Here is a 56,547-nt window from a genome sequence, read left to right on the forward strand (position 1 = left end):
GGAGATGCTGCCCGTGACGTGGCCCGAGTTCTCGCAGATCCACCCGTTCGCACCGGCCGAGCAGACGGTCGGCTATCGCGAGATGATCGACCAGCTCGAGCAGATGCTCGTCGCGGCCACCGGCTACGCCGCCGTTTCGCTGCAACCGAACGCGGGCTCGCAAGGCGAGTACGCCGGCCTGCTCATCATCCACGCCTATCATGCGTCGCGCGGCGAAGGCCATCGCGATGTGTGCCTGATTCCGGCCTCGGCGCACGGCACGAACCCGGCCTCGGCGCATATGGCGGGGATGAAAGTCGTCGTCGTGGCCTGCGACGATCAAGGCAACGTCGACATCGGCGACCTGAAGGCGAAGGCTGCCGAGCACGCCGCGAACCTGGCGGCGATCATGATCACGTATCCGTCGACGCACGGCGTGTTCGAGCAGAACGTGCGCGAAATCTGCGAAATCGTCCATGCCCACGGCGGCCAGGTGTACGTGGACGGCGCGAACATGAACGCGATGGTCGGGCTCACGGCGCCGGGCCAATTCGGCGGCGACGTGTCGCACCTGAATCTGCACAAGACGTTCTGCATTCCGCACGGCGGCGGCGGACCGGGCGTCGGCCCGGTTGCAGTGGGTGCGCATCTGGCGCAGTTCCTGCCGAACCAGACGTCGTCGGGGTATCGTCGCGCCGAGCGCGGCATCGGTGCCGTGTCGGCCGCGCCGTACGGCTCGGCCTCGATTCTGCCGATTTCGTGGATGTATATCGCGATGATGGGCGCGAAGAACCTGACGGCCGCCACGGAGGTCGCGATCCTGAACGCGAACTATGTCGCCAAGCGTTTGGCTGCGCACTACCCGGTGCTGTATTCGGGCCCGGGTGGGCTCGTCGCACACGAGTGCATTCTCGATTTGCGTCCGATCAAGGATGCGAGCGGGATCACCGTGGACGACGTGGCCAAGCGCCTGGCCGATTACGGCTTCCACGCGCCGACGATGAGCTTCCCCGTGCCCGGCACGCTGATGGTGGAGCCGACCGAATCCGAATCGAAGGAAGAACTCGATCGGTTCGTCGAGGCGATGATCGCGATTCGAGACGAAATCCGCGCTGTGGAAGAAGGTCGCGCGGACCGCGAGGACAATCCGCTCAAGCACGCGCCGCATACGGCCGCGGTCGTGACGGCGAACGAGTGGCCGCATGCGTATTCGCGCGAAAGCGCGGCGTATCCGCTGCCCTCGCTCGTCGCTCGCAAGTATTGGCCGCCCGTCGGCCGTGCCGATAACGCCTATGGCGACCGCAATTTGTTCTGCTCTTGCGTGCCGATCGCGGATTACGCCTGACGGCGCGGGCATGAGCGTCGTGGCGTGCGATGGTCCCGCCCACCCTGCTTGTGGTGGGCGAGCGCGCACGCCGCTCGTCGCGAATAAGCGAATACCGGTACCATCTCATCCCGCGATCCAGCCAATGAAGGAGCGACCGATGGGGCGAAAGGTGCCGGCAGCGACGGCATGCAGGCCAAGCGTGCAATGGGGCGTGCCGAGCGCGCAAATCAAGCAATGGCCGATGGTGCGGCAGGCGCGTGCGCCGATCGGATCGAGGCTGCGCCCGGGGCCGTCGGTCGCGGCCTGGTTGATCGCTTGTGCGGGCATCGTCGCGCCGTTCGGTGCGGCGCGCGCCGCAATGAATTTTTGCGCGGCACCGGCCATGCAGACGAGCGAGCGGACGAGCGCGGCGCCCTCGGTGCAGGCGCTCGTCAAGAACGTGGCCGCGCGGCTGAACGACCAACCGAAGCCGCTGGCGCGGCTTCATACGGAAGGCACGCTCCCGCACGAAGGGATCTACGATCAAAGCGTTGCTGCCGAACGCGATCTCGAACTCATGCGCGATGCGGCGCTCGTTTGGCGCGCCACGGGCGACGAGCGTTATCTGCGCCTCGTCGACCGGTTCTTGCTGGCTTGGGCGACGACTTATCAGCCGAGTTTCAATCCGATCGACGAGACGCATTTCGATTCGCTGATCCTCGCCTACGATTTGACGGCTAGCGCGTTGCCCGTGAAGACGCGCAACGCGGTGGCGGCGTTTATCGCCAAACTCGCGAACGGCTACATCGCGCGCGTGAACGTGCAGCCTCGGCCTTTGACGGGCACCTACCGCAACAACTGGGAGAGCCATCGCGTGAAGCTCGTCGCCATGGCGGCCTTCACGCTGGACGATCGCAAGCTTATCGATGCGGCGCAGCGGCTGTTCGTCGAACAGATCGGCACGAATGTTGCGCCCGATGGAACAACGGCGGACTTCACCGAACGCGACGCGCTCCACTATGTGACGTACGACCTGCAGCCCCTTGTGGTGGCGGCACTCTCCGCTCGGCGTCACAACCGCAATTGGCTGACCCAGCGCGCGCCGAACGGCGCAACGCTCGGCGTCGCTCTCGATTGGCTCGTCCCATACGCACTCGGCGAAAAGACGCACGAGGAGTTCGTGCATTCGAGCGTCCCGTTCGACGCGAAGCGGCGCGAGGCGGGCTTGCCGGGCTACTCGGGGCAGTGGGACCCGAAAAGCTCGGACGAATTGTTTCACCTTGCCGCGCGGCTGTCGGGCCGCTACGCGGGCGTCGCGCAGCGGCTCTCGCCGATGCCGCCCGCGTGGCTCTCGGTCTGCCTGCCGTTACCGGCGAGATAAGGTTACGACACGCCTAGGCAGCACGGGCCGCATCGTTGTCCTCCACCGGGAGGGCAGCGGGAGGTTGCCGAAAGGCGCGCACTCATCAACCCGAGGCCGGCATGCGGCTTCGATCAGCTTGTGGAGCAACAATGGCAGTCAGCGTTTTCGATCTCTTCAAAATCGGCATCGGCCCTTCGAGTTCGCATACGGTCGGGCCGATGCGCGCGGCCCTGCTGTTCGTGCAGGGACTCGAACGCGATGGGCTGCTCGAGCAGACGGCTTCGGTCAAGGTCGAACTCTACGGCTCGCTCGGCGCAACGGGAAAGGGACACGGGACCGATCGCGGCGTCATGCTGGGTTTGATGGGCGATGCTCCCGATACCGTCGATCCGTCGACGGTCGCCGCGCGGCTGGATGCCGTGCAAAAGTCTCGCCGGCTCGCCCTCGGCGGGACGCACGAGATCGGCTTTGTCCCGAAGGAACAGATCGCGTTTTATCGGCAAGCGCTGCCCGAGCATCCGAATGGTCTGAAGTTGCGCGCCGCCGACGCCGAGGGCGCGGTGCTGCGGGAGGCGACCTATCTGTCGGTCGGCGGCGGCTTCGTCGTCACGGCCGGCGCACCCAACACGAAGGTGCTGCAAGCGGCCGATCAGCGCGCGCACCCGTTTAGCACCGGCAACGAGCTGCTGGCGATGTGCGCGCAAACCGGCAAATCCATCGCTCAGCTCATGTGGGACAACGAGCGCGTTTGGCATACCGAAGAGGAAACGCGCATCGGGCTGTTGAAGATCTGGGATGTGATGCAATCGTGCGTTGCGCGCGGTTGCGGCATCGGCAATCCCGACGCCGACGGCACGCTGCCAGGGCCGTTCCAGGTCAAACGCCGCGCGCCGCAGTTGTACCGCGCGCTGTCGGGCAACCCGGAGCAGGCGTTGCGCGATCCGCTCTCGATGGTCGATTGGATCAACCTGTACGCGATTGCCGTCAACGAAGAAAACGCGGCCGGCGGCCGGGTCGTTACGGCGCCGACGAACGGCGCCGCCGGGATCGTGCCGGCCGTGCTGCACTACTACACGCGTTTCGTGCCCGGTGCGAACGAGCAGGGCGTCATCGATTTCCTGATGACGGCCGCGGCCATCGGCATCCTCTACAAACTCAATGCGTCGATTTCGGGGGCCGAAGTGGGCTGCCAGGGCGAGGTCGGCGTGGCCTGCTCGATGGCGGCCGGCGCGCTGGCCGCGGTCACGGGCGGCACGCCCAAGCAGGTCGAGAACGCAGCCGAGATCGGCATGGAGCACAACCTCGGGCTCACGTGCGATCCCGTCGGCGGCATGGTGCAGATTCCCTGCATCGAGCGCAACGCGATGGCCGCGGTCAAGGCCGTGAATGCGGCGCGCATGGCGCTGCGCGGCGACGGCAGCCATTATGTCTCGCTCGATTCGGTCATCAAGACGATGCGCGAGACGGGGGCCGATATGAAGACGAAGTATAAGGAGACGTCGCGCGGCGGGCTGGCGGTCAATATCGTCGAGTGCTAAGGACTGTCCACGCGTGGCGCGGCGGGCGGCGCTTTGCCTGCGGCCGCACCGCTCGCTCGACATTGCGTTACAGCACCCGCTGCGCGTCGTAGCCGCGGCGCGGATCGAACGGTCTCACTCGGCAAAACACGCAGTGAATGCGCTCATAGTGGTAGCCGGCCTCGTCGAGCATCGACAGTACCGACTTGAGCGTCAGGCCGGCCTTGCCCCACCACCGATTGCGCACGGTCAGCACATCCATCCCTTGATGTCCGAACTGACGCTGGCGATAGTCCATGCCCGATGAGATCTGGTAGTACGTGTCGTCCTCGAACTTGAGCAGCCGGTAGTTGCGGACCTTATCGCCTTCTCGAAGGATTTCCAGCGGCCGGACGTGCTGACGGATGACGTCCGATAGGCCGGGATCGTTGAGCGCTCGGCCATGCGGGCCATAGAAGTGCAGCTCGACACCGGCCGGCACCGCCAACCATCCGCCCAAGCCCGGCACACGTCGGGCGTTGCCGATCTGGCGGCCGAATTCGGGCCTCGGCATGTAGCCGCCGTGCGAAGTGATGACGAGGTCGCCGGCTTGCCGGTTCCCCGTGAAGAGGTAGAGCCGGTCGCCGATGGCAATAGGGTCGGACATGAGCAATTTCTCGATTGGATCGCAAAGACGATGACGTGCCAGTCACCGATGACGTGGCGGCCACTATAGGCGCTAGCTTGTAGGCTATCGGCGAGAAACTTCTCGATCGCCTTGCCGTCCGCGTGCGACCTTCAGCCGCTTCGTCTTTTGTCGCTTCGCATTTTGCTTGTCCCTCATCGCACTCGCCTCGCCTCGCCGGATTGCCTCTCCTTCGTCCCGCTTTCCGCTTTCCGCAGTGACAGCGCGCAGGCGAGAGGCGTAAGCTGTCGGCGCCGTCTCACGCGATTCGCTGTTCGCCTCAGTCGCGCCTTCTCGAACCCAACTCTAGTATCAGGAGGTTGCCGCACCATGCCGAATGTCGCCGAAACCGCCCACGTGACCGGAGCGCGTTTGCTTGTCGATGCGCTCATCACGCACGGGGTCGACCGTGTGTTCAGCGTGCCGGGCGAGAGCTTTCTCGCCGTGCTCGACACGCTTTATGACGAAACGGAGCGCATTCGCACGATCGTCTGCCGGCACGAAGCCGGTGCGGCGAATATGGCCGAGGCGACCGGCAAACTCACGGGGCGGCCCGGTGTGGCGATCGTCACGCGCGGGCCCGGCGCGACGCATGCCTCGATCGGCGTGCACACCGCGTTTCAAGATTCGACGCCGATGATCCTGCTCATCGGCCAATGCGCGCGCGATCATCTCGATCGCGAGGCGTTTCAGGAAATCGACTATCGGCGCATGTTCGGGCAGATGGCGAAATGGGTGGCGCAGATCGACGACGCGCGCCGGATTCCCGAATACTTGAGCCACGCCTTCCACACCGCCTGTGCAGGGCGTCCAGGCCCCGTGGTATTGGCGTTGCCCGAAGACATGCTCTCCGAGCCGTGTCCTCGCGTACCCTGCGCGCCACCGTTTCAACGCGTGGCGGCATCGCCGTCGGCCGCGCAAATCGAAGACGTTCGCGCGCGGCTCGAGAACGCCGAGCGGCCGATGGTGATCGCGGGCGGCAGCGGATGGAACGCGCAAGCGTGCGCCGATTTGCGCCGATTCGTCGAGACGTGGCAGTTGCCGATCGGCTGCGCCTTCCGCTATCAAGACACGATCGATAACGATTCGCCGAACTACGCGGGCGACGTCGGTCTCGGCGTGAATCCGGCGCTCGCGCAGCGCATCCGCGAGGCGGACCTGCTGCTCGTCCTGGGCCCGCGCTTGGGCGAAGCGACGACCGGCGGCTATACGCTGCTCGATATCCCGAAGACACGGCAAACCCTCGTGCATGTGCATCAAGGCGCCGAGGAATTGGGGCGCGTGTATGCGGCCGATCTGCCGATCGTCTCGGGCATGCCCGAAATCGCCGCCGCGCTCGCGGCGCTCGAACCGCGCCGCGCGCCCGCATGGGCCGGTACGGCGGAGCAAGCGCATCGCGCGTATCTCGAGTGGCGCGCGCCGCGTCCGATGCTCGGCAACGTTCAGCTCGGCGAAATCATGGCGCAGTTGCGCGCGCGCTTGCCCGCCGATGCCATCGTGACGAACGGCGCCGGCAATTACGCGATCTGGCTGCACCGCCACTTCGCGTATCGGCAATGGCGCACGCAACTGGCGCCGACGAGCGGCGCCATGGGCTACGGCGTGCCCGCGGCCATCGCGGCGAAGGCGCTGTATCCCGAGCGGACGGTTGTTGCGTTTGCCGGAGACGGGTGTTTCATGATGTCGTCGCAAGAACTCGCGACGGCAGTGCAGTACGGCTTGAACGTCGTGTTCGTCGTCGTCAACAACGCGCACTACGGCACCATTCGCATGCACCAGGAGCGGCATTATCCGGGGCGCACGCATGGTACGGGGCTGACGAATCCGGATTTTGCCGCGTTTGCGCGCGCGTTCGGCGCACACGGGGAAACCGTCGAGCAAACGGCCGACTTCCTGCCGGCGTTCGAGCGATGCGTCGCGAGCGGCCGGCCCGCGCTGATCGAAATTCGCGTGCCCCAGGAAGTCAGCACCCCGGCGGCCACGCTCGACGACATTCGCGCGCAGGGCCAGCGAACACGGGCCGCTGCGTCGAAATAGCTAGGGCGAAGTAGCTAGGGCGAAGTAGCCGTGTCTGGTCCGGGCGTTCGCCCGGCCGCGCGTCTTAGGCTGCGCAATGGCGCCAACGCGCCTATGCTGGCCCTATGTGGCGTCGCGCGCGTGTCGGCGACGGTCGGAGGTGCACGGGCGTGCGGCGGCCAACATACGGCCGTGCTCCGACCGTTCTTCATGTGTGGATCGACTGCCACTTGCCACGAGAAGACGAGCATGACGAATCGGCGCGCACATCGATGGCTCACCGCCCTCGCGATGGCGCAGGCCTTCACGGCGCAGGCTGCTGCGCCGTCGCCGTCGCTGCCTTGCGTGCCGGCACTGTCGGTCACGGATGTCGAGCACGGGTTCCGTTTCGAGCAAGACTGCGGCATCGAGCCCGCGCAGCGGGACCGCTTTGCCGCCGATGCCTGGCGCGCCGCGCGCCGAGCGCACCTGCCGGGCCGCCAACGCGTGGCCTTCGCGAAAGCAGCCGATTGGATGTTCGAGACGAATCGCGGCCAGCCGTTTTCGACGCTTGCGCCGATTGTGCTGACGTTCGCGGCGCAAGGCGAGGGCGGCGACGATGTCGACTTCGCCGCCCTCGCGCGCGATTGGGACGAGCGTTACGCGTTGCTGCGACGGCAGACGCGCATCATGTGGACCGACGATCCGCTCGAACCGCAAGTCGACGCCGCGGTTGCCGCGCTCGATCTCGATGGCGCGGCCAAACTGATCGGCGCGGAACTCGCCGAACCCGGCGCGCCCAACGATCTCATCGCCGCGCGCAGTTTCGAAGCGGGTATCGTCGAATCGCTGCGGTTCTCCTGGAAGCGAGCGCTTACATTCGTGCGCATCGCACACGTGTTGCGGCCGGACGACCTGCGGATCGCGGATTTCTACGGCGATTTGCTCGTGCACGCGCGCTCGCTCGAGCTGGCGCAGCCCGTCTACGAATCGCTCGTTTTGCACTACCAAGTGCTCGCGCACGATAAGCCCGACCGGTGGCGGCCGCCGTTCGCTCGCGCGTTGGCCAAGCTCGGGCATTTGTATTCGGGATTGGCGCTGCCGGCGGACGCGGAGATGGCCGACTTGCACGCGCTCGGATTGTATTGGGGGTTGGCGCGCGAGCAACCCGCGCGTTTCGCGCCGGCCGTCGCCGATCTGCTCGAAGCGCTCGGCAGCCTTTACCGCGACGCCGCCCGCCCTAGCGATGCGATCGACGCCTATCGGGAGGCGCTCAAACTCGAGCGCGCGTTGGCGCAGCGCGACGCCGGCACTTATACGCCCGATCTAGCGACGACGCTGAACGATCTCGGCGTGCTTTATGCGATGCAACACCAAGCTGGCGAAGCGCGCGACGCGTACACCGAGGCGCTCGCGTTACAGCGGGCCCTCGTGCGCGAGAATGCGCTCGCCTATCGCCCGGCGCTCGCGCAGACCCTGAATAACCTCGGCAATCTCTACAGCGACGGCGGGCAACTGGCCGAGGCCGAGCGAGCTTACGACGAAGCGCTGGCGATCCGCCGCAAGCTCGCGCGAGAGAGCCCTGCGCACGATGCGCCGGACATGGCACGCACGCTGACGAACCTCGGCGTGCTGTACCGGAAACAAGGCCGGACCGTGTCGGCCGAGCACGCGTACCGGGAGGCGCTGCTCACGCTTGCCCCGTTCGAGCGCGCTGGGCCCGGCGCGGTGGGGGCCGACCGCGCTCGGACCCTGAACAATCTCGGCGTCCTGCTCAGCAAGACGCGTCGGCGGCGCGAGGCCGAGGACGCCTACCGCCGCGCGATCGCGCTCTACCACGCGCTCGCAAAAAAGGAACCGGAGACGTATCGCGGCGACTACGCGCGCGTGCTGGGCAATCTGGCGAAGCTCTACGACGAGATGGGGCGCAAGCGCGAAGCACAAGCCGTGCTGCAGACGGCGGCCAAGCTGCGGCAAGACGCGACCGAGGCGCAGTGACGGGCGAGCGGCCGTATCGAGCCGTCAGCGCCGGGGATTCGGGCGTGGCGGGACGTATCGCCAGGTGAGGAGCACGGCAAGCGCGAACAGCACGTACGCGAGCGTGAACATCCAAGTCGGCAATGCGTAGAACAAAAGCCGCCCGACCCATGATTCGATGCATCCTTGCGGGCCGACGTTTCCGGTGCGCAGCCAATCTTCGAGCACGGTGAGCGGGCAGGGGACATCGAGGGCCGCGAGCAGCGCGACGACACCGATCGCCGCCAGATGCCAGAATCGAAAGCGCCGCTCGCGCACCCAGGCCCAGCCAAGGGCAGCGCCGAGCCAAATGGCCGCGAATCCGCCGACGATGAACAGCGCGACGAGCGCATGCAAGACGAGGACGATATCGGCCAGAGCGGTCATGAAGGGCGCCGATCGGCGGGGTAATGCCGGGCAGTATCGCACTGTCCGAGCCCGCGCGTGCGGGGCGGCGGCGCCGCGAGGCCGGCATGCTCACTATGTCGACCGCCGACCGCCGACCGCCGACCGCCGACCGCCGACCGCCGACCGCCGACCGCCGACCGACGATCCAGCCCTTCGCCCTTCCTGCCGTTGCGCGATCGGGCCGTCGCGGGTAGTCTGTCGGACAGTCGATCGTTTCCTGCTTGGTCGACACAAACCCGACCGCCCCATGCGCGGTCCTTGCCCTTCACCGATTCGACATCGATGACGCACTCCATGCGCCCCCACGGCATCGTCGCCAGCCCCTCCGGCTCGAACGTCGGCGCTGGGCGCATTGCGTACTCGAGCGCCCTCGTGCCCGTGCACGCCGGCTCGCCTCCCCCGCCGAGGCAAGTCGTCGTCGGCATGGCCGCGCCCCCCGTGGCGCGCGTCTAAACGCCGAATTCCCGGTTCGCCCGCGCAGGCTCGTTTTGCCTCGCGTCCCCTTGGACGCGCATGGCGTGCGCTCGCGCCGGCTCCCTGCACACTGGCACAAGGTGATTTCAGATGAATTCCATTCGAGCCGCGCTGGCGGCTTACGGTACGACCACGCTTTTCGTTTTGCTCTGGAGTAGCGGCGCGATCTTCGCCGAACTCGGTATCGAGCACGCATCGGCCTTCGCGTTCCTGCTTTTGCGCTTTACTTTGGCCAATGCCGTGTTGGCCCTGTTCGGCCTGTGGCGCCGTCGCTGGCTGCCGGCGCGCGGCACGCGCTGGCGCGTTGCGCTAACCGGTGCGCTACTCACGGGCGGCTATTCGATTTGCTATCTGCTCGCGCTCGCCCACGGCCTCACGCCGGGGTTGCTCGCCACGATGCTCGGCGCGCAGCCGATTCTGACGATGCTCGCCACGCAGCGGCGCCACTCGCCGCGCCGGCTGGCGGGCCTGGCCGTCGCGCTCGTGGGGTTGGCGCTCGTCGTGCATCCGAGCCCCGGTGCGGCGACGTCGGCGAGCGGTGCGGCCCTCGGGCTTGCGGCGCTGGCCTGCATGACCGTCGGCGCGATCGCCCAGAAACGGATCGCGCAGGCGCCGATCGACGTGCTGCCGCTGCAAAACGCCGTGAGCCTCGCGTTGTGCGCGGCGATCGCCCCTTCGATGCCGCTCACGTTCACGCTCGACGCGACGCTCCTCGTCTCGTTGCTATGGCTCGGCCTCGTGATCTCCGTGTTCGCGCAACTGCTCTTCTATCGATTGGTGCAGCGCGGCGACCTCGTGAACGTCACAAGCTTGTTCTATCTCGTGCCGATCGTGACGGCGCTGATGGACTATGCGTTTCTCGGCCACCGCTTGCAGGCGCTGGAACTGGCCGGCATGGCGGCGATCTTGGGCGGCCTCGCGCTCGTCATGCGCGCCGATCCGCAGCCGAAGTCTTCCGTTAGCGCTTAACGCTTAGCGCGTAGCCACCGGACGAAAGGGACAGGACGCCCGCCGGGGCCGGCTACAATTGCGGACCGCGACGTGCGTCCATCCCTTCACTATTCGATTCATGTCCCACGCTGCCCGCGCCGATCTGCTCGGCCCTTTGCTCAAAAGTGTCTCGCGCTCGTTCTATTTGACGTTGAGCGTGTTGCCGGCGCCGATGCGCGATCCGGTCGGCCTGGCCTACCTGCTTGCGCGCGCGGCCGACACGATCGCCGATACCTCGCTGATCGAACCGGCTCGGCGCCTGTCGTTGCTGCTGGCGCTACGGGCCGCGGTGGCCGGCGACACGAGCGAGGGCACGAAGCGCGCGATCGCGCAAATTGCCGACGAAGTGGCCGGACAACAGGCGTTACCCGACGAGAAGCGCTTGCTCGAATCGATCGATGCGGCGCTGGCGGTACTCGAGCAGCTCGATGCCGAGGATCGCGCCGCGGTGCGCGACATCGTGGCGACGCTGACAACCGGCATGGAATTCGATTTGCGGACCTTCCCGGCCGAACATTCCGGTGCCGTGGTGGCGTTGCGCGACGCGGCGGAACTCGACCGCTATACCTACCTCGTAGCCGGTTGCGTCGGCGAATTCTGGACGAAGATGACCTGTGCGCATTTGCCGGCCACGTTCGACGAGCCCGAGGCGACCGTGATCGAGCGCGGCGTGCGCTTCGGTAAGGCCCTGCAATTGACGAACATCCTACGAGACTGCTCGAAGGATCTTCGGATCGGCCGCTGCTATCTGCCCGCGCCGCTGCTCGAGCGGCACGCGCTGACGCCGGCGGCGCTGCTCGAGCCCGGCGCCTCGCCGCGCGCGCGGCCCATACTCGTCGAACTGATGGCGACGGCGCTCGCGCACTATCGCGCCGCGGCCGATTACACCTTCTCGATTCCGCGCAGCTCGATTCGTCTGCGCTTGGCGTGTTTATGGCCGATCCTGATCGGGCTGGAGACGTTGCGGCTGCTGGCGGCCAACGACGCTTGGCTCGACCCCGCCCGCATCTCGAAGGTCCGGCGCAACGACGTCTATCGTCTTGTCGCGGGCTCGACGGCCGCGGTGTGTTTCGACGGTCTATTGCGAGGCTGGATCGACCGGACGATGCGCGATATCGAAGCGAAATTGGGCACGCCGGCATCGGCCTCCGTTGTTGCTTGATGTTGCGTGACCGCGGGCGCCGTATGGGCTTGTCTGCGCGATCGACTTAAGCGTGGAATAATCGGTCGGTCCGCGCGACTGGCGCCGTGAGATGGAGTCCACCATCGGGGAGCGCGGGGGCAGGGGTGCGCAACGTATCGCGCGAGCCTTTGTCGAAGCATCCGCCGCGCGCCTGGGCATGAAACGTCATCCATCCATCATCGATCGAGGAGATGCAATGCCCACGTCCGGATCGCTATTCGCCTTCGGCCTCGTCGCGCTCGGTATCGCGCTGACGCCCGGCCCCAACATGATCTATCTCGTCTCGCGCTCGCTCTGCCAGGGGCGGGCCGCCGGCATGATTTCGCTCGGAGGCGTCGCGCTCGGCTTCGTCTTTTATATGGTCGGTACGGCATGCGGCATCACCGCGCTGCTCATGGCGGTGCCGTTCGCTTACGATGCTCTGCGGCTCGGCGGCGCGCTGTATCTCGTCTATCTCGCCTGGCAGGCGCTGAAGCCGGGCGGCCGCTCGCCGTTCGAAGTGCGCGATCTGCCGGCCGATAGTCCTCGTAAGCTGTTCACGATGGGTTTGATCACGAACCTGCTCAACCCGAAAATCGCCGTGCTGTACCTCTCGCTGCTGCCGCAGTTCATCGATCCGCACCGCGGCAGCGTGCTTACGCAGTCGCTGACGCTGGGTAGCCTGCAGATCGCGGCGAGTCTCGCGGTCAATACCGCCGTGGCGATGATGGCCGGATCGATCGCGGCGTTTCTCGCCGGGCGGCCGAGTTGGGTGAAGGTGCAGCGCTGGGTGATGGGCACCGTGCTCGCGGGGCTCGCCGTGCGGATGGCGACTCAGGCGCGGCGTTGAGCGAGCGCGCGCGCCGCCGAGCGCCGCTGAGCGACGCAAAAAAACGCGGCGCAGCCCGAAGGCCCGCCGCGTTTTTGTTGTGCCGGCGCGCGAGGCGCACCGATGTTCAGTACCCGATCGCTCGTGCGGCGCCGTCCAGTTCCTGGTTGATGACGCGCTGTTCGTCGCTCGACAGCCCGCCGCCGTGTTGCCCGGCCATATCGCTCGTTTCTTGCCGGATCACGTCGAGCCGGTGATGCAGCCCGGCGCCGGTCGGCGGCGGATAGTAGCCTTGGCCCACGCGTTCGTCGATGCGGCGGCTCAGATTGTCGATACGCTCGTCCACCTCGGCGCGCCGAGCCAGTTCGGCCTCGTGCGGATTCGGCCGGACCACCGGCGGCGGCGGGGGCGGGGGCGGCGGCGCACGGTGGTGCGGTGGCCGCGCGACGACGCAAGCCGCCAGCACGGAAATCAGCGCGCAATAAACGAGTGCGCGAATCGAGCGTTGCATCCCATTCTCCTTGTGGTTTTGCATGGGTGTGTGGGGGGCCATGGCGGCCACTAGGTAACAAACGTCCGACGCGCCTGCCTAGATGACAGGCGCGCTCGAAATAGTGCGGACGGTGCTTACGCCGGCTCGCGTACGAACGGTAGCCGCTTGCCTTCGCGGGCGCTTTCGTTCGCGAGTTCGATAATCGCCATGACGTCGACGGCATCTTGCGGCGAAACGGGGAACGGGGCGCCGTGCACGATCGCGTTCGCCACTGCGCGGTAGAACTCGAGATACGCCCCGTCGCGCGTCGGCACGACACGCTCGACTTCTTGCTCGCCCTCCAGAGCACGCAGCGTGCCCGGCGCATTGCCCCCGCCGAAACCGGCTTGGCCGGGCCGCAGTCCCGCCTTCAACTGATCTTCCTGGGTATCGAGTCCTGCCTTTACATAGCTGCCGCGTGTGCCGTGCACCGTGAAGCGCGGCGGCTCGATCGCCACGAGCGCGCTGGCGTGGAGCACGACTTCCTTATCGGCGTAGCCGAGCAGAAGATGGAGGTAGTCGGGCGCGCTCGCGCGATCGCGGTGCTGCTTGACCGTGGCATACACCGATTCGGGGGCGCCGAACAAGGCCAGCGCTTGGTCGATGAGATGCGGACCGAGATCGAACAGCAGACCGCCGCCGCGCGCGGCTTGCTCGCGCCAGCGCTGACGCACCTGCGGCCGAAAGCGGTCGAAGTGCGATTCGAAGTGAACCACGCGCCCTAGCGCGCCGCTTTCGATCAGCGCACGAACGGTCATGAAATCGCCGTCCCAGCGCCGATTGTGAAACGGCGCGAAGAGCGTGCCGTGCTCGCGTGCGAGCCGGGCCAGGGTACGCGCTTCGTCGGCCGTCAGCGTCACGGGTTTGTCGACGACGACATGTTTGCCTGCCGCGAGCGCCTTCGCCGCGAGCGCGAAATGCGTGTCGTTCGGCGTGGCGATGACGATGCAATCGACGTTCGCGGACGCGATCAGCGCGTCGATGTCGGCGACGATCTCGGCCTGAGGGTAATCGGCGAGCGCGCGCTCGCGCTGGCTCGTGGCGATCGCCGCGACGCGCGCATACGGCGTATCGGGCGCGTCCACGGGGGCACCGCAATGATCGATGACAGGCGCGTGAAACGTCGCGCCCGCGTACCCGTAGCCCATCAAACCGATTTTCAACGTGCGAGCCATGTGTGCTTTCCTCCGCCAAACGTCAAATGGACGAGCCGCGCGGCGAGCGAACCTGGCAATCCGGCGGCTCGGCCACGGGGCAAGACAGTCGAACATTGTGGCACGCCTCGACTTGGCGAGGAACCGATTCCACCGGGCGAGCAAGGATGGCGTGTGCATCCGTGTTAACATCGCGCACTTGCCCTCACGGCTTCGCGCGCCGCATCCGCTACGGTATCGATGCGCTTTAAGCGAGCCGCCAACCTCGTTACACCCATCCACAACGATGTCCGCAGGATTGAACCCCGCCCAGAGCGAAGCGGTGCGCTACCTCGACGGCCCGTGCCTGGTGCTGGCCGGCGCCGGCAGCGGCAAGACGCGCGTGATCACGCAGAAAATCGCCCATCTCATCGAGAACAAGGGCTTCGAGCCGCGCCATATTGCCGCCGTGACCTTCACGAACAAGGCCGCCGCCGAAATGCGCGAGCGCGTCGGCAAGCTGCTCGAAGGCAAGACGCTGACCACCCCCGGTAAAGAGGGTCGGAAAGTGCCCGTCAATCAACTGACGGTCTGCACGTTCCACTCGCTCGGGGTGCAGATTCTGCGCGCGGAAGCGGAGCACCTCGGGCTCAAGCCGCAGTTCTCGATCATGGATTCCGACGATTGTTTCGGCATGATCCAAGAACAAGTCGGCTCGACCGACAAAGGCTTCATTCGCAAGATCCAGTCGATCATCTCCTTGTGGAAGAACGGCTTGATCGACCCGCAGACGGCCGCGGCCAGCGCGACGAACGAGGACGAGCATCAGGCCGCGATCGTCTACCGCAACTATGTGGCGACGCTCCATGCTTATCAGGCGGTCGATTTCGACGACCTGATTCGCCTGCCGACCGAGCTGTTTGCGCAGAACGAAGCCGTGCGCGACCGCTGGCAGAACAAGCTGCGTTATCTGCTCATCGACGAATACCAGGACACCAATGCGTGCCAGTACGAATTGGTGAAGCTGCTGGCTGGGCCGCGCGCGGCCTTTACGGCGGTGGGCGACGACGACCAGGCGATCTACGGCTGGCGCGGCGCCACGCTCGAAAACCTCGCGCAGCTCGGCAAGGATTTTCCGAAGCTGCATCTCATCAAGCTCGAGCAGAACTACCGCTCGACGGTGCGGATTCTGACGGCGGCGAACAACGTGATCGCCAACAACCCGAAGTTGTTCGAGAAGAAGCTGTGGTCCGAGCACGGGATGGGCGACACGATCACGGTCACGCCTTGCAACGATGAAGAGCACGAGGCCGAATCGGTCGTTTTCCGCCTGTCGGCGCACAAATTCGAGCGCCGCACGCAGTTTCGCGACTACGCGATCCTTTACCGCGGCAACTTCCAGGCACGCATCTTCGAGCAGGTGCTGCGCCGCGAACGGATTCCTTATGTCATTTCGGGCGGGCAGTCGTTCTTCGATAAAGCCGAAATCAAGGATATTTGCGCGTATTTGCGTCTGATCGCCAATCCCGACGACGATCCCGCGTTCATCCGGGCGATCACGACACCGCGACGCGGCATCGGCAACACGACGCTCGAAGCGCTGGGCGCCTTCGCGGGACAGGCCAAGGTGTCGCTGTTCGAAGCCGTCTACATGGGTGGAATCGAAGCGCGTTTGTCCGCGCGACAGGTCGAACCGCTGCGCGTTTTCTGCGATTTCATGCAGCGGATCGCCGACCGCGCGACGAAGGACGCGGCGACCACGCTGCTCGACGATCTGATGGACGCGATCCACTACGAGGCCTACCTCTACGACACGTTCGACGAGCGCCAGGCTCAGTCGCGTTGGCAGAACGTGCTCGAGTTCTTGGAGTGGCTCAAGCGCAAGGGGACGAAGCCCGAACCCGAGCAGATCGAGGACGGCGAGGCTAGCGGTTTCGACAATGCCGATGGGTTGGCCGATACGGGTAAGAACCTGCTGGGCCTGATCCAGACGGTGGCCTTGATGTCGATGCTCGAAGGCAAGGAGGAAGACCCCGATGCGGTGCGGTTATCGACCGTGCACGCGTCGAAGGGGCTCGAGTATCCGCACGTATTTCTCGTGGGCGTCGAGGAGGGGATCATGCCGCACCGCGGCGGCGCCGACGACGAGCCGATCGACGATGCGCGGATCGAAGAAGAGCGCCGCTTGATGTACGTGGCGATTACGCGTGCGCAGCGCAGCTTGCATCTGAACTGGTGCAAGAAGCGAAAACGCGCTCGCGAGACGGTAGTGTGCGAACCATCGCGCTTCATTCCTGAAATGAGCCTGGACGAAGCGCCGCCGCCGACACCCGAAGAAGCGCCGATGACGCCGAAAGATCGATTGGCGAGCCTGAAGGCGTTGCTGCAGAAGCCTTGAGCGGGTGGTCGATCGACTAATGGACGAAAGGGCCCCAAGCGTTTGCTTGGGGCCCTTTCTCTTGGGGATGTCGCGGCTTACCGCTTACTTGGCTGCGCTGACCATGTAATCGACGGCGGCTTTGACGTCGTCGTCGGACGCGTTCGAGCCGCCCTTCGGGGGCATGTTGCCCTTGCCGTGCAGCGCGTAGTTGTAGATGACGTCCATCGGATCCTTGAGCCGCGGCGCCCAATCGCCCTTGTTGCCGAACTTCGGTGCGCCGAGCACGCCGGCGGCGTGGCACGCCTGGCAGACCTGGGTGTAGAGCGCCTTGCCGGCTTGCGCTTGATCGGCGGCGGGCGAGGCGGGGGCGGGGGCGCTCGGCAGCGCGGCGATCGCGGCCGCGGCCTGATCGTTCACGGTGCCGGTGCTGGCGGTCGGGCTTTGCGTGGCGGTGGCGGCGGAGGCGGCGTTTTGCGTCGCGGCGGCGCCGGAGGCCGGGGCGGCGGGCTCGGGGAAGGTCGCGCCGGCGTGATCGGCCATGTAGACGACGGCGCGGGCGATTTCGTAATCGCTGTAGTCGTCGGGGCTCGTGCCGCCGCGCGGGGGCATCGCTCCCTTGCCGTGCAGGGCCGTTTGCAGCAGCGTGTCGTAGCCTTGCGCGATGCGCGGCGCCCAGTCTCCGGCGTTGCCGAACTTCGGTGCGCCGGCGGCGCCGGGGGTGTGGCAGGTGGTACAGACCGCTTTGAAGACTTCTTCGCCGGTCTTGTAGACGCGAGGGGCGTTGGGATTGCGGACGTCGACTTGCGCGATGGGGGCGATGCGTTTGGCGACGGTGGCATCGGCCAGGCCGTCGGTTCCGGCGCCGGTGCGTTGCGACTGATTGACGTAGTACGCCAGCAAGATGATGACGACGATCGGAATGGCAAACGCCGCAATGACCGCGGCGATCAACTGGCCGGGCGTTTTGATCGGGGCTCCGTGTGGTGCTTCGCTCATGCTTGTCTCGTCTCCCGGGAATTTTGTTGGTGAGCGGTACAGCGCGACGGCAACAGCTAAAACTGAAACGGCTAAGTCGGCAACGACTTAATTAATTCGATCAAACACGGGGTCGATTATAGACGCAACGTTTTGGCGGCGGCGAGCGGGGTGGATGGGGCGAGGGGGAGGCGTTTACCCGGGCTTGTCGTGGGGCGTGGGTTAATGGGGTTGGAACGGTTTCGCGTTTTTGGGGTTTTTAGTGGGATGGCGGCGGAACGGGGGCGCTTGGGCGAGGTTCGAAAGCTGTGGGCCGGCGCGGTGGTGCTAGCGATCGCCAAGGGGACCGCGGTGTCAAGGGGACCGCGGTGGACGCGATAGGCGAAACCGGGTATGCTCTCGGTCTCGCTCGGAGCCGCAGCCCCTCTGGCCGCGACGCCCTCCGCGCTAATGCGCCCGTAGCTCAATGGATAGAGTACTGCCCTCCGAAGGCAGGGGTTGCTGGTTCGATCCCAGCCGGGCGCGCCATATTCTGTTTTTCTTCAGCGGCTTGCGGCGCAACGGTCGCGACTACGGTCCCTACTCGAGCACCACGCCTGCCGCGATTCCCGCAGCCCGCAAGTTTCCCAAGGCACGCATCCACACTGACGCTCGATCGGCGTCCAGTTGGCTTTCTACTTCGGCCAGCGTTTCCAGTGGTGGCAGCCCCGCGATTTCCGCCATCAGCATGATGTCAGTCGCGGAGGGCTTGCCGATCCCCTTCTTCCATTCGCTGATCCGGCTCTGGCTTTTGCCGATCGTTTCTGCGACGTAGCCGAGCGAGTTGGCGGCTTCCTTCGTCTTGTCGAACTTTGTGCGTCTTGCTTTAAACACTGGTTGTAGGAAGGGCGAGATGTCGGGGCTCGAGTGGAATCGCGTCGACTTCGAACGTGCGGCATTTCGTCTGGAGTCGGAGCCACTAAGGGGAAGCGTTGGCTGATACCGCTCAATGAAATGGCGATGCGGTCGCTGCAGGACCAGCGCGACTGGGTTAAACGACACTCACCCGGTTCTCCGTGGGTCCTTCCGTCCCCATGGGCTACCGGGCGAACAAAGACCTTACAGAAAGGCTTCGTGGCCGCGTGTGCTCCTGCTGGTATCGACAATTTTTGCATTCATGACCTGCGGCATATATTTGCGTCCTGGCTAGTGATGGACGGGGTATCTCTCTACGTTGTGAAAGATCTGGTTGGGCACTCGTCTATCTCCGTGACAGAGCGCTACGCGCGCTTGTCGCATAATCTGGGGCGCATCGCGGTGACGAGCCTGTTGCCGTCGTTTTGAGCGCTACTCCATGGGGGCTGGCGGCGACGTTGATCGAGGAAGTAGGGCGGAGCCGATATGTGCAATTGTCAGCATTCAGCTCGTATGTCCTTGAAGTCGCGCTTCCACAGTCGGAACGATGGGCGTCTAGAACGTCGCCGGAGGCCCCGCTACGCGAAAGGAGCGGGGTCGGGGAACTCTGACGGTGTCGACTGGTATCCCAAAAGCTGGGGACTGTAGCTTGCGATCCAGCGATGTTCACCACATTTGAATATTGGCGAGGGCTGGACGGAGTATCCTTATACCTGGTCAAGGATTTATCTGTTCGCTTTGGGTTGCGGGGGGCTGTGCGCCTCTTCGCTGCGGGGACGCCGGGTGCTACCTGATGCGGCGGTCGCAGATACGTGGCAAAATCTACGCCGAAGTTGCGTCGTCCATTTTACAATGTGAAATCATGGCATCTACTTGGGAAGCGGACACGCTGGTCACGGCTAAATCTGGGAACGTGGACCGCTATAAGAGGAATTTCTTGCGGCAGGCTGTATGCGAGATGAGATTCCCCACGTTAATGGAGTTGGGCGGCTCGAAACCGCCGGTCAGGTTCGTGAATGCGCTGAGGCGTGACTACCCACACTTGGAGCTTGGGAACGAGCTTACGATCGGGGTGGGAACGAACCCTACCGGGGCTCACATGCACATTTTCCGATCATCCAAGCTCACTTGGACGGTTTCGCTTAAACAGAGTGCTGTATCTGTGGAGACTGTTGCGTACTCCGAATATGCCGAACTGAAGGAGCGAGTGCTGAAAGTCGTGGACGCCGCGTCGAACGTGATCGATTCTGATTTTTATACGCGGATCGGCATTCGGTACATAAACGTCGTGTCAGCGGGACAGGATGACCCAGTCGCAAAGAATTGGATCAATCCCGCCTTGACGAGTCCGCTCTTGGCTAATGCGTTTACAGGTGTGGCTGAGTACGCGGGAAAGTTGCAATTAATGGCGAAGGACGGAGGATGTTTACTTCAGCATGCGTTGCAGTTGCGACCGTCGACTCGTTCCGGGGAACCGGTAGCGCCCGATTACGTCTTGGATGTTGACGTCTTCCGGAACGAAGTCCCGGTCGATGATGTTGCTGCCGCATTGGACTCCATACATTCTCAGGCCTTCGATGTGTTTGATTGGGCATTGGATGCACCCGCGCGGGAATACCTGTCGGGCGATGTCAGTCGGTCCAAGGGGTAAATGATGAGTTATTACGTCGACGCATTTCCTCCTAGCGTGCAAGTGGCTCCAATGTGGGGTTACTCTGCGCCCTATGTAGCGAAGAGGGCAGAGCGCCCGCACGTCGAGGCAGTGACGGCTTTCGCGGATCGATTGCTGACTGCCGACCTTTTCAGCGAAACGGAAGGACCGCGCGCGCCGACGCCGATGGTGTCGGCGCAGTCGCAAGCGGCTACGCGCTACGCTGCAACCGTCACCGAGTTTGTGAAGGCCGCGCCGTTGCCTGCAGGTAACACGCAAGAGTCAAATGAGATTGAGGGCATTGCGAAACAGAGGATTCGGTTGTTAGCGGCAAAGTACGCGGGCGCGGCCGAGACGACTGAGATCGTTGCACGGTTAGAAATACTGAACCGTAGGCTGTCGGAACGTTTGCCGCGCGTTTCGCAAGATCAAGTGTCAGCTCTGGAACGTATTGGTGATCGATTGGCCGAGATGCGTGCGGCGCGAGAACAGCGGGCTCGGCGTTTGGGTTTGAATAATGGTGTATGAGCGTTTTCCAGTACCCCAAGACCAAGCATGAGCGGAAATTAGCGCCTCCGCAGTTCAAGCGTTACCAGACATACAAGCGCTATCTGCAGGCGGAATTCGTTCGCGTCTGTGTATATTGTCGACAGCCTGACAGTAGTGCTCCGAACTTGAATTTTGGGGTAGACCATTACAGACCGAAGGGACTTTCGCGTTTCGCGAGCTTAGTTTGCGATTACGCCAACCTTTTTTACTGCTGTGGTAATTGCAATAGTCGCAAGAACGACGACTGGCCGTTGGACGAACGTGCCGGTCCGTTTGTGGTGAATCCTTGTGATCACGAGATGGCGGCGCATTTGTGGTTTGATGGCGATACCGGCCGGATGGAACCTAGGACGACTAACGGTAGGCACACCGAAGAGTTGTTGCAGCTGAATGACGATGCGGTAGTTCAGTATCGCCGCAGCACGCTTAGGCTTGTGCGGCTGTGTTTGTCCGATATCGCTTCGATTCAGATGCAGCGAAAGGAGATAGGCAAAAAGCTTCGAAAGGGGCAGCTTTCGCAGGCTGATTATGATGCCGAGCACCAAGCGCTGTCACAAGACGAAGTCGACGCGACGTGCGTACTTCACGAGCTGACCGGGCAACTCCCATTACCGCCGTTAAGCAAGCCAAGGCGCGCTACGGCGTCGCATCCTTGACCGACCACCCAGAGCAGAGTGGGGATAGCGGTTAGCGCACGGTGGACCGCGTTCCACGGTAGCAGTACTGAGTACTGCCCTCCTAAGGCAGGGGTTGCTGGTTCGATCCCAGCCGGGCGCGCCATATCTGGTAAGGGTTTTGGCGGTTTCCTTACTTCCCCGTTTTCTCCCCGTACAGTGAAATTACAGTTAGCCGGCTGCAGTAAGCAGTGTTCCCGGTGATGCTGCCCCTGCTCCCTGTGGCAACTCTACGACCTCAGCGGCCGGAAGGTGCGAGTGCGCTCAGTGCATCACGCGATCGGCCGACAAATACTCGTATCCCAGAAACATCTCCATCCTGCAGCCCAGGACCGCAATGTCAAACGTCAGGCGGCCGAGCACAAAACAAGGTTCGCGTTACCGGCACACTCGGAACCGGCAGTCTAAAATTCTTGCTGCCCTAAATTATTGTAAGTACAATAAATCGCGCGGAGATCGAGTTCGACGCCTACAAACGCGACAAGACATTGACCGGACGGGCGCTGGATTTCGCGCGAGCAGCCGAGGTGTTTGCCGGGCGCCACTTCACAGTCGAGGACTCGCGTGAAGACTACGGCGAATTGCGCTATGTCACGGTCGGCAAGTTGGATGGTCGGATGGTGGTCATGGTGTGGACTCCCCGCGGCGAGGCTCGCCGCATTGTCAGCATGAGGAAGGCAAATGACCGTGAGCAAGCGCGCTACGCATACCGATTGGATTGATCCGGACGACGCGCCGGAGCTGACCGACGATTTTTTTCAACAAGCGGACGAGTACGTCGGAGACAAGCTCGTACGCCGTGGCCGCGGGCGGCCGCTAGGCAGTCACAAGACCGCGACGACAATCAGGCTCGACGACGAAGTGCTCGAGGCCTTCAAGGCGACGGGGCGGGGCTGGCAGACGCGTATGAACGCTGCACTGAAGGACTGGCTGAAGACGCATAAGCTGGCCTAAAAGGACGCGTTGGCACGGTACAGTGAATTACAGTGTGGCGGGGCCGGAATGCCGCAGATTGGCCCCCAAGTCTTGCACGTCGTAGCAAAAGAGGCTACATTTGTAGCTGAAAATGCTACATTCTCTATCGACGCTTCTTTTCAGTGATTACCGTCGGCGTGTGCTGGGGCTTTTGCTCCTCCATCCCGAGTTGCAATGCCACGTCCGCGAGATAGCGCGCCAGACGGGGACTGCGGCCGGGACGTTGCACAAAGAGCTGTCGCGTCTCGCGCAAGCCGGCCTTCTTAAGCGGACTGAACAGGGTAAGCAGGTCTACTACAGCGCCAACCGCGACTGTCCGATCTTTGAGGAACTGGCGAGCATTCTGCGCAAGACATCGGGCCTGGCGGATGTTCTGGCGCAAGCCTTGGTGCCGGTGGCTGAAAGGCTGCGGACCGCACTCATTTTCGGCTCCATTGCGAAGGGCACGGAGCAAGCCGGCAGCGACGTCGACGTGCTGTTGATCGGCGATGTTGGATTTGTCGAAATCGTACGTCTCTTCCACCCCGTTCAATCCACGCTTGGCCGCGAGATTAACCCGAAGGTTTATAGCGCCGCCGAATGGAAGATCAAACTGAGTGCCGCCGATACTTTCGCTCGCGATGTCCTCGCCAAACCCAAAATTTTCTTAATTGGAAACGATCGTGACCTTGCAGAACCTATTGGGTAAATCGCTGGCATCACCTGCGCGCGATCATTGCTCGTTGAACTCAGGAATTGGTTGTCGGGGAATCGACCTGAATTGCTTTGAGCGCTTGGCTGTAGCTTCCCACCCGGATGCGTGAACATACAAAACGATCATGGAAAGGCCAAGCCATACCAAGTTCGGCAAGTTCTCGCAGCGATCGATAGATTGCAGGAAAGAAAGCTATGGCCCAAGATCACTTCACCTACCGAGTCACGTGGTCCCCGGAGGACGGTGAGCACGTCGGCCTCTGCGCGGAATTTCCGTCTCTCTCGTGGCTCGATACCACACCGGAAGGCGCACTGGCGGGCATTCGCCAGCTTGTCATCGATGTTGTTCGAGAGATGACGGCTAATGGCGAGAAAGTACCGGGTCCCATCGCGAATCGCACGTACAGCGGCGAGTTCAAAGTCGGCATCCCGCCACAGATACATCGGGCATTAGTGCTCCAGGCACCCGAGGAAGGGGTAAGCCTGAATCGTCTTGCGAGCGCAAAACTGTGCGCTTGATACCGGTGCGGCAATCGTATCGTCCACCGAACAACTAATCGTCTCTCGCCCGAATTCGTTAAGCGGCTCCGCCGTTCCTGCGTTCCACCTCGCCGTCCTGCCGTTGTACTTCCGAGAGGTGCCGCAGCAGTTTCGTCACCATCGCAACGACGGTCATCGCAAGGATGACGAAGAATACCGCCAGCGGCAGCAGATGGCGCACCGACACGAAGCCGGCGAGGCCCATCATCGCCGATGAAACGAGCAAGAGGGCGCAGCCGAGAATCGCGCTCGTCAAGCCGGCGATATGCGGGAACAGCGAATTGCCCTTGGCCATCAACGTGGGATACATCGCACCCGCGCAAAGCCCCATCGCGAGCACCGGCACGGCCAACGTCCAGACCCGCAGGCCGATCGTCGCCGCGAGCGCGAGCATGGCGACGGACGCGGCCATCATCGTCCACGCCCCCACGCGCAAGCGCGTTTCCGCGCTCGGCAGGCGCGGGCTATGCAAGCGATTCGAGAGCCCGCCGAGGAAGTACATCATCCCGATCGCGAGCGCGAGATAGCCGAAGTAGGTCGGTTGCTTGTGCAGCGTGCTTTGCACCATGAACGGCCCGACGATATTGAACACGAGCAGAATGCTGTAGCACAGCCCCTGCGCGAGAAAGCAGCTTTGAAACACGGGGCTCGACAACACCCTCCCCGCATTCTTCATCAGCGTGCGCGGCTCCAGTCGAACCGGGGTGGGCAGTGTCTCTCGGTACCGCAAGAGAATGCCCCACATGAACAGCGAATAAACGAGCAGGAACACGAGGCACGCGCGCCAGCCGAACCAGGTTTGCAGATGCGCGCCGATGACGGGTGCGACGATCGGTGCGAGTCCCCATGCGATCGACATGTAGGTGAACGCATGCATCAAGGCTTGCCCGGCGAACGAATCGGTGATGATCGCCTTGGCCAGCAAGTTCGTCGCGGCGATACCGAAGCCTTGCAAGCAGCGCGCCAAGACGAACGTCTCGAGGTTCGGCGCGACGAGCGAAAGCGCACAGCCGACCGTGTAGACGATGAGCCCGAAGGCGAGGACGCGCTTGCGTCCGTACGCATCGGCGATCGGGCCGAAGATGAGCTGGCCGAGCGCGTAGGCAGCCATGTAGCCGGACACGCTCGATTGAATGGCCTGCGGCGACTGCCCAAAGTAGTGCGCCATCGCGGGCAAAGCCGGCACATAGATGTCGATGGCCACCTGCCCCGCGGAGGCGAACAAGCAGATCAGAAACAGCAGAAAGCGCGGCGAATTCGGTGTCCGCGCACGCGTATCGGGACGGTCGGAAAGAGTGGCAGTCATCGAGCGCATGAAGAGGCTGAGCCGGCGCCGGGAACCGCGCAGACTCGGCGGGCAGCGCCAAACGAATGCCTGCCATTGTAGTGAGTTGGGCGATTGCCTGCTTGCGGCGCACGCATCGACGCCGCCGCGCGGGCAGCTCGGCCCGCGCACCGATCAACCCGAAGCCTTGGCCCCATGCAATTGCAGTCCAAATCGGACGAAGCGATGAAAGCATCGAATATCGGCGCGATTTGCACGTGGGCCCGTGCTGCAGGCGAATGAAATCCCCGAGATGCCGACTTTCAGGTTTTCTCATTGATCGCAATACCGGCGTCCGATTATTTTCCCCGTTTTGCAAAAATCCAACGAACGTCTTCGAGGAAGGGGGGGGCGTGAAACGTTTGCGCGCGCGTTGCGCATTGAAATTTGACGTTTGTTTGCGGAAAAATTAACGATTGTTTGGACGATTTCTTCAGAAAATTAAGACAATTCCTATCCGGCGCGAACGTGCGCTGTCGCCATTCCGAGGCGATTTGGAATCGCCCGATCGATCGTCGCGTGCCAGCACCGAGCGTTAAGGCGAGACCGCGGTCGATGCCGCTTCGCAGTGCGGCACGGCTCCCTCGGTGCGAACAAGACGAGCGGCACGAACACGGCGGATTCGAATAAAAGGCATTCACGGGGAAATCACACGATGACATTGAAGATCTTGTCCGTTTTCGGCACACGTCCCGAGGCGATTAAGATGGCGCCCGTCGTCAAAGCGCTCGAAGACGCACCCGGCCTCGAATCTATCGTTTGCGTCAGCGGCCAGCATCGTTCGATGCTCGAGCAAGTGCTGGCATTATTCGATATTCGCCCGCGATACGATCTCGCGCTGATGACGGCCAATCAAACGCTCAACGGTCTCGCATCGCGGTTGATCTTCTCGTTCGACGACGTGCTCGCGCAGGAGCGTCCCGACTACGTGCTCGTCCACGGCGATACGACGACCGCTTGTGCCGCCGCATTGGCCGCATTTCACCGCCGCGTCCGCGTCGGTCACGTCGAAGCCGGTTTGCGCACGGGCGATCTGTCGAGCCCGTGGCCCGAGGAGATGAATCGGCGCGTCATCGATGCGATCAGCGACATCATGTTCGCGCCCACCGAGAGCGCGAAAGCCAATTTGACGGCCGAGGCCCTGCAGGGCCGGATCGTCGTGACGGGCAACACCGTCATCGATGCGCTTTATGCGACGACGGCCCGTATCGATGCCGACGCGTCGCTGCGCGCGAAGCTCGACGCGCAGTTGCCCCCGCTCGACGACGCCAAGCCGGTCGTGCTCGTGACCGGGCATCGCCGCGAGAGCTTCGGCGACGGCTTCGCGGCCATCTGCGCCGCACTCGACGAACTTGCCCGCAGCGGCGACGTGCAGATCGTCTATCCCGTCCATCTGAACCCGAACGTGCGGGCGCCCGTCCGTGCCCGGATCGGCAATGCGCCGGGCGTGCACTTGATCGAGCCGCTCGACTATCTCGGCTTCGTGCGGCTCATGCAGCGCGCCACGATTGTCCTGACCGATTCGGGCGGTGTCCAGGAGGAAGCGCCCGCGCTCGGCAAGCCCGTGCTCGTCATGCGCGATGTCACCGAACGCCCCGAAGCACTCGAGGCCGGCGCGGTCAGCCTCGTCGGCACGCGCACCGAGTCGATCGTCGACGGCGTGCGCGCCCTGCTCGCGCAGCGCGCGACGGGCGTCGCCCCGCGCGGACCGATCAGCCCCTATGGCGACGGTCTCGCGGCGGAGCGCATCGTCGCCGCGCTCAAGGGCCAGCCGCTCAACGAGTTTTGCAGCACGGTGCGACCGCACGCGATCGACCTGCCGACGTGCGCGGCCCATCCCCGCCAGGCGGCGCTACCCGACTCGGTCCAACAAGCCTGAGCCGTTTCGCCCGACGCGCGCCCACTCATCCCTCTTTCGAGCCTCGTTTCATGACGTTTTCCCGTCGACTCTTCGCCTCCCGTCGCCTCGCCGGCGCCGCTTGCTGCGCCTTCGTCAGTGCTGCGCTGCTGCCCACGAGCGCTCGTGCGAGCGCGCCCGGCGATGCGCTGCGCCAGTTCGGCGCCGCCACCAATCTCACCCGCAGCATCGCGCTCGCCGACCTCGGCATTACCGAGCCGGTCGTGCTGACCGGCAACGCGAGCCAAGATTTCTATCTGCCGGTGCCGAAGAATCTCTCGCTCGCCGATGCCGCGATCGCGATGGACGCGCGCTATCTGAAGGGGCAACCGGGCTCGGCGTCGGTCGTGCTTTCCGTCGACAACCAGCCCGTGGTCTCGCAATCCTTGGCCGACGGCGACGGTGTGCTGCAGCGCGCGCTCGCCGTCGCGCCGCGCCCTCGCGACACGGGATTCGTGCGGCTTTCCGTGAATCTGCAATCGAACACCGGCACGCGCCATTGCGAAATCGATCGCTCCGCCGGGAACTCGGTCGTCGTTTCGCCGCAGACGCGCCTAACCTACCATGTCGACGCGGGTGCCATCGCTTCGCTCGACGATGCATGGAACACCTTGCCGGGCGAGCCCGTTGTGCTCGTCTCGGGGGCGAAGCTCGATGCTTCCGCCTATGACAGCGCATGGCGTCTCGGCGTAGCGCTCGAACATGGCGGCAAGCGCGTTTCGGTGCGCGCGCTGCCGAGCGTCGGTGCGACGGTCGACACGCGCGGCATCGCCGTGCCGGCGAGTCTCGCGGCGATTCCGGCGTTCGCCGCATTGCGCGATAACTCGGCCACCCACCGCCTCGCGAACGAAGCCGAACTGGGCGCACTCGTGGTCCTCGGCGCGCCGGCGGCAAACGGCGATATCGTGGTGGCCGACAACGCGTTGCGTACGCGCTTGGCCGGCGCCCTCGACGCGCTGGCCGCTCAACTCGCCGGCGACGCCGACGCGAGTGCGGCGCTGCGCGACTGGCGCGCGCGCCATGCCACGCTCGCCGACATCTCGCTCGGCTCGCATCAGATCCGCCTGGCCCCGCTCGGCGCCCACACCGTTATTGCGGTCGCCGCCGATGCGGGTGCGCAGGCCGCGGGCCTGTTCGACAATACGTTGCGCCGCACGCTGACGACCGACAACCTAGTCGCGCCGATTGCCCAGCCCGACGCGCGCGACAGCGGTTCCGTCGTGCGGCTGTCGAGCCTCGGCGGCTCCGCCCAGAGTTTCGACGTGCTCGCCCGAGGCGATTGGACGGTGAGCTTTCCGCTCGCATCCGCTGCCGCCGACTCGCGCATGCCCTCGAAGATCGTGCTCTATCTGGCGGCCGCGCCCGGACCGTCGTCGTCGCATCCGGTGGCGACCGTCTACTGGAACGGCGTCCTGCTGGCCGCCAAGCAGCTCGCGGCCGACGGCCAGCCCGAGCAGCTCACGGCGCGCGTGCCGGGCTATGTCTTGGGCGAAAGCAACACGTTGCGCGTGTCGGTGCAACGTCAGCCGTATTCGGCGGACTGCAACGAGATTCCGCAGGCCTATCCCGTGAACGTGCTGCCCTCGCTCAGCTATATCGTGCCGGGCGATGCGGAGCCGGACGGCACCTTCGTCGGTTTGCTGCCGCTCTTGGCGGGCGGTTCGCAGTTGATCGTGCCGCCGCGCTATCTGCAAGCCGCGCCCGACACGCTCGAGCGCGTGATCGCCATCGCGTCGGCAAGCGGCCTGTCGCCCACGCAAGCCGAGCTGACGCTCGCGCCGGCGGATGGCGCCGTCAAGCCGGCGAAGCCGTTCCTCGCCATGGAGGTCGACGTCGATGGGGCCGACCCCTCCGCTCGCGTGACGGATGGTACGCGTTTGCAGATCAACGGTAAGCGCGCGGCCTGGCTCGACGTGACGGGCCTTAAACGACTCTCGACGGCCGAAGTGGTGCGCTCGCATGGCGAGAACGGTGTGCTGTGGTATGCGATCGGCGCGCAAGGCGCGGCGGCGAGCAACCAAGCCGGCTCAACGCGGCCGACCCAACCGTTCCTGCTCAACCGCGGGAATCTGGCGATCATCGGCGAGACGGGGCCGCTTGCCTGGCTCGATAGCAGCAACCCCGACGCCAGCTTGCCGCCGGGCGCAGGCGAAAGCGCGCTCTACGAGTGGCGCCGTTATGTCTCGTGGGGCGTGCCGCTCGTGGGCCTCGCACTGCTCGCGTTCGTCATGCTGATGATCGTCGCCGCCCGCGCGCGCCGTAAGCGCAACAGCGGTCAGAAGTAACAGCGAGCGCGCAAGCGGCATGTTCTCGTCACTCTACTGGCCTTATCTGATCGCCGACTACTATCACGGGCTCGAAATCGCGAGCGCCGTGGTAGGCGTCGTCATCTTGCTCTCGAGTCTCGACGATCTGTTCGTCGACACCTGGTACTGGGTGCGTCAGATCTGGCGTTCGCTCACCGTGTGGCGCCGCCATACGCCGTTGCAGGCCGCACAACTGCGCGCGGTGCCGGAGCAGCCGCTCGCGATCATGGTGCCCGCTTGGCTCGAATACGACGTGATCGCCCCCATGCTCGAAAGCATGGTGGGCACGCTCGAGTACAAGAACTACATGATCTTCGTGGGCACGTATCGCAACGACGAGCGCACGCGCAACGAAGTCGAACGCATGCGTCGCCGCTACCGCCAACTCGTGCGCGTGGAAGTGCCGCACGACGGCCCGACCTGCAAGGCCGATTGCCTGAACTGGATCGTGCAGGCCATCTTCCGGCAAAACGCGCAGCAGGCCGAGCCGTTCGCGGGCGTCATCCTGCACGACAGCGAAGACGTGCTGCACCCGCTCGAACTCAAGTACTACAACTATCTGCTGCCGCGCATGGATTTCATCCAGTTGCCCGTCACCTCGCTCGAACGCGAATGGTACGAACTGGTGGCAGGCAGCTACATGGACGAATTCGCGGAGTGGCACACGAAGGATCTCGTGGTGCGAGAGAGCCTGTCGAAGATGGTGCCTTCCGCGGGCGTGGGCACGTGTTTCTCGAACCGCGCGCTCCAACTGCTGGCCGAGCAGACGCAGAACCAGCCCTTCAATACCGATACGCTCACCGAAGACTACGACATCGGCGCACGGCTGGCGCGCAGCGGTTTGCGCCAGATCTTCGGCAAGTTCACGGTGGAGTACGTGACGCGACGCACGTCCTTCTTCGGTCTCGGGAAGGAAAAGATCTCGACGATCTCGATGCCGCTCGGCATTCGCGAGTACTTCCCGAATACGTTCCGCACCGCTTATCGGCAAAAGGCGCGCTGGACGCTCGGCATCGGCCTGCAGGGTTGGCAGCAAGTGGGCTGGCACGGCTCGCTCGGCGTGAAGTATTTGCTGTTTCGCGATCGCAAGGGACTCGCGACCTCGTTCGTCGCCATCATCGCGTACCTGCTGCTGCTGAATTTTCTCGCGTTCTGGGCCGCCGACCGGATGGGCTGGTGGTCGATCTACTACCCGTCGGTTTTCTCGCCGAACGGCTGGATCGCCACGCTGATGGGCCTTAATTCGTTCGCGCTCGCCTTGCGCATTTTGCAGCGCAGCTACTTCGTGTGGCAGATGTACGGCTGGGAGCACGCGGTGCTGGCGGTGCCGCGCATGATCGTCGGCAACTTCATCAATGCGATGGCCGCCGCGCGCGCGTGGCGCCTGTTCATCGTGCATCTCGCGACGGGCAAGCGGCTCGTGTGGGACAAGACGATGCACGACTTTCCCTCCACCGATCAGCTCACGCAGCAGCGCCAGCGGTTGGGCGAATTGCTGTTGTCTTGGCAGGCTATCGACGAAACGCGTCTGTCGTTCGCCGTCGATTTGCAGGCCAAGGAACACAAGCCGCTCGGCCAGATTCTGCTCGAGCAAGGTTGGCTCGATGAAGCCACGCTGCATGAAGCCCTTTCGTTCCAAGAAGGCGGGGCGATACCGGCGCCGGCCGAGCCGCCGATCGAACTCAAAACCACATGACGCATCTCGTTCGTCCCCTCCTGCTCGGCGCGGTGCTCGCTTGCGGCGCCGGTTTCGCTTCCTCGTTCGCTTTGGCGTCGTACGCGGCCGAGCCGCCTTCGCACAAGACGGCCGTGGAAGCGCCGCTTCAAGGCGAGGCCTGGCGCGCCGCGAATCAGGCCTATGCCAGCTATCGCGCGGAGCGCTTCGCGCAGGCGGCCGCTCAGGCCGAGAGCGCGGTGCGGCTGCGGCCCGACGTCTTGCGTCTGCGGATGTTGCTGATCTTCTCGCTGCAAAAGGCCGGCAAGCTGGATGCGGCGCAAGCCGCGGCCGACGAGGCGATCAAGGCCGGCTTCGATTCGCCGGCGCTACGCGAAGCGAAGGCGAATCTGCGCCCGGCGCCGGGCGGTACCGGCAATCCGGCGAGCGCGGCCTGGCGTAAGGGTTTTCCGATTGCGACGCAGGCGTATACCGACTTCAACGCCAAGGAATACGCTGCGAGCGCGCAGCATGCGGAGGCGGCGCTGCGCATCGATCCGACGCAGGGCGCGTGGGCGATGCTATGGCTCGACGCGCTCGAAGCGCAGGGCAAGTACTTCGATGCGGCCAAGGCCGCCGACACCGCGCTCTCGCTCGGTGCGCCGAACCGACACGATTTGATTGCGCGACGTCAGACGCTCAAGCGTCGCATGGCCATCGTTCCAGCGCAAAAAGGCTATCAGGCGCTGATCGCCAACGATCCGCACGCCGCGATTCCGTTCGCGCGCGAAGCGGTTTCGCTCGCGCCCGACATCGACAGCCACCGATTGCTGCTGATGACCTCGCTCATGCTCGACAATCAGTTGAGTGCCGCCGAGGACGCCGCCACGGATGCGCTCGCGCAGGACGACGGCAACACGGTCGCGCTCGTCATGCGCGCCTATCTGCGCGAGCGCCAGGGCAAGACGGCGCAGGCCGATGCCGACTTCGACGCGGCACTCAAGCAGGACTGGCTGGACGACGGGCAGCGCAAGAACATTCGCCTCATCGCGGCCGATGCGGCGCTCGCTGCCGGCGATTCGAAGCGCGTCGCGGCGCTCGTCGCGCCGCTCGATCGGAACGATAAGGCCGTCGAGCGCCGGCTTCGCGCGGCGAAAGAGGCGCACCGCCCGGCATCGCTCACGCTCGCCAGCTATCCCGCCCCGGTGCAGGACTGCCACGACACGCCCTACGGCACCTCGTGCGAGCTGTTGCCCTCCGATGCCGCGGGCGCGGGCGGTGCGAGCGCGCAAGCGTTCGCCGCCTATGCGCGGGGCGAGTACGCCGATGCGATCGCGAAAGCCCGCAAGGCCGCGGCCGACGATCCCAAAGATCCGGCGCTGCAACGGTTGCTGACCACGGCGCTGTCCGCGGGCAACGCGGCGCAGATGAAGGAAGCCGAGCAGCGCTTGAACGACGCGCTCGCGCGCTCGCCGAACGACGCTTCGTTGCTCATGCAGCGCGGCTATCTGTATCAGCGCGAAAACGAGCCGGCCAAAGCGGTGGCCGATTTCCGCGCGGCCCGTGCGACGGGCGACGCCCCGCCGACATCGATGCTCGACGAAGGCTACGCACTCGCCAATGCGGGCGATAAGCGCGGCGCCGTCGATACGCTGAAGCACGCCATCGATATGAACGATGCCGGCAAACTGGCGCTCACGCCCGAGCAGCGATTCGATACGCGCAGCTCGATCGGCGGGCTCTCGCGCGAATGGGGCGCGACGGTGTCGGCGGGGTATCGCGGCGCGCGGCCGGCCGGGGCGGGGCTCGGCGGCGCGGCGGTGACCGTGCCCGGCGATGCGGTGTTCGGCTCGGCCGAGGTGTTCTGGCGCCCGTCGATGCTCCTCAATTCGACGACGCGCGTGTTCGAGGTCTACGGCCGGCTCACGCAGACGCTCGCCAACGGTGCGGGCGAAACGCCGGCGCAGACCGTGCTCGATCCGTGTACGAACACGCCGGTGAACGTGAACGAGAGCGTCAACAACGGGCTGTCGGGTATTCCGACGACGACGGGCTCGCTCGGCATCCGCTTTACGCCGTCGACACAATACGGCCTGACGTTCGGTCTCGAACGTCAATTCAACCTCGGTTCGGCCACGCGCTCGGGCACGGTGACGCCCGCATCGAATTCGATGCGCTGCCGCCTGAGCGGCCGCGATCCGTCCAATCCGAACGGCCCGGCGCTCGGCAATCCGCGCACGGCCAATTATCTGGCGCGGGCGGGCAACGGCGGTTGGCTCTCGTACATGACCTATGGCTACTATCAAGGCACGACGCTGCGCTTGGATAAGCCGAGCTGGCTCACGATCGAAGGCTACATGCAGGCCGGCTACTCGTGGCAAGACATGCCGTCCCAGTTCTGGTTCACGGATCAAACCACCGGCGCCCAGACGGCGCGCACGTCGGGACGATACAAGCGCGATCAGCTCTTCGCCGCATACGAGCTGCGCGTGGGCCGCAGTTTCCGCGCCGACTTCGCAAGCGAGCGCCTCGTGGTCTTTCCTTATGGCGTCGTCGGCGGCGACTTCCTCAAGGAGAACGACCGCGTGGAAGCGCCGGCTTTGGGTAGCGGCTCGACACCGTTGCTCGGCAACGGTTCGGATTGGTCGATGGGGGCGGGTGTCGGGTTGAATCTTCGCTACTGGTTCCGCGAGGACCATTACGATGCGCCGCGTTCGTATATCGATTGGGCAACGCAATATCGCTTCAACGTGGGCGGCGGCCAGAAGGACCGCTCCAAAGGCTTGTTCATGACGGTGACGCTGTCGTACTGATGGGCGTGCGCCTTTGCGCCGGCGTGTGCCGGCATGCGCCGGTTCGCTGGGGTTCGAGTTCGTTCGAGATCGTTCGTTTAGGAGTCGTAGGATGAAGCAGGGATTGTTCGCACGTGCGCCGTTCGCGCAGACGATGCGCCGCATCGCTCAGGGTGCTGCCCTATGCGCCGCGGCGCTAGGCATGGTCGCCGCGACGGGTGCGGCGACGGCACTGACGAGCACGCGCGCGAGCGCGCAGGAGGCCTCGTCGATCGTCATCAAGGGCAAGGACGGCTGGCTGTTTCCGGGCTGGGGCAGTCTCACGACCGTCGACATGCGCGGTATCGACGCCGATACGCGTCTCATTGCGCAGGCGCGCGACCTGTTCGCCGCGCGGGGGATCAAGCTCGAGGTGCTCCTGCTGCCCGACAAGACGCGCTTTTATCAGGACAAGCTGCCCGATGGCCGCGCGCTGAGCCACGACGTGCAGGCGCGCTACGCCACGATTCTCGGCAAGCTGACGCAAGCCGGTATCTCGACCTTCGACGACGAAGCCGTGCTGCGCAAGCTGCGCGACGCGGGCGAGCAGGTCTTTTACCGCACCGACCAGCACTGGACACAGGTAGCCGCCGATGCGACGGCCGACGCCACCGCGCGGATGATCGCGCACGACGTGCCGAAGCTCGACGGCCAGGCCGGCACGGGCATGCCGCTCGGCACGCTATTCAACGAACGCCGCTACGGCGACTTGGCCGAGCTGTTCCTGACCGCCGACGAGAAGAAGCAGGTGGGCCGCGAAGTGTATTCGGTGCGCCGTCAGGCCGAAGGTCAAAGCCTGATCGACGACGCGCCGGCGCCGGTGCATGTGACGGGCCACAGTATGGTGCAGCCGTACTTCGGCTTCCCGCAGAAGCTCTCGAACCTGATCGATCGCCCGGTTTCCGTGAACTGGAAGCCGGGCAACGTCGGCCAGTGGATCATGTTGCTCGAGTACGTCGAATCGCCCGAGTTCAAGGCGCACAAACCGCAAGTCCTCGTGTGGCAGATGTTCGAGCCGACTTATTCGCAAGGCCCCGACGCTTCGGGGCTGTGGGACAACGCGTCGATCATGTCGACCGATACGTGGGTCTCGCGTCTGAAGGCCGCACTCGGGAATTGACGACGTGACGCCACAGAATCAAGACCACCGCTTCGGACACCGGCTTAGCGCGCTGGTGTCGGTCGTGCTGCTCGTCGCCGGCTTCGGCTGGGCCGTGTGGTCGCTCGCGCATGCCAAGCTCGACGCGCAGGCCCTGCGCCTGCCTGCGTGGCTGGACGGCGCGGCGGGCAAGGCGCTCGGCAAGTCGTTGCATCTGCCCGCTCAGGACGCGATCGAAACGGCCAGTGCCGCCGTGCGTTATCGCGTGCTAGGCGATCTAGGCGATCAAACGGCGCTCGGCTGCCCGCAGTGGATGTTTTATCGCGATGGGCTGCGTCCGCAGCCGGGCGTGCAGGCCGACATAGTGCGCGACCGTATTCGGTTGATGCGGTACTGGACCGGCGAGTTGCGTGCGCGGCATATCGCGGTGCTCGTCGTGGCGGTGCCGGACAAGTCGCGTATCGAGGCCGCGCATTTGTGCGGCCGGGCGGCGTCGCAAGCGATGCAACAACGGCTCGATGCGTGGCAAGACGCGCTGCGCGCGGACGGCGTGCCGTTCGTCGATCTGCGCCCGACGCTGGAAGGCCATACCGAGCCGATGTTTTTCCGCACCGACGTGCATATGAACGCCGATGGCGCGCGCGCGGCGGCCACGGCTGTCGCCCAGGCCGCGTTGCCGCTGCTCGGCGACCGCAAGGGCACGCAGACGTTCTCGATCGGCGAACCGGGGGCACCGCGCGTTCGCATGGGCGATCTGCTTGTGCTGTCGGGATTGGAGCGCGCGCCGCGCGGCTGGCGCCCCGAACTCGAGCGCGTGCCGCCGCAGACCATCGAACCGGTGCGCTCGGGCGGCTTGCTCGACGCGACGCCGCCTGTCGAAGTGCTGCTCGCCGGCAGCTCCAACGGCCGACGCAGCAACTTCGCCCCATGGCTCGGCATCGGGCTGGGCCGCGAGGTCTGGAACCTGAGCATGGACGGCGGGCAATTTAGCGGCGCACTCGTCGCGGCACTGCGCGAGCGCAACCAATGGCCGAGTTCGCTCAAGCTCGTGATCTGGGAGTTCTCCGAGAACGCGCTATCGCTGCCGCTCACCGACGACGAAAAGGCCGTGCTCGCGCACCTGCCTCCTACGCAAGCTGTCCCGCAGGCGCCCTCGGCCGCCGCATCGGCGGCGCAAGCGCGCGCCCCTTCTGCTTGAGATAGACCGCCATGCTGTTCAATTCCTGGCTGTTCCTGTTGCTGTTTCTTCCGGTTGCCCTGGCCGGGCACTATCTTGCCGGCGCGATCAGCTTGCGGCTCGCCGCCGTATGGCTTTGCCTCGCATCGTTCGTGTTCTACGGCTGGTGGAATCCGCAATTCGTCGCACTGCTCGCGGTATCGATCGCCTTCAACTATGGGATCAGCCAGTGGATGCTCGGCTGCGCGGGCCGGCCGCGCGTGCAGAACGCCATCGTCGCCCTCGGCGTGCTGGCCGATCTGGCGGCACTCGTTCACTACAAGTACTTCGCCACGCTGTTCAATTTCATGAGCGAGATGGGCATTACGCACGGCATGATGGATCCGCTCGTGCTGCCGCTCGGCATCTCCTTCTTCACGTTCACGCAGATCGGCTACCTGCTCGACTGCCGCGCGGGTATCGCGAAGGAGCGGCGTCTGCTGAACTACGTGCTGTTCGTGACGTTCTTCCCGCACCTGATCGCGGGCCCCATCTTGCATCACAAGGAGATGATGCCGCAGTTCGCGAAGCGCGATAACTTCCGCTTCCGCGCCGAAAATCTTTCGGTCGGCACCATGCTGTTCGTCATCGGGCTCGCCAAGAAAGTCTTGCTGGCCGATGCGATCGCGCCTTTCGCGGACGCCGGTTTCGCCGCCCCCGGCGATCTGCGATTCTGGGCCGCCTGGGGCACGAGCATCGCCTACGCACTGCAGCTGTACTTCGATTTTTCGGGGTACTCCGACATGGCGCTCGGTCTCGCGAAAATGTTCGGCATCCGTTTTCCGCTGAACTTCAATTCGCCGTACAAGGCGAGCAACATCATCGACTTCTGGGCGCGCTGGCACATTACGCTGACGCGCTATCTCACGGCCTATCTCTACTACCCCGTGGCCATGGCGATTTCGCGCATGCGCGAAAAGCGCGGCCTGAGCGCAGGCTCGGCCGCCGCGCGCACGCCCGGCGGGTTCGCCGCCACCATCGTGCTGCCGACCGTCTTCACGATGGGTCTCGCCGGTATTTGGCACGGCTCGGGCTTCCAATACCTCGTGTTCGGTCTGCTTCATGCGGTGTACTTGTCGATCAATCACGCGTGGCGCATCTTCGTCGTCGGGCGCAAGCCGGGCACCAAGCGCCCGGGCACGCGCGCGGGCAAGATCGCGAGCGTCGCCGTCACGTTCGTCGCGGTGCTCGTTGCGCAAGCGTTCTTTCGCGCCAACGGCGTGGGCGATGCGGTGCGCCTCGTGCAAGGCATGCTGGGGCTGCGCGGCTTCGAGTCGCCCGCCTCGATGCATTACGCCTTCGCTATGCCTCTCGGCGATGCGTGGCGCGCGATCGTCGGCACGCATCTAGAACTCGTCTATGTACTGGCGCTGCTCGGCATCGCATGGTTCGCGCCGAACGCTCACCAAATTCTCGGGCGCCACTCGCCCGCGCTCTTCAAGGTGCAGGAGGCGGCGCAAGCCTTCATGCGCTGGCGTCCCGGCGCGCCGTGGCTCGCCGTGTTGCTTGCGCTGTTCTTCTTGTGTCTCGCGAATCTGCATAAAGAGACGCGCTTTCTGTATTTCCAGTTTTGAAATCCGAATCACTCTTCCGCCGAACCGGAGTTGCCTCTCATGTCTATCGCCGAAATCGAAGCCAAACTCGCTCAACTGATCGAAGCCATCATCTTGACCTCGGTCGATCCCGACACGCTGTTGATCGAATCGGGACTCATCGATTCGCTCTCGGCCGTCGACGTCGCGCTCGGCGTCGAACGCGAGTTCGGCGTCAAGATCCCGCCGACCGAAATCGACGTGCACCTCGAATCGGTGCACACGCTCGCGCAGTACATCGCCTCGCGCAAGGCCTGAGTTCGCGCTCGGTGCGAGCGAGGAGATCCCGAATGCATTTCGATTTCGACCGTTTCGAATTTGCGCAGACGCATGCCGCGCCCGACCGCCCGGCTGCGATCGATCCCGCCGGTTCGCTTTCGTGGGCGGTGCTCGCGGATGCGGTCTCGGCCTGGATGGCCGCCGCGACCCAAGCCGGCGCGCGCGCGGACGTGCCGCTCGTCATCACGGGGCACAAAGAGCCGGCGTTTCTCGTCGCGATGCTCGGGTGCTTGCGCCTGGGCGTGCCGTTCGTGCCAGTAGATGTCGTCAACCCCGAGCAGCGCATTGCGCGCATTGCCGAGCTGGTGGGCGCGGGGATGCGTTACGACGCGCAGGCCCGCGCGTTCGTTGCCACCGGGTTCGACGCCGCGCCGCTCGCCGAGCCGGGGCTCGCGTACATCATGTTCACCTCGGGCAGCACCGGCGATCCGAAGGGCGTGCAGATCGGACGCGAGAGCGTGAGCCTATTCGCGAGTTGGATCCGCGATTGCTTGGCGCTCGGCGAGGCGCCGGTGTTCATGGATCAAATGCTGTTCAGCTTCGACTTCTCGCTGTTCAACTGGGTCGGCGCGCTTGCGACGGGCGGTACGTGCGCGCTCTGCCCGCGCGAAGCGATCGAAGATCGCGAGCGCTTTGCCGCGTATCTGGCGAGCGCCCGCGTGAGCGTCTGGACGTCGACGCCGTCGTTCGTGCGTCAGCAACTGCTCGACCCGTCGTTCGACGCCGCCCATCTGCCCGATTTGCGCGCCTTCGTGTTCGGCGCGGAATCGCTCACGCCGACGGTGGCCGAAGCGCTGTGGTCCCGCTTTCCGGCCTCGCGCATCGTCAATTCCTATGGGCCGACCGAGGCCACTTGCTCGACGACCTGGGTGGAGATCGATGCCGCACTGCGCGCGGCTGCGCCGCTGCCGTTTCCGATCGGCCGCGCCAAACCGTATGCCGATGTCGTGATCGACGACGGCGAGATCTGCATCGCGGGCGACCATGTCATGCGCGGTTATCTGAACCGCCCCGATCTAAACGCCACGCGCATGTTCGTGCGCGACGGCAAGCGCGGCTATCGCACGGGGGATCTGGGCGAGATGGACGAGCGCGGGCTTGTGACGTTCCGCGGCCGTCGCGACGACCAAATCAAGCTGCATGGCTATCGGATCGAATTGGCCGAAGTGGATGCGGCGCTTGCCACGCTGCAAGGCGTGCGTGCGGGCGCGGCCGTCGCGCTCCGGCGTCCCGATGGCGCTATTGTCCGCATGATAGGGTTCGTCGATCCCGATGCCGAGGGGCCGTCGGGGCTGTTGCCGCCGCCGCCCGCATTGGCCGATTGGCGCGCATCGCTCGGCTTGCGCGTGCCGCCCTATATGATCCCGTCGGAATTGATCGTCTGCCACGGTTTTCCGCTGACGCAGACCCACAAAGCCGATCGCAAAGCCCTGGAGCGCATGTATCTGGAATCCCGGATGCGTTCCGCCAAGGAGTCGAAAGTATGAAGTCCGTCGCACGTTTCGTTGCCGCGCCGTGTCTTGGCGCCGCTTTGTCGTTGTCCGTCACGCTCGCTGCCATGAGCGCGACGGCCCATGCCGAAGGCAAATTCGCGCAGCTCTACGCCGCGCGCCCGCCGGCGGGCTCGTCGTTCGTGCGCGTCGTCAATCCGGATGCCGCGCCGCTGACGGTCAAGATCGCCGACGGTCCGGTGCAGACGCTCTCCGGCGAGACGATCGCCAGCACGTACGCCATCGTCAAAGGCAATGCGACGTTCACCGTTTCGCTCGACGGCAAGACCGTGACGACGATGAAGGTCGCGCCGGACAGCTTCGACACACTCGTGCCGCGCCGCCAGGGGAAGACGGTGAGGTTCACCGTGATCGACGACGGCGGCGGCTCGCAGGACGCGCTCAAGGCCGAGCTGCGCTTTTATAACCTGGCCGATGGCTGCGCCGGCGGCCGCCTTGCGGTTGCGCCCGCCGGCCCGATGCTGTTCTCCGATGTCGCGCCGCTGGCGGCTACCGCCCGGCCCATCAACCCCGTCTCGGCGAAACTGACGGCGGCCTGCACGGTGGCGATCTCCGGCGCGCTGGCCTTGCCCGCGCTGCAGCCGGGCGATCATTACAGTTTGTTCCTCGCAGGCACGGCCGCGAAACCGGTCCTGCGCGGCCAGGTCAGCGCGACCGACCCGTACAAGCAGTGACGACATCGACCGAATCCGGCAGGAGCCCTAGCATGCGCAGCGTGTTCCGCGACGATCACGAGCAGTTTCGCGTTCAGGTCGAACGCTTCATCGCGGCCGAGATCGCGCCGTATTATGCGCAGTGGGAGCGCGAGGGCATCACCCCGCGCGCATTGTGGCGCAAGGCCGGCGAGGCCGGTTTGCTGAACTGCGCCATTGCGGCCCCGCATGGGCTCGGCGGCGACTTCGGACACGCCGCGGTCGTGATCGAAGCGCTGGCTCGCGCGAATTGTCTCGGCATCGGGTTTTCGATTCACTCGGATATGGTCGCGCCGTATCTGGCCGCATTCGGCACGGCCGGGCAGCAGCAGAAGTGGCTGCCGCGCATGACATCGGGCGAGATCATCGGCGCGGTCGCGATGACCGAACCGGGCGCGGGCAGCGATCTCAAAGCCGTGACGACGCGCGCGCGCCGCGCAGGCGACGGATGGCGCTTGAGCGGCCAGAAGACGTTCATCACGAACGGCGTGAACGCGGGACTCGTCATCGTGCTCGCCAGCACGAACCCGGATCTCGGCGCCCGCGGCCTCTCGTTGTTCGTCGTGGAAGAAGGTACGCCGGGTTTCGGTAAGGGCGCACCGCTTGCGAAAATCGGGCAGCACAGCCAGGACACTTGCGAGCTGTTCTTCGACGACGTGCAACTGAGTGCCGATGCGTTGCTTGGTGAGGAGGGCGCCGCGTTCGAGTATGTGACCCGCAAACTCACGCAGGAGCGTCTGGCGATCGCGTTGCGGGCGGCTGCGTCGCTCGAAGGCCAACTCGCCGATGCGGCCACCTATGCGAAAGCGCGCAAAGCGTTCGGCCGACGCGTGATCGATTTCCAGCACTCGCGTTTCAAGCTGGCCGACGCGCTGGCCAAGTCGACCATGCTGCGCGTCTTTCTCGACGATTGTCTCGCGCGGCACATGTCGGGCGAACTCGATGCCGTCACGGCGGCGATGGCCAAGCTCAATGCGACGGAGTTGCAGGGGCAAGTGCTCGACGATCTGCTGCAACTCTACGGCGGCTACGGCTATATGAGCGAGTACGGCATCGGGCGCGCCTGGGCCGATGCGCGCGCGCTGCGCATCTTCGGCGGGACGAGCGAAATCTTGCGCGAGATCGTCGGCAAGCAGTTCTGAGCGATCCGTACGTCTGCATCGATATTTAAATCGACATCGATGTCCGCGCCCGAAAGGATGCGGATGCGCCATCGATGCGCTTTGGCGTCGGCATTGGGCGGCGCCGGGCGAGATCGCGGGCCAAGTCGCCGTTTCCTGCGCGCTCAGCTCATCGCGCTCAGCTCATCGCGGACTGCCAGCGCTTGAGCAGCAAGCGCGCTTCGGCCGAATCGCCGAGCACCCAGGGGTCGAGCGAAAACGCGACGATGCGCTGCGCGCCGTAATCGCGCGCGATCTTCCATTGCGCCTCGATGCGCCGAAAGCTGGCCGAGCGCGCCTTGAAGTCGGTGCCGTCGCTCGCCGTCGGTATCTGCTCGAACAGTTCCGCGATCAGATCGAACTTCGCTCCGCGCGCGACGAGCATGTCGTGCAACGGCTGCAGCGCGTCGTAATTGCGGATGCCGGCCACACCCACGCCGTCCTGAATCATCGGATGCACCTGGACCCGGTCCAGCAGCGTGCTCCACATGCCGGCGAGCGTGCCGGCGGTCGGCAACTGACTGTAGTAGGTCGACACGGTCGGGACTTGGCCGCTGGTGGCGAGCGCTACCTCCGAAAAGCGGCCGAGCCAGTCGGCGAGCTTGTCTGCGCGCGCCGGATCGGCCCAGTGGTATTGCTCGAGTTCATACGGGATATACCAGCCGCGAAACGCCTCGTGCAGCGTCCACAACGCCGTTTGCATATAGCTTGTACTGCGTTCGCTCGAGCGCGCGAGGAACGTGTCGAGCACGGTGTCGCGCTTGTCGCCGATCGCGTTCCACCAGCGCTCGTCGTAGGGCACGCCGAGATGAACGCCCATGCCGAGCGCCGCGCTCTCGTCCAGCAGCAACTGGATCATCGAGTCGGGCGAGATCCAGGTGCTGTCGGGTTCGCCGTCGATACCGACCCATTGCACGAAAATTTCCTTGCAGCCGAGCGCGTGGGTTGCCGTCAGCCGTTCTCGCCATTGATCGCGTGTCCAATCGAGATGGCTGCGCCACAGTTGCACGAAGGTGCCGCCGATGGCGGGCGGCGCGTCGCAGGCGGCGAGCGGAAGGCAGGCGGCGAGCGCCGCGGCTTGCAGCAGGCGGCGGCGTTGCGGCGAATGAGGTCTGGCGGCGCGAAGCGAAAGCATCGATGAAGGCTCGGACAATAGCGCGGGGCCGGGGTCGTTGGAGGAATGAGGCCGGCCGCTATTATCGGCAATTTTGCTTCGCCGTTCACGGGAAATGTCGTTTTGTTCGACGGACATATCACTTGTGCGAAGTGAAGGGCTTGGTGTGCAAACTACGCTGCCCAACGGCGTGAGTCCCCGCAGTACCTCTACGCGGGCGTTGCCGACAACTGCAAGTGCATCCCTAGCGCGGCGAGCGCTGCTTCGATCGTATCGATCTTGGTCGTATGGCGGAGATCGATGACGCGATTGATTTCCTGGCGACGGGTGTGCAATCGCCTCGCTAGTTCGGCGGCGGTGACCTTTTGCGCCAACATTGCGTTGAGTAACAGCACCTTTGCTGCAACACTGGCGGGCAGGTCTACCAGCACATCGCCCCGTTTCGGCGGGGAAGGCGTGGGAACCACGCGCTTGTCCTCGAAGTAGAAATCCATCGCGGTGGCGAGGGCATCGCGAGCCATATCGATCGCCTCCTCGCGCGTCGCACCACAGGTGAGGGCTTCGGGAATATCGCGGAACTTAACGGCGAATCCCGTTCCGTCGGGGATGAGGCGGGCAGGGTATCTGAACATCGTCGATCCTTTCGTACCTATACAGTCGAGCAAGCGGCTCTTGCGATTTATCGCGCGCATTCGATGGCAAGCTGCTTAACGATTGGGCGACGAAGATTGTCCCCAAGCTCGGCGCCAGGATGCCGTGGCATGACCGATTGGCGCCCGTTTAGGTAGACCTTTGTATGCCTCGAGCCTTCGACGAACGTGGCGCCCTGTCTCGCGAGCCATCTTTTGAATTCGCTTTGCTTCACGGATAACCCGTATTGTAAACAAAAATGATTACAGCGCAACATGCTTGCCGGCCGAACCGTGATGTTGTCCCAGTCCGTAGCCGGAGTGGGCGATCGGCGTAGTTGGCAGGTGGGCTTGCCCAGCGTTGCGTCGACGTCCCTACGACAGCGGCAGCGCTGGCGATCGCGCCGCCGACGGGGCACTCACTATGTATGAGGAGCGCGAAGCCGAATTGATCGACGGGCAAAACCGGACGAAAGGCCGTTGGTTGCCCAGAGTTTGTTGGAAGGCGAAAAGTAAAGGGGAGGGATTGGCGTCGACACAAGTCGTCGTGTGAGAAAATTGCCTCCGCCCTCGACACCAAGGACCCCTCATGGACGCCATCGATCCACGTATCACCGCGCTCGTCCTCATCGATTTGCAGGAAGGCATCCTGCCGTACGCGAAGGGACCGCGCACGGCCGATGCGGTGCTCGACGCCAGTGCGCGCTTGGCCAAACGCTTTCGCGAAGCCGGCGCCCCGGTCGTACTGGTACGCGTCGGCCCGAGCCCCGATTTCGGCGATGTCCTGCGGCAAAGCGTCGACCAACCGACGCCCGCCCCGGCAGGCGGGCTGCCCGCGAACTGGTGGACCATCCCGGCACAACTCGAAGCGAGCGAACGCGACATTCCGATCACGAAGCGGCAATGGAACGCCTTCTACGGCACCGAACTCGACTTGCAGCTACGTCGCCGCGGCATTCGGACGATCGTGCTCGCCGGTATCTCGACCAATATCGGCGTGGAATCGACGGCGCGCGCCGCGTTCGAACGCAACTACGCGATCGTGTTCGCCGAAGACGCCATGAGCTGCGCATCGGCCGAACAGCACGAAGCATCGGTGCGCTATATCTTTCCGCGGCTCGGACACGTGCGCAAAACCGACGACATCCTCGCCGCAGTGACGGCATAACCGGACTTGCCCGCAAATGGGCCGCGCGGCGACGCACGATAACGTTTGCGCGGGCTGCATGCGTCGATACATCGGCGATTAACACGCGCGCCATGTCACGCAATTGATTCAAATCAACCCCCTCGCGCGATCCATCGTTTTCTCGGATCGCGCGCAATAAAATCGCACGACCCCGATTTAATTTGGTGTCTCGCCCTTTAGCTATCGCTCTTTCGAGCCGTTAGCCAGACATGAACGCCTACGAGGCCGCCGCGCAGCCCTCGTCGCAATCGGTGCTACAGCACGGGCTTTACCCAGCCGCCTCCCGCTCGCCAAGCCGATAGGACGACGAACCGATCGTCGCTCGCGACGCCGCGCCGCTGTGATGGGCCAGGGCAGCCTCGGCCCGTAGTGCAACGTTCGGCATGCGCGCAGCTATCGCTTATGCGCCTCGAATGCCACGCTGGTTTTTGGAGAGATTTATGTTTGTCGCAATCGGATGGGTCATGGTGCTGGGCGCCGTGATCGGCAGTTTCGTGGGCGAGGGCGGACACCTGTTCGCGCTGCTTCAGCCGTTCGAGCTGATGTGTATCTTCGGCGCCGCATTCGGCGCATTCGTCGTGGCCAATCCGGTCACTACGCTCAAGAAGACGATCAAGAGCTTGCCCGCTTGTTTCAAGGGCCCGCGTTACGACAAGGCGAAATACCTCGAGTTGATCGCCCTGCTCTACGAACTCATGCAGAAGGCGCGCAAGGAAGGGATGATGGCGCTCGAAGCCGATGTCGATGCACCCGAGCAAAGTCCGCTGTTCCAGAAATACCCGGCAATCGCAGGCGATCATCATTTGCTCGATTTCATCACCGACTATCTGCGCATGATGTCGACGGGCAACATCAACGTGCTCGAAATGCAGGACTTGATGGATGAGGAATTGACCACGCATCACGCCGAGGAATCGGTCGTGGCCAACGCACTGCAAAAGATGGCCGACGGCTTGCCGGCATTCGGTATCGTCGCGGCGGTCATGGGCGTCGTGCATACGATGGCGTCCGTGGGCGAGCCGCCCGCGATCCTCGGCAAGATGATCGCGGCCGCGCTGGTCGGGACCTTCCTCGGCATTCTGCTCTCATACGGGTTCGTCGGCCCCGTGGCCGATCTGCTGCACGCCAAGGGCCGCGCCGCCGCCAAGCCGTTCCAATGCGTGAAAGCCGTGCTGCTGGCCTCGCTGAGCGGCTATGCGCCGTCGGTGGCCGTGGAGTTCGGCCGCAAGGTGCTGTTCACGACCGATCGTCCCACGTTCCAAGAACTCGACGACACGGTGCGCGCGACGAAGGTCTCCAAGCCGGCCGCCGCGTCGTAACGAACGAAACGAGCGAACGATGGGTGACAGACTTTCCCGCGAGGCCGCCGACAAGCGGCCGATGAGCATCGTCGTCCGCCGCAACAAGAAGGGCGGCGATCACGATGGCCATCATGGCGGCGCATGGAAGATTGCTTACGCCGATTTCGTCACGGCGATGATGGCGTTCTTTCTGCTCATGTGGCTGCTCGGTTCCACGTCGAAGTACGACAAGGAAGGGATCGAGAAATACTTCAACACGCCGCTGTCGGCCTTGTTTTCGGGTTCGGAATCGAGCCCCGCGACGCCTTCGAGTATCGTGCAGGGCGGCGGGCGCAACATCGCCGATACGCGCCCCGGCGTCGGCGCCATGACGCAACCGAATCCGCCGACGCAGACGATCACGCCTCAACTCGCATCGGATGAGCTTCAGCGGTTACAGCAGTTGAAGCAAAAACTGACTTCGTTGATCGAACACGTGCCGGCGCTCAATGCGTTCAAGGACCAGATTCGCATGTCGATCACGAGCGAAGGCCTGCGCATCGAGATCGTCGATTCCCAGAAGCGGCCGATGTTCGCATCGGGGAGTGCACGGATGCAACCGTATGCGATTGCGATCCTCACGCAAATCGGCACGGCGCTGAACGACGTCGAGAATCACATTTCGATCGCGGGCCATACCGACAACGTGCAGTACCAAGGCAGCGAGGAAGGCTATACGAATTGGGAGCTGTCGTCGGACCGCGCGAATGCGGCGCGGCGCGCGCTGGTCTCGGGCGGCATGCGGATCGATAAGTTGCTGCAGGTGCGTGGGCTTGCCGACGTGCAGCCGTTGCAAGGCAACGATCCGAATGCCCCCACGAACCGGCGCATCAGCATCCTCGTCATGAACCGTGCGGCCGAGATGGCGTTCTACCGCGACGGGGGACGTACGACGACAATCGACGATTCGCTGCCTGCCGTGCCTTCGCTGCAAAACGCGGTGAAACCGGTTGCGATGCGGCCGGCCGTCACACCCCTCACGGCGCAGCCGGCGGCGGGCAACGGCGCGTCTTAACGCGCCATTGCGTAGCCGATTATGCTTGCGCGGCGGCGCATCGGGCGGTGGGGCAAGGTAGAAGATCGACTTCTCGGCCGACCGTTCGATGCTCAGGCCGTCTTCGCCGATACACTGAAAAACTGCGCCGAGCACGCTTGCAATACTGCTTCGATCGGCGCAGACCAATGACCGGCCCGCGGCTGTCGGAACACCCGCATGGTGTTGGGGTACCAAGGCGAATCGCTGCGCCCGTGCAGCCAGCGCCAGTCCGGATCGTGATAGGGCAGCACAACGAAGCAGGGTTTGCCGAGCGTCGCGGCCAGATGCGCCGTAGAGGTATCGACGCAGACGACCAGATCGAGTTGCGAGATCAAAGCGGCGGTATCGGCGAAGTCGGTCAACTCATGCCCTAGCGCGAGCAGCGGCTGGAACGGTTGCGGCCTTTGGGCTTCGTCTTCGTCTTGGCCCTTTTGCAAGCTCACGAACGAAACACCGGGGATACTCCACAGCGGCAACAGTTGCGCGAGCGAGTTCAGCGAGCGATGCGCGTCGTTGTGATGGCGCGGATTGCCTTTCCAGACCAGACCGATACGCGGTCCGGGCGGGAGGGCGGTTGCGAGCCGATGGTGCCAGTGCGCGGCTAGCGACGGATCGGCGTGCAAGTAGTGCGCGGACGGGATCGTGTCCAGTGTCGTGCGAAGATGCGCCGGCACGCTGAGCAGGCTCGTCCAGCAATCGTACTCGCCGTACTTCGCCGCGGCCGCGTCGTGCGTGAGTAATCCATCGATGCCTTCGACGTCCGCGAACAAGCGATGCAGCGACGGCGCGCACACCATATCGATGCGTGCGGCCCCGGCCGCCTTGAGCAGCGGCAGATAGCGCGCGAACTGAATCACGTCGCCCAGGCCGTCTTCCTGCCAGACGAGCAGTGAACGGCCCTCGAGCGATTCGCCTTGCCATTGAGGCATCGGCAGCGTCGCCTTCGTCGTGTAGTGCAGAAAGCGCGGCAGCGCGTAACGCGCTTCGAACAGGCGCCAGCCTTCCTCGAATCGGCCAAGGCTCAGCAGCAAGGTACCGAGGCCGAATTGGGCATCGAAATAGTCGGGTTTCAACTCGAGTGCGCGGCGGTAATGCGGCTCGGCTTCTTCGGGAAGCTCGAGTGCGCGCAGCGCCGTAGCGAGGTTGTAGTGGCTCGGCGCCCCGTTCGGATCGAGCGCGAGCGCTTGCCGATAGACATCGGCGGCTTGCTGAAAGCGGCCCGACCGGTGCAGTACGTTGCCGAGGTTGTTATATCCGGCGGCCGCATCGGGGCGCAGCCTCAACGCCTCGCGATAGGCCGCCTCGGCTTCGGCGAAGCGAGCCGTCTTTTCCAGCACGATGCCGAGATTGAAATGCGCGTCGGCATAGTGGGGGCGCCTTTCGATCGCCGTGCGCAGTGTCGATTCGGCTTCGGGCAGGTGGCCGAGATCGCGCAGCGTACATGCAACGTCGACCTGTGCTTCGACGAACTCGGGCCGGATCGTGACGGCGAGATGCGAGGCTAGCGCGGCTTCGGGGAGGCGCTGCTGAGCGTAAAGCACGCGGCCGAGGTTGGCGAGGGCGTCCGCGTCTTGGGGGGTAAGGGTCAGCGCTTGTTTGTAGGCTTGCTCGGCGTCTACGATGCGGCCTTGTTGCATCAGCAGGTTACCGAGGCGCTTGTGCGCTTCGGCCTGGTCGAAGCTCAACGCAATTGAGGCGCGGTAAGCGGCCTCGGCATCGACTAAACGCCCTTGGTCGTGCAGCAGTAGGGCTAGCGCGAGCTGCGCCTGCGCGTCGTCAGGCTGCTGCGCGAGCAGTGCCTCCAGTGCAGCGGCAGCCTCTGCGAGCCGACGAGCGTCGTGCAATTGCTCAATGGACTCGAGTTGGGTTGCCGGTGCGCCGTCGGCGTTGGGCGGAAGAACTGGCGTAACTGACATTGACGAAGCGGTCCACGCACGCTCGCTCATCACCGGCGGTAAGCTGCGACCGTCGGCTTCAACTGACCATGTCCGGTTTTCATATCGGTGCGCTCGTGCTCGTCGCGCGGCGGTAGCGAACAGTAGCCGAGCACAGCCTTTTCGTCATCGGTCAGCTGTCGATAGATGCTTTCAGGCAGCGTCCCCGTGATATCGAAGTTTTGCTTGATCCACCAGCGCACGAATGTCGCGATGAGCGACCAGCGGCTAGCACCGGTCGTATTGCCCAATGCCCCGTGCCACAGGCGGCTGTCCCAAATCACAATATCGCCGGCCCGCGTCTCGATAGGCACCGCTTGCGCCATCGCCGACTGATCGGCGTACCGATCCGAGAGATGCGAGCGTGGCACAACGATCGTGCATCCGCGTTGGGGCGTCTGATCCTCGAGCACGAGCGCGACCTGGCACGCAATACAAAGCGTGCCGCTGCTGGGGACGAACGAATCGATATGCAGCGGCATCGCCCGTTCGCCGCTACTGCGCCCAGCCAGCGCACGCAGGATGAAATTCGGACGCTCCGATGCGATCTGCTTGTACCAGGCGTCGTTCAGCAAGCTGCGCACGACCGCCATGACCTGCTCGTTGCCCGTGAAGGCGCGGATGAAGCTCAGGTCTTCGCGCTGAAGGTTGTACAGGGTGTCGTGGCCCCGATTCAAGAAAGGTTGCTCGGTGTCGTCGGCCGGCTTGCGAGCGGCATGGATCTGCCGCATGCGCGACACGATGGCGTCGATCTCGCCTGGTGCGATACCTGCGCGAATGACCGTATAGCCTTCGTCGGCCAATGCGCTCAGATGAAGTGCGATGGATTCCTGTGTCATGGGGCGTGTTCTCGTCTGCTCGATTCCGGCCGTTCTCGCGCCCAGGTGCGACGGCGCGCGTAGTTGTGCCATATCCGCGCAAGTCTAGCGTCGACCCGAGGTGGGGTATCGATCGATCAAGAGGGGGAATGCGGGCCAATTTCGCCGAACGATGGGCGCTCTTGGCCTCGGTCTCGCCGCGCAAACGCACAATTAGCGCCCAATTGCCGGTCTTTTCAAACGATTGTCCCGGCCGGGCAACGGCTAGTCTTGCAACATCGGAAAGACCGCGCATGCGGCGACGCAGTGCGATGAAGCGCTCGTCCCTGTCGCACCTGCGCCCGCAACCCAACAAGGCCGGCAATGAACACCTGGAAGTTTGTCCCTATCGAAACCCTGGTCAGCGAGGATGCGCTTGCACGTGCACAGGCTTTCGATCTGAACGATCACACCTACGAGAGCCACGTCCGCGGCCTCTCGTTGCGTTGGCTTGCGCCCAGCAAGCGGCTGTTGTGGATGGCGGCGGGACTGGAACACATCGAACCCGAACTGCTCGATTGGATCGATCGCCTTCCCCCGGGGGCGGCTTACTATGACTTCGGTGCGAGCAACGGCATATTCGCGCTTTATGCGGCGAAGCGCGGTCTAAAAGTCACAGCGGTCGAGCCCGATCCGTCCAACTACTTCCTGCTTTCGTGGAATGCGTTCCTCAATCGCGCCGAGGACGTCGATATAGCCGCCTTCAACGTAGCGGCTTCGGATCGCTTCGGCATCGATAAGCTCTTCATCCATAAGATGGAACTCGGTGCGCACGAAAAGATCGTCGGCTCGCCCACTGCCGTGTCCGGCGACAATTTTTCGCCTCAGCACGTCCACCCCATTGCGCTCGTTCACTTCGATCGTTGGCGTGAGCAAATGGGCTTGCCGCAGCCCGAGTACGTCAAGATCGACGTCGACGGGCATGAGGCGCCGGTGCTCGCGGGTGCCAGCGAATCGCTGCGCCGGTGCAAGGAAATCTTCATCGAACTCGAAGATGCGACGCTCGATCGGCACGCCGGTACGCTGCGAAGCCTCGGCTTCGAATTGGCCAGCCAACACCCGGTGCAGAATTATGCAGGGCTTTGGAACTGTGTCTTTAGCCGATAGAGCGGGGCGGCGGCGGAACGATCGCTCTGCTCTCGCTGGGCCGATCCAGCGCGTTATTGTTTCGGTTCCGCGTGTTGCCTCAATCGAGTCGATCGACTCCGTCGCGTCAGACTAAGTAGGTGTTTCGGTCGACGGCCGTTTTATAAGCGCTGACGAAGTTGCGTCGATTCCACGCTTCGCAGGCGAAATCGTCGAAGCGGCAGGAGAGCGAGAGTTTCCAACCCGCCTGCGCCGATGTGCGCGTTTTATGGACTAGATACGGCGACATCAATAGGATTTGCCCGGCTTCGACTTCCACGTCGAGTGCATTTGCAATGTCCTGATCGTCGAGCACGTAGCCTGCGTCCGTCTGCTTACCGGGCCACAACCCGCGCGATTGACTGCCCGGTACGATACGAAGCCCCGGGCCTTTGCGGCCGATATCGCCGATCGAGGTCCAGGCGATCACGCCTTTGCTCGACGTGCCCATACTGGGCCAGTCCTGATGATAGGGCAGACCATAGTTGTTGCCGGTCAGATCGCTTGCCGTGTAGTGCGTCACGATCGGGCCCGTCTGAACTGGTTCGGCGATGCCGAGATGCGCGTGCAGCGCCCCGACAAGTTCTTCCGAGCAGAAAAATCGTTTGACGCCGATATCTTCAGCCAGCAGCTTGACGATGTTGCGATTGCGAACGGGATCCGTACTGAACTGCCCGAGAAAGCGTTGCTCGAAGCGTGCCTTGATCGCACGCATCCGCGCTTGCACGGGCTCGCACGCGAGGACGACATAGCCCAGCCGCTTAAAATTGCCGTCGACGATACGCATCGATTGCATCTCGATTCCTACCCCTGAAAATCGCGAACCGCTTCGGCGTAGCCGAAGCCGCTCGCACCGAATCCGTTGCCGTTATAAAAGCAATACAGCCGCCCGCCGACCTCGGCGATTTCGGGATAGGCCACCATGAATGAATCCCAACCCGTTTCCGATACGTCGAGCCCGGCGCGTTCGTCTAGCCGCTGCCACACCAGGCCGTCGTTCGACTCGGCGTAGCCCATCCGATAGCTGCCGGCACTGTTTTCGCGGTACCCGCTGTAGCTGCGACGGCAATACCACATGCGATAGCGCTTGCCATCGTGATAAATCGACGCCCTAACCAATCCGCCCTCGGTATCGTTCGCGTAATCGATCGCGACGATGCCCTCGCGCGTCCAGCGAATGCCATCGCGCGACTCGGCGTACTTCAAGTGATAGCGCGGCTCGGGCTTGCCGTCCACTTGCATCCATCCGGTGCACGACAAATACCAGTTACGCCAGATGCCGTTTTCTATGCGTACGCACGTGGTGCCGCAAAAGTAAGGCTCTTCGGCGGTGCGGTCCATGACCGGCCCTTCGAACAGACGCTTGTATGTGCGCCCGCTGTCCTCGCTGATCGCGAGCCCCACCGAGTTGTGGTACGGGATCGTATTGCGAACGTTCCAACCGATGTAATACAGATATCGAACGCCATCGTGCTCCACTACCGACGACGGCATCATGCCGCAATCGTCGAACGTGCCGAGCTTGCCGAGCGGCATCAGTGGCGATCGTTCGATGTGCAGCACGTTGCCGGGGTTGTCGGCCGCGACATCGAGCGAAGCGATCGAACTGCGGTTGCTCGCGTCGCGGCTGCTGAACAGAATCTGAAGCACGCCGTTTCTGGAACCCGCCACCGTGGGAATTTGCGCATGCGATTTCGCCCACGGCAGCCGCTCGTCCACGGTGTAGACGAGCCCGCGCTTCTCCCAACGGATGTCATTCATGTCACGCGCCCTACAGCTTCAAATCCGTGCTCGACATTGCGAGCTTCGTCGCGGGCGTGCCTTTATAGACCGACCACGGCTCGGTATTTTTCGTGATCGCGGCGGCCATGGCAATGAACGAACCTTCGCCGATCTTGATGCCGTCGCGCAAGGTCGCATTGACGCCCAAAAAGCTGTAAGCCCCGATCGTGCAATGGCCGGACATCACGACATGCGACGTGATCGTGACATGATCTTCGACGCGGCCGTGGTGGCCGATATGATTGCCGCTCCACAGGACGACGTTGTTGCCGATCGACGTGAAGGGTTGCAGCGTGTTGTCTTCGAGAATGAAACAGTTGTCGCCGATCGGGTTATCGAACCGCGTCGCCTTCGAACTGACATAGCTAATGAGTTCGTAACCGCGTGCCTTGATTTCGAGATACACGCGCTCGCGGTCGCGATTCATATGCTTGGGCGACATCGGCGCAAAAAAACTGAAGCCCGACGGCGGATGCGATTCGATCACATCTTCGAACGCGACGACGGGGAGGCCCCTGAAGGTACCGCCCTCGGGCAGATAGTCGCGATTCACGCAAAATGCCACGACTCGATGCGGCGAGTCGTGCTCTAGATAGTAGTGGGCGAGTTCGGCGTAGTCTTGAATGCCGAAGATGACGACGTTTGCCATCAGTTGGACTCCTTGTAGACGTACGTCGTGTATTCGTACAGTCCGTAGTCGTGCCGCACGACGTAATGGCGCGAGAGTTCCCGAGCGAGAAAATGCGTCAACTCGGTGAGCGGAACATGGAAGAGGTCGTCTCGCTCCCAATCGACCTCTTTCGACATCACATTGAACGCGATCCCCCGGCGTGCCTTGCCGAATACCACGCGCAGCATCCCGCGAAAGTAATCCCACATCGCATCGTAGGACATCTCCCGTTTTTCGGTGAAGACGCCGTTCATGACGACGTAGTCGAACTCGCCGAGCTGCTCCGGCTGCTTCAGCACATCGAGGCAGGTGTATTCGTTGTGCGGATACTTGCCGCGCGAGAGTTCGCAGAAGGCCGGCGAGGCATCGAGGCCGGCGTATCGAATGCCTGAGACGCCCGCATCGAGCATGTATTGATACAAATGCGATGCGCCGCAGCCGAAATCGAGGAGCGTGCATTCTCCGTGGCCCGGTTTGATCACGTCGAGCATGACGCGATAGCGCTTCGCGGCGTCGGCGGCGTTCGGCCAATCGACCCCGCGGTGCGTATCGCCATGACGGGCGAGGCAATCCTCGTAATGACGGATAAGGGAGTGGTAACCAGAGGTCATGACAATGTGGCGCTATGAAGCATGTCATCGACAATCGCTGGATCGTTCCACATCAGCACGTCGATGATCGAGAGTCCCGGCACATGGGCAAGCTTGCCGCATGCATAGGGGGCGAGTGTCGGCTGCAAGAATTTCAGTTCGAGCCCTTTGTCCGCGAATTCACTGCGCGCATACAGTTCCATGCCGCCGATGGCATTGACGTAGACGCGCGTGCGCTCCTTCAGGCAGATATCGATGATCCGCTCCTGCCCTTTCAACGCATCGTTCCCATAACCGCGGGAGGTGGCGATGAGGGCCGTCGGCAGATGGAGGGCGTCGCGCAACACCGTCAGACTATGGAGCAGGTAATCGGCCAGATTTGTAGCGGGATGACGAACGATGCGCTCGATCAGCGGAAACACCTTCTGAAATTGCGGCGCGCGGACATAGCTTTGCTCGATCGTCTTGAGCATCTTGTCGCGCCAGTTCGACGTGACGTCGAGTTCAATCTCGCAGATCAGCCGGTTTTGACTCGCTTGCTGAAGCGGCACGGTGACCATATGCGCCGCACCGCCGACATTGATTCGATTGCGATTGATCCAGCCTTTATTGATGAAGTTGACGTCGTCGAAGACGACGAATGCATCGACTTTCGCCATCAGCTGGAAATAGCCGATGTAGGGAAAGAAGTAAGGCTGCATGATCGCCAGCCGGCGTTCAGCTTGCATACTGCTGCAATCCTGCAGTGGTCATGACGAGGTCGATGACGCGATCCTGCTCCTGCGGCGTAAGCGCCGGGTAGATCGGCAGACACAGCACCTGCTCCGAAATTTCGCTCGCCACGGGGAGGTTCGCACGGCCCGAGGACGGCAACCCGCGATAGGTCGGAAATTCGCTGATGAGCGGGTAGAAATAACGCCGCGCCGCGATATTGTGCGCACGCAGTTCGTTGTACAGCGCATCGCGGCCAATCGGAAACTCGCGTGTGACGCGAACCGGAAAATACGAGTGGTTGCGCGTGCACCCTTCGAGCGTCGGCGGAAGCATCAATCCTTTGATATCGGCGAGGGCCGCGCGGTAGCGCTCGTCCACCCGTGCGCGCTCCCTTTGGATCTTCTCCATGTGCTGCAGCTGGAGCAGCCCGAACGCAGCTTGCACTTCGTTCATCTTCCCGTTGATGCCGGGCGCAACGACCGTCACTTCATCGACGAAACCGAAATTCTTCAATTGATCGATGCGGCGTTTCGTCTTCGCATCGTGACTGATGATTGCGCCGCCTTCGAACGTATTGAAGATCTTGGTGCCGTGAAAGCTCAAGACCGACATATCGCCGAATTCGAGCACCGAGCGGCCGTGCTTGCGCACGCCGAATGCATGCGCGGCGTCATACAAGACGCGCAGGCCATAGGTATCGGCAATCCGCTCGATCTCCTCCACCTCGCAGGGCGAGCCGTAGACGTGGACGGGCAGGATAGCGGTGGTTTGCGGCGTGATGGCGGCTTCGATCTTCTTCGGATCGAGATTCATCGTCACGGGATCGATATCGACAAAGACAGGTCGAATACCGTTCCAGTGCAGGGCGTGCGTGGTCGCGACGAAGCTGAACGGCGTGGTGATCACCTCGCCCGTAATCTTCATCGCCTGCAACGCCGTGATGAGCGCGAGTGTACCGTTCGAGAAAAGTGAAAGGAACTCGACGCCCAGGTAGTGGCACAGCTCGCGTTCGAGCTGCGCATGGAATTTGCCCCCGTTCGTGACCGTCTTGCTGTCCCAGATCGCCTCCAGATACGGAACGAACTCCTCCAACGGCGGCAAGTAGGGTTGGGTAACGGGGATCAGTTTGTCCATGGGGTCCATACCTAGGCGCATTCAGGATCGGCGCAGCGCGGGCGCGGCTTGCGACCATATGGCATGAAGTCTAGCCGCGCCACCCGTGGTCCTATCTGTCGATCAGGGGGCGGAATCCGTACCATTTCGGGCGAATGCTAGGGGGAGAAGCAGAAATTGAGCCGTAAAACCGTCCCTGTTCAGCAAATCGAACCGCAACGGGGGTCGGTAAGCTGGGTGCAATCGAAAAAGTGCCCGCCGCGTGTGGGTGCGTGGCGCGGGACCGTTGGTTTGCCATCTTGCATACCGGACTCGCACGGACTACAGAAGGATTCGCATCAATGGCAATCGTCAGCATTCTCATCCCGGCCTACAAACCCGAATATCTGAGTAGGGCGCTGGTGAGCGCACGCCAACAAACGTTCGCGGACATCGAAATTCTGGTCGGTGACGATACCGCCGACGGCGCGCTCGCCCCTATCGTCGCGCGGCAGAAGGACCCGCGCATCCGCTACTTCCACCACGGTTTCCAGAGCGGCCTTCGCAACTCGCAACGTCTGTGGGAGCTGGCCACGGGCGTGTTCGTCAAATGGCTCTACGACGACGACGTGTTGATGCCGGAATCCGTCGAGGCGCTCGTTTCTGCCCTCGAGGCCTTTCCGCAGTCTGCCCTCGCGTTTCATGAGCGCGTGGTCATCGATGAGAACGACGAGGTCATCTCGACACCGGCGCCGCTGCTCGACCCGGGGCAACGCGCACTCGTCGATCGCGGCACGCTGGTTCGCAACATGGTGGGGCGACTCGACAATTTCATCGGCGAGCCGACGAACGTGATGCTTCGGCGCGAGGGCGTCGACGGAATGGCGGCGCTCGACTATCGCTCGTTCAAGCTGGACTTTCTCAGCGATGTCGCGATGTACCTGAACCTATCGGAGCGAGCGCCGCTCGTGGCGGTAGGCGGCTACCTCAGCGCTTTTCGTCGTCACAGCGCGCAACAATCCAACACTCGCAGTGCCAACTTCAGCGCGGGCCTGTACGAGTGGGAACTCATGGTGCGTGCCGAAGCGGCGGCAGGGCATTTCTCCAAGGCGGAGCTTGCCGACGCGGGGCAACGCTTGGTCGCGCTGTACACAGCCTTCGCCGGAGGTGGAGCGGATCGAGCCGAGTTGCCGGAAATCAAGCGGCTCCTCACCA

General features: G+C 63.8%; 51 protein-coding genes, 2 tRNA genes and 1 riboswitch (2 of these 54 running past the window's edge). Of the genes, 36 read left to right on the forward strand and 17 right to left on the reverse strand.

Features of this window, described 5'->3' with window-relative positions:
- The 3 genes from gcvP to ACTHN9_RS18250 all read left to right on the forward strand — a co-directional run.
- Positions 1-1,324 carry the end of an aminomethyl-transferring glycine dehydrogenase gene (gene gcvP, locus ACTHN9_RS18240; protein WP_440538175.1) on the forward strand. It extends 1,634 nt beyond the left edge of the window, so only the last 1,324 of its 2,958 coding nucleotides appear in the window; its start codon lies off the left edge, out of view; it ends in the stop codon at positions 1,322-1,324.
- A gap of 223 nt (positions 1,325-1,547) precedes the next feature.
- On the forward strand, positions 1,548-2,666 hold the full coding sequence (locus tag ACTHN9_RS18245; protein ID WP_440538233.1) for an alginate lyase family protein: 1,119 nt from the start codon (positions 1,548-1,550) through the stop codon (positions 2,664-2,666).
- 131 nt (positions 2,667-2,797) lie between these two features.
- The gene (locus tag ACTHN9_RS18250) at positions 2,798-4,186 is read left to right on the forward strand and encodes an L-serine ammonia-lyase (RefSeq protein ID WP_440538176.1); all 1,389 of its coding nucleotides are present in this window, start codon (positions 2,798-2,800) and stop codon (positions 4,184-4,186) included.
- A gap of 67 nt (positions 4,187-4,253) precedes the next feature.
- On the opposite strand, the gene ACTHN9_RS18255 is transcribed toward ACTHN9_RS18250, so the two are convergent.
- Positions 4,254-4,811, reverse strand: a complete 558-nt coding sequence (locus ACTHN9_RS18255; RefSeq protein WP_440538177.1) for a putative adhesin — start codon at positions 4,809-4,811, stop codon at positions 4,254-4,256.
- A 348-nt stretch (positions 4,812-5,159) separates the two neighbouring features.
- On the opposite strand from ACTHN9_RS18255, the gene ACTHN9_RS18260 reads away from it, so the two are divergent.
- Positions 5,160-6,866 (forward strand): thiamine pyrophosphate-binding protein, encoded by a 1,707-nt coding sequence (locus ACTHN9_RS18260; RefSeq protein ID WP_440538178.1) that lies wholly within the window; start codon positions 5,160-5,162, stop codon positions 6,864-6,866.
- A 228-nt stretch (positions 6,867-7,094) separates the two neighbouring features.
- Positions 7,095-8,822 (forward strand): tetratricopeptide repeat protein, encoded by a 1,728-nt coding sequence (locus ACTHN9_RS18265; RefSeq protein WP_440538179.1) that lies wholly within the window; start codon positions 7,095-7,097, stop codon positions 8,820-8,822.
- Positions 8,823-8,846: 24 nt separating this feature from the next.
- Here the strand turns inward: ACTHN9_RS18265 and ACTHN9_RS18270 are convergent, their stop codons facing one another.
- A complete protein-coding gene (locus ACTHN9_RS18270) occupies positions 8,847-9,227 on the reverse strand; it encodes a DUF2784 domain-containing protein (RefSeq protein ID WP_440538180.1) in 381 nt (126 codons plus the stop codon).
- A 303-nt stretch (positions 9,228-9,530) separates the two neighbouring features.
- Between ACTHN9_RS18270 and ACTHN9_RS18275 the strand changes: the two genes are divergently transcribed.
- From ACTHN9_RS18275 to ACTHN9_RS18290, 4 genes are all read left to right on the forward strand, one after another.
- Complete coding sequence (locus tag ACTHN9_RS18275; protein WP_440538181.1) at positions 9,531-9,701, forward strand: hypothetical protein; 171 nt, start codon at positions 9,531-9,533, stop codon at positions 9,699-9,701.
- Positions 9,702-9,812: 111 nt separating this feature from the next.
- Positions 9,813-10,691, forward strand: coding sequence for a DMT family transporter (locus ACTHN9_RS18280; protein ID WP_440538182.1), 879 nt, complete (start codon positions 9,813-9,815; stop codon positions 10,689-10,691).
- A gap of 100 nt (positions 10,692-10,791) precedes the next feature.
- Positions 10,792-11,874: a phytoene/squalene synthase family protein gene (locus ACTHN9_RS18285; protein ID WP_440538183.1), complete on the forward strand. Its 1,083-nt coding sequence runs from the start codon at positions 10,792-10,794 to the stop codon at positions 11,872-11,874.
- 64 nt (positions 11,875-11,938) lie between these two features.
- Positions 11,939-12,059, forward strand: a riboswitch (ZMP/ZTP riboswitch).
- A 32-nt stretch (positions 12,060-12,091) separates the two neighbouring features.
- Positions 12,092-12,724 carry a LysE family translocator gene (locus tag ACTHN9_RS18290; protein ID WP_440538184.1) on the forward strand — a complete coding sequence of 211 codons (633 nt, stop codon included), beginning with the start codon at positions 12,092-12,094 and terminating at the stop codon, positions 12,722-12,724.
- A 106-nt stretch (positions 12,725-12,830) separates the two neighbouring features.
- Here ACTHN9_RS18290 and ACTHN9_RS18295 read toward each other — a convergent pair whose 3' ends face one another.
- Positions 12,831-13,214 carry a hypothetical protein gene (locus tag ACTHN9_RS18295; protein WP_440538185.1) on the reverse strand — a complete coding sequence of 128 codons (384 nt, stop codon included), beginning with the start codon at positions 13,212-13,214 and terminating at the stop codon, positions 12,831-12,833.
- A 116-nt stretch (positions 13,215-13,330) separates the two neighbouring features.
- Positions 13,331-14,410 carry an oxidoreductase gene (locus ACTHN9_RS18300; RefSeq protein WP_440538186.1) on the reverse strand — a complete coding sequence of 360 codons (1,080 nt, stop codon included), beginning with the start codon at positions 14,408-14,410 and terminating at the stop codon, positions 13,331-13,333.
- 265 nt (positions 14,411-14,675) lie between these two features.
- Between ACTHN9_RS18300 and ACTHN9_RS18305 the strand changes: the two genes are divergently transcribed.
- Positions 14,676-16,766: a UvrD-helicase domain-containing protein gene (locus ACTHN9_RS18305; RefSeq protein ID WP_440538187.1), complete on the forward strand. Its 2,091-nt coding sequence runs from the start codon at positions 14,676-14,678 to the stop codon at positions 16,764-16,766.
- An 84-nt stretch (positions 16,767-16,850) separates the two neighbouring features.
- Here the strand turns inward: ACTHN9_RS18305 and ACTHN9_RS18310 are convergent, their stop codons facing one another.
- Positions 16,851-17,744, reverse strand: coding sequence for a c-type cytochrome (locus ACTHN9_RS18310; RefSeq protein WP_440538188.1), 894 nt, complete (start codon positions 17,742-17,744; stop codon positions 16,851-16,853).
- A gap of 431 nt (positions 17,745-18,175) precedes the next feature.
- On the opposite strand from ACTHN9_RS18310, the gene ACTHN9_RS18315 reads away from it, so the two are divergent.
- A tRNA-Arg gene (locus tag ACTHN9_RS18315) sits at positions 18,176-18,251 on the forward strand.
- Between the two features lie 51 nt (positions 18,252-18,302).
- Here ACTHN9_RS18315 and ACTHN9_RS18320 read toward each other — a convergent pair.
- Positions 18,303-18,764 carry a helix-turn-helix domain-containing protein gene (locus ACTHN9_RS18320; protein ID WP_440538189.1) on the reverse strand — a complete coding sequence of 154 codons (462 nt, stop codon included), beginning with the start codon at positions 18,762-18,764 and terminating at the stop codon, positions 18,303-18,305.
- Here ACTHN9_RS18320 and ACTHN9_RS18325 point away from each other — a divergent pair.
- The 9 genes from ACTHN9_RS18325 (at position 18,723) to ACTHN9_RS18365 (ending at position 23,678) form a co-directional block, all read left to right on the forward strand.
- Positions 18,723-19,046: a tyrosine-type recombinase/integrase gene (locus ACTHN9_RS18325; protein ID WP_440538190.1), complete on the forward strand. Its 324-nt coding sequence runs from the start codon at positions 18,723-18,725 to the stop codon at positions 19,044-19,046. The two genes, ACTHN9_RS18320 and ACTHN9_RS18325, sit on opposite strands and share 42 nt — an antisense overlap.
- A gap of 433 nt (positions 19,047-19,479) precedes the next feature.
- On the forward strand, positions 19,480-20,268 hold the full coding sequence (locus tag ACTHN9_RS18330; protein WP_440538191.1) for a TIGR04255 family protein: 789 nt from the start codon (positions 19,480-19,482) through the stop codon (positions 20,266-20,268).
- Positions 20,269-20,796 carry a hypothetical protein gene (locus tag ACTHN9_RS18335; RefSeq protein WP_440538192.1) on the forward strand — a complete coding sequence of 176 codons (528 nt, stop codon included), beginning with the start codon at positions 20,269-20,271 and terminating at the stop codon, positions 20,794-20,796.
- Entirely contained in the window at positions 20,793-21,473 is a 681-nt protein-coding gene (locus tag ACTHN9_RS18340; RefSeq protein ID WP_440538193.1) for a hypothetical protein, read from the forward strand. Before ACTHN9_RS18335 ends, ACTHN9_RS18340 begins: the two co-directional genes overlap by 4 nt.
- 48 nt (positions 21,474-21,521) lie before the next feature.
- Positions 21,522-21,597, forward strand: a tRNA-Arg gene (locus ACTHN9_RS18345).
- A gap of 319 nt (positions 21,598-21,916) precedes the next feature.
- Positions 21,917-22,213, forward strand: coding sequence for a BrnT family toxin (locus tag ACTHN9_RS18350; RefSeq protein WP_440538234.1), 297 nt, complete (start codon positions 21,917-21,919; stop codon positions 22,211-22,213).
- A complete protein-coding gene (locus ACTHN9_RS18355; protein ID WP_440538194.1) occupies positions 22,173-22,445 on the forward strand; it encodes a BrnA antitoxin family protein in 273 nt (90 codons plus the stop codon). Before ACTHN9_RS18350 ends, ACTHN9_RS18355 begins: the two co-directional genes overlap by 41 nt.
- 112 nt (positions 22,446-22,557) lie before the next feature.
- The gene (locus ACTHN9_RS18360) at positions 22,558-23,154 is read left to right on the forward strand and encodes a MarR family transcriptional regulator (protein WP_440538195.1); all 597 of its coding nucleotides are present in this window, start codon (positions 22,558-22,560) and stop codon (positions 23,152-23,154) included.
- A gap of 200 nt (positions 23,155-23,354) precedes the next feature.
- Positions 23,355-23,678, forward strand: a complete 324-nt coding sequence (locus tag ACTHN9_RS18365; protein WP_440538196.1) for a type II toxin-antitoxin system HicB family antitoxin — start codon at positions 23,355-23,357, stop codon at positions 23,676-23,678.
- Between the two features lie 58 nt (positions 23,679-23,736).
- On the opposite strand, the gene ACTHN9_RS18370 is transcribed toward ACTHN9_RS18365, so the two are convergent.
- A complete protein-coding gene (locus tag ACTHN9_RS18370; protein ID WP_440538197.1) occupies positions 23,737-25,005 on the reverse strand; it encodes a multidrug effflux MFS transporter in 1,269 nt (422 codons plus the stop codon).
- Positions 25,006-25,678: 673 nt separating this feature from the next.
- Here ACTHN9_RS18370 and wecB point away from each other — a divergent pair.
- The 11 genes from wecB (at position 25,679) to ACTHN9_RS18425 (ending at position 41,242) form a co-directional block, all read left to right on the forward strand.
- Positions 25,679-26,902, forward strand: a complete 1,224-nt coding sequence (gene wecB, locus ACTHN9_RS18375; protein WP_440538198.1) for a non-hydrolyzing UDP-N-acetylglucosamine 2-epimerase — start codon at positions 25,679-25,681, stop codon at positions 26,900-26,902.
- 50 nt (positions 26,903-26,952) lie between these two features.
- A complete protein-coding gene (locus ACTHN9_RS18380; protein ID WP_440538199.1) occupies positions 26,953-29,205 on the forward strand; it encodes a hypothetical protein in 2,253 nt (750 codons plus the stop codon).
- 19 nt (positions 29,206-29,224) lie between these two features.
- Positions 29,225-30,922, forward strand: coding sequence for a glycosyl transferase family protein (locus ACTHN9_RS18385; protein ID WP_440538200.1), 1,698 nt, complete (start codon positions 29,225-29,227; stop codon positions 30,920-30,922).
- Positions 30,919-33,693 carry an NfrA family protein gene (locus ACTHN9_RS18390; protein ID WP_440538201.1) on the forward strand — a complete coding sequence of 925 codons (2,775 nt, stop codon included), beginning with the start codon at positions 30,919-30,921 and terminating at the stop codon, positions 33,691-33,693. The genes ACTHN9_RS18385 and ACTHN9_RS18390 overlap by 4 nt, the downstream gene beginning before the upstream one ends.
- Before the next feature lie 91 nt (positions 33,694-33,784).
- The gene (locus ACTHN9_RS18395; protein WP_440538202.1) at positions 33,785-34,831 is read left to right on the forward strand and encodes an alginate O-acetyltransferase AlgX-related protein; all 1,047 of its coding nucleotides are present in this window, start codon (positions 33,785-33,787) and stop codon (positions 34,829-34,831) included.
- 4 nt (positions 34,832-34,835) lie between these two features.
- Positions 34,836-36,008 (forward strand): alginate O-acetyltransferase AlgX-related protein, encoded by a 1,173-nt coding sequence (locus ACTHN9_RS18400; RefSeq protein WP_440538203.1) that lies wholly within the window; start codon positions 34,836-34,838, stop codon positions 36,006-36,008.
- An 11-nt stretch (positions 36,009-36,019) separates the two neighbouring features.
- The gene (locus ACTHN9_RS18405) at positions 36,020-37,600 is read left to right on the forward strand and encodes an MBOAT family O-acyltransferase (protein ID WP_440538204.1); all 1,581 of its coding nucleotides are present in this window, start codon (positions 36,020-36,022) and stop codon (positions 37,598-37,600) included.
- Positions 37,601-37,639: 39 nt separating this feature from the next.
- A complete protein-coding gene (locus ACTHN9_RS18410; RefSeq protein WP_440538205.1) occupies positions 37,640-37,876 on the forward strand; it encodes an acyl carrier protein in 237 nt (78 codons plus the stop codon).
- A gap of 32 nt (positions 37,877-37,908) precedes the next feature.
- Positions 37,909-39,384: an AMP-binding protein gene (locus ACTHN9_RS18415; RefSeq protein ID WP_440538206.1), complete on the forward strand. Its 1,476-nt coding sequence runs from the start codon at positions 37,909-37,911 to the stop codon at positions 39,382-39,384.
- Positions 39,381-40,082: an alginate O-acetyltransferase AlgF gene (locus ACTHN9_RS18420; protein ID WP_440538207.1), complete on the forward strand. Its 702-nt coding sequence runs from the start codon at positions 39,381-39,383 to the stop codon at positions 40,080-40,082. The genes ACTHN9_RS18415 and ACTHN9_RS18420 overlap by 4 nt, the downstream gene beginning before the upstream one ends.
- A gap of 32 nt (positions 40,083-40,114) precedes the next feature.
- On the forward strand, positions 40,115-41,242 hold the full coding sequence (locus tag ACTHN9_RS18425; RefSeq protein WP_440538208.1) for an acyl-CoA dehydrogenase family protein: 1,128 nt from the start codon (positions 40,115-40,117) through the stop codon (positions 41,240-41,242).
- Between the two features lie 157 nt (positions 41,243-41,399).
- On the opposite strand, the gene ACTHN9_RS18430 is transcribed toward ACTHN9_RS18425, so the two are convergent.
- Together ACTHN9_RS18430 and ACTHN9_RS18435 are read right to left on the reverse strand one after the other, a co-directional pair.
- Entirely contained in the window at positions 41,400-42,395 is a 996-nt protein-coding gene (locus ACTHN9_RS18430) for a DUF4434 domain-containing protein (protein ID WP_440538209.1), read from the reverse strand.
- A 188-nt stretch (positions 42,396-42,583) separates the two neighbouring features.
- Positions 42,584-43,006 carry a type II toxin-antitoxin system HicB family antitoxin gene (locus ACTHN9_RS18435; RefSeq protein WP_440538210.1) on the reverse strand — a complete coding sequence of 141 codons (423 nt, stop codon included), beginning with the start codon at positions 43,004-43,006 and terminating at the stop codon, positions 42,584-42,586.
- A 586-nt stretch (positions 43,007-43,592) separates the two neighbouring features.
- Here ACTHN9_RS18435 and ACTHN9_RS18440 point away from each other — a divergent pair.
- The 3 genes from ACTHN9_RS18440 to motB all read left to right on the forward strand — a co-directional run bounded on the left by ACTHN9_RS18440 (position 43,593) and on the right by motB (position 46,547).
- Positions 43,593-44,171 carry a hydrolase gene (locus tag ACTHN9_RS18440; protein ID WP_440538211.1) on the forward strand — a complete coding sequence of 193 codons (579 nt, stop codon included), beginning with the start codon at positions 43,593-43,595 and terminating at the stop codon, positions 44,169-44,171.
- Positions 44,172-44,632: 461 nt separating this feature from the next.
- Entirely contained in the window at positions 44,633-45,511 is an 879-nt protein-coding gene (motA, locus tag ACTHN9_RS18445) for a flagellar motor stator protein MotA (protein ID WP_440538212.1), read from the forward strand.
- A 19-nt stretch (positions 45,512-45,530) separates the two neighbouring features.
- Positions 45,531-46,547 carry a flagellar motor protein MotB gene (gene motB / locus ACTHN9_RS18450; RefSeq protein WP_440538213.1) on the forward strand — a complete coding sequence of 339 codons (1,017 nt, stop codon included), beginning with the start codon at positions 45,531-45,533 and terminating at the stop codon, positions 46,545-46,547.
- A 92-nt stretch (positions 46,548-46,639) separates the two neighbouring features.
- On the opposite strand, the gene ACTHN9_RS18455 is transcribed toward motB, so the two are convergent.
- Together ACTHN9_RS18455 and ACTHN9_RS18460 are read right to left on the reverse strand one after the other, a co-directional pair.
- Complete coding sequence (locus ACTHN9_RS18455) at positions 46,640-48,484, reverse strand: tetratricopeptide repeat protein (protein WP_440538214.1); 1,845 nt, start codon at positions 48,482-48,484, stop codon at positions 46,640-46,642.
- Between the two features lie 29 nt (positions 48,485-48,513).
- Positions 48,514-49,341, reverse strand: coding sequence for a phytanoyl-CoA dioxygenase family protein (locus ACTHN9_RS18460; protein ID WP_440538215.1), 828 nt, complete (start codon positions 49,339-49,341; stop codon positions 48,514-48,516).
- A 342-nt stretch (positions 49,342-49,683) separates the two neighbouring features.
- On the opposite strand from ACTHN9_RS18460, the gene ACTHN9_RS18465 reads away from it, so the two are divergent.
- A complete protein-coding gene (locus tag ACTHN9_RS18465) occupies positions 49,684-50,466 on the forward strand; it encodes an FkbM family methyltransferase (protein WP_440538216.1) in 783 nt (260 codons plus the stop codon).
- A gap of 106 nt (positions 50,467-50,572) precedes the next feature.
- On the opposite strand, the gene ACTHN9_RS18470 is transcribed toward ACTHN9_RS18465, so the two are convergent.
- The 6 genes from ACTHN9_RS18470 to ACTHN9_RS18495 are packed head-to-tail and all read right to left on the reverse strand — an operon-like array spanning position 50,573 to position 55,374.
- Positions 50,573-51,280, reverse strand: coding sequence for a phytanoyl-CoA dioxygenase family protein (locus tag ACTHN9_RS18470; protein WP_440538217.1), 708 nt, complete (start codon positions 51,278-51,280; stop codon positions 50,573-50,575).
- An 8-nt stretch (positions 51,281-51,288) separates the two neighbouring features.
- On the reverse strand, positions 51,289-52,245 hold the full coding sequence (locus tag ACTHN9_RS18475) for a hypothetical protein (RefSeq protein WP_440538218.1): 957 nt from the start codon (positions 52,243-52,245) through the stop codon (positions 51,289-51,291).
- Between the two features lie 10 nt (positions 52,246-52,255).
- Complete coding sequence (locus ACTHN9_RS18480) at positions 52,256-52,915, reverse strand: acetyltransferase (RefSeq protein WP_440538219.1); 660 nt, start codon at positions 52,913-52,915, stop codon at positions 52,256-52,258.
- On the reverse strand, positions 52,915-53,547 hold the full coding sequence (locus tag ACTHN9_RS18485) for a class I SAM-dependent methyltransferase (protein ID WP_440538220.1): 633 nt from the start codon (positions 53,545-53,547) through the stop codon (positions 52,915-52,917). The genes ACTHN9_RS18480 and ACTHN9_RS18485 overlap by 1 nt, the downstream gene beginning before the upstream one ends.
- Entirely contained in the window at positions 53,544-54,254 is a 711-nt protein-coding gene (locus ACTHN9_RS18490; RefSeq protein ID WP_440538221.1) for a WbqC family protein, read from the reverse strand. Before ACTHN9_RS18490 ends, ACTHN9_RS18485 begins: the two co-directional genes overlap by 4 nt.
- The gene (locus ACTHN9_RS18495) at positions 54,244-55,374 is read right to left on the reverse strand and encodes a DegT/DnrJ/EryC1/StrS family aminotransferase (protein WP_440538222.1); all 1,131 of its coding nucleotides are present in this window, start codon (positions 55,372-55,374) and stop codon (positions 54,244-54,246) included. Before ACTHN9_RS18495 ends, ACTHN9_RS18490 begins: the two co-directional genes overlap by 11 nt.
- A 320-nt stretch (positions 55,375-55,694) precedes the next feature.
- On the opposite strand from ACTHN9_RS18495, the gene ACTHN9_RS18500 reads away from it, so the two are divergent.
- On the forward strand, positions 55,695-56,547 hold the 5' end (the start) of the coding sequence (locus ACTHN9_RS18500) for a glycosyltransferase (protein ID WP_440538223.1). It continues 1,649 nt past the right edge of the window; only the first 853 of its 2,502 coding nucleotides appear in the window; its start codon is at positions 55,695-55,697; its stop codon lies beyond the right edge, outside the window.

This window comes from Trinickia sp. (assembly GCF_051953405.1).
In the GTDB taxonomy this organism is placed as follows: domain Bacteria; phylum Pseudomonadota; class Gammaproteobacteria; order Burkholderiales; family Burkholderiaceae; genus Trinickia.

Bases quoted from the DNA above. Each gene is read 5' to 3' on its own strand.
- ACTHN9_RS18245 (WP_440538233.1), top strand. From the start codon at position 1,548: ATGGTGCGGCAGGCGCGTGCGCCGATCGGATCGAGGCTGCGCCCGGGG.
- ACTHN9_RS18250 (WP_440538176.1), top strand. From the start codon at position 2,798: ATGGCAGTCAGCGTTTTCGATCTCTTCAAAATCGGCATCGGCCCTTCG.
- ACTHN9_RS18255 (WP_440538177.1), bottom strand. From the start codon at position 4,811: ATGTCCGACCCTATTGCCATCGGCGACCGGCTCTACCTCTTCACGGGG.
- ACTHN9_RS18260 (WP_440538178.1), top strand. From the start codon at position 5,160: ATGCCGAATGTCGCCGAAACCGCCCACGTGACCGGAGCGCGTTTGCTT.
- ACTHN9_RS18265 (WP_440538179.1), top strand. From the start codon at position 7,095: ATGACGAATCGGCGCGCACATCGATGGCTCACCGCCCTCGCGATGGCG.
- ACTHN9_RS18270 (WP_440538180.1), bottom strand. From the start codon at position 9,227: ATGACCGCTCTGGCCGATATCGTCCTCGTCTTGCATGCGCTCGTCGCG.
- ACTHN9_RS18275 (WP_440538181.1), top strand. From the start codon at position 9,531: ATGACGCACTCCATGCGCCCCCACGGCATCGTCGCCAGCCCCTCCGGC.
- ACTHN9_RS18280 (WP_440538182.1), top strand. From the start codon at position 9,813: ATGAATTCCATTCGAGCCGCGCTGGCGGCTTACGGTACGACCACGCTT.
- ACTHN9_RS18285 (WP_440538183.1), top strand. From the start codon at position 10,792: ATGTCCCACGCTGCCCGCGCCGATCTGCTCGGCCCTTTGCTCAAAAGT.
- ACTHN9_RS18290 (WP_440538184.1), top strand. From the start codon at position 12,092: ATGCCCACGTCCGGATCGCTATTCGCCTTCGGCCTCGTCGCGCTCGGT.
- ACTHN9_RS18295 (WP_440538185.1), bottom strand. From the start codon at position 13,214: ATGCAACGCTCGATTCGCGCACTCGTTTATTGCGCGCTGATTTCCGTG.
- ACTHN9_RS18300 (WP_440538186.1), bottom strand. From the start codon at position 14,410: ATGGCTCGCACGTTGAAAATCGGTTTGATGGGCTACGGGTACGCGGGC.
- ACTHN9_RS18305 (WP_440538187.1), top strand. From the start codon at position 14,676: ATGTCCGCAGGATTGAACCCCGCCCAGAGCGAAGCGGTGCGCTACCTC.
- ACTHN9_RS18310 (WP_440538188.1), bottom strand. From the start codon at position 17,744: ATGAGCGAAGCACCACACGGAGCCCCGATCAAAACGCCCGGCCAGTTG.
- ACTHN9_RS18325 (WP_440538190.1), top strand. From the start codon at position 18,723: ATGCGGTCGCTGCAGGACCAGCGCGACTGGGTTAAACGACACTCACCC.
- ACTHN9_RS18330 (WP_440538191.1), top strand. From the start codon at position 19,480: ATGGCATCTACTTGGGAAGCGGACACGCTGGTCACGGCTAAATCTGGG.
- ACTHN9_RS18335 (WP_440538192.1), top strand. From the start codon at position 20,269: ATGATGAGTTATTACGTCGACGCATTTCCTCCTAGCGTGCAAGTGGCT.
- ACTHN9_RS18340 (WP_440538193.1), top strand. From the start codon at position 20,793: ATGAGCGTTTTCCAGTACCCCAAGACCAAGCATGAGCGGAAATTAGCG.
- ACTHN9_RS18355 (WP_440538194.1), top strand. From the start codon at position 22,173: ATGACCGTGAGCAAGCGCGCTACGCATACCGATTGGATTGATCCGGAC.
- ACTHN9_RS18360 (WP_440538195.1), top strand. From the start codon at position 22,558: ATGCTACATTCTCTATCGACGCTTCTTTTCAGTGATTACCGTCGGCGT.
- ACTHN9_RS18365 (WP_440538196.1), top strand. From the start codon at position 23,355: ATGGCCCAAGATCACTTCACCTACCGAGTCACGTGGTCCCCGGAGGAC.
- ACTHN9_RS18370 (WP_440538197.1), bottom strand. From the start codon at position 25,005: ATGACTGCCACTCTTTCCGACCGTCCCGATACGCGTGCGCGGACACCG.
- wecB (WP_440538198.1), top strand. From the start codon at position 25,679: ATGACATTGAAGATCTTGTCCGTTTTCGGCACACGTCCCGAGGCGATT.
- ACTHN9_RS18380 (WP_440538199.1), top strand. From the start codon at position 26,953: ATGACGTTTTCCCGTCGACTCTTCGCCTCCCGTCGCCTCGCCGGCGCC.
- ACTHN9_RS18385 (WP_440538200.1), top strand. From the start codon at position 29,225: ATGTTCTCGTCACTCTACTGGCCTTATCTGATCGCCGACTACTATCAC.
- ACTHN9_RS18390 (WP_440538201.1), top strand. From the start codon at position 30,919: ATGACGCATCTCGTTCGTCCCCTCCTGCTCGGCGCGGTGCTCGCTTGC.
- ACTHN9_RS18395 (WP_440538202.1), top strand. From the start codon at position 33,785: ATGAAGCAGGGATTGTTCGCACGTGCGCCGTTCGCGCAGACGATGCGC.
- ACTHN9_RS18405 (WP_440538204.1), top strand. From the start codon at position 36,020: ATGCTGTTCAATTCCTGGCTGTTCCTGTTGCTGTTTCTTCCGGTTGCC.
- ACTHN9_RS18410 (WP_440538205.1), top strand. From the start codon at position 37,640: ATGTCTATCGCCGAAATCGAAGCCAAACTCGCTCAACTGATCGAAGCC.
- ACTHN9_RS18415 (WP_440538206.1), top strand. From the start codon at position 37,909: ATGCATTTCGATTTCGACCGTTTCGAATTTGCGCAGACGCATGCCGCG.
- ACTHN9_RS18420 (WP_440538207.1), top strand. From the start codon at position 39,381: ATGAAGTCCGTCGCACGTTTCGTTGCCGCGCCGTGTCTTGGCGCCGCT.
- ACTHN9_RS18425 (WP_440538208.1), top strand. From the start codon at position 40,115: ATGCGCAGCGTGTTCCGCGACGATCACGAGCAGTTTCGCGTTCAGGTC.
- ACTHN9_RS18430 (WP_440538209.1), bottom strand. From the start codon at position 42,395: ATGCTTTCGCTTCGCGCCGCCAGACCTCATTCGCCGCAACGCCGCCGC.
- ACTHN9_RS18435 (WP_440538210.1), bottom strand. From the start codon at position 43,006: ATGTTCAGATACCCTGCCCGCCTCATCCCCGACGGAACGGGATTCGCC.
- ACTHN9_RS18440 (WP_440538211.1), top strand. From the start codon at position 43,593: ATGGACGCCATCGATCCACGTATCACCGCGCTCGTCCTCATCGATTTG.
- motA (WP_440538212.1), top strand. From the start codon at position 44,633: ATGTTTGTCGCAATCGGATGGGTCATGGTGCTGGGCGCCGTGATCGGC.
- motB (WP_440538213.1), top strand. From the start codon at position 45,531: ATGGGTGACAGACTTTCCCGCGAGGCCGCCGACAAGCGGCCGATGAGC.
- ACTHN9_RS18455 (WP_440538214.1), bottom strand. From the start codon at position 48,484: ATGTCAGTTACGCCAGTTCTTCCGCCCAACGCCGACGGCGCACCGGCA.
- ACTHN9_RS18460 (WP_440538215.1), bottom strand. From the start codon at position 49,341: ATGACACAGGAATCCATCGCACTTCATCTGAGCGCATTGGCCGACGAA.
- ACTHN9_RS18465 (WP_440538216.1), top strand. From the start codon at position 49,684: ATGAACACCTGGAAGTTTGTCCCTATCGAAACCCTGGTCAGCGAGGAT.
- ACTHN9_RS18470 (WP_440538217.1), bottom strand. From the start codon at position 51,280: ATGCAATCGATGCGTATCGTCGACGGCAATTTTAAGCGGCTGGGCTAT.
- ACTHN9_RS18475 (WP_440538218.1), bottom strand. From the start codon at position 52,245: ATGAATGACATCCGTTGGGAGAAGCGCGGGCTCGTCTACACCGTGGAC.
- ACTHN9_RS18480 (WP_440538219.1), bottom strand. From the start codon at position 52,915: ATGGCAAACGTCGTCATCTTCGGCATTCAAGACTACGCCGAACTCGCC.
- ACTHN9_RS18485 (WP_440538220.1), bottom strand. From the start codon at position 53,547: ATGACCTCTGGTTACCACTCCCTTATCCGTCATTACGAGGATTGCCTC.
- ACTHN9_RS18490 (WP_440538221.1), bottom strand. From the start codon at position 54,254: ATGCAAGCTGAACGCCGGCTGGCGATCATGCAGCCTTACTTCTTTCCC.
- ACTHN9_RS18495 (WP_440538222.1), bottom strand. From the start codon at position 55,374: ATGGACAAACTGATCCCCGTTACCCAACCCTACTTGCCGCCGTTGGAG.